General features: G+C 62.8%; 57 protein-coding genes, 1 tRNA gene and 1 pseudogene (1 of these 59 only partly in view). 41 read left to right on the forward strand and 18 right to left on the reverse strand.

The features are described 5' to 3' along the window. The 13 genes from AC3WUT_RS23970 to AC3WUT_RS24030 form a co-directional block, all read left to right on the forward strand. On the forward strand, nucleotides 1-318 hold a 318-nt coding region (locus AC3WUT_RS23970), incomplete at its 5' end, for an EF-Tu C-terminal domain-related protein (RefSeq protein WP_492349587.1). 29 nt (nucleotides 319-347) lie between these two features. Beyond that, nucleotides 348-662 carry a 30S ribosomal protein S10 gene (rpsJ, locus tag AC3WUT_RS23975; RefSeq protein ID WP_019575636.1) on the forward strand — a complete coding sequence of 105 codons (315 nt, stop codon included), beginning with the start codon at nucleotides 348-350 and terminating at the stop codon, nucleotides 660-662. A 195-nt stretch (nucleotides 663-857) separates the two neighbouring features. Further along, nucleotides 858-1532, forward strand: a complete 675-nt coding sequence (gene rplC, locus AC3WUT_RS23980; RefSeq protein WP_492349588.1) for a 50S ribosomal protein L3 — start codon at nucleotides 858-860, stop codon at nucleotides 1530-1532. Further along, nucleotides 1532-2152 (forward strand): 50S ribosomal protein L4, encoded by a 621-nt coding sequence (gene rplD / locus AC3WUT_RS23985; RefSeq protein WP_019575638.1) that lies wholly within the window; start codon nucleotides 1532-1534, stop codon nucleotides 2150-2152. The genes rplC and rplD overlap by 1 nt, the downstream gene beginning before the upstream one ends. Next, a complete protein-coding gene (rplW, locus tag AC3WUT_RS23990; protein ID WP_019575639.1) occupies nucleotides 2149-2463 on the forward strand; it encodes a 50S ribosomal protein L23 in 315 nt (104 codons plus the stop codon). The genes rplD and rplW overlap by 4 nt, the downstream gene beginning before the upstream one ends. 2 nt (nucleotides 2464-2465) lie before the next feature. After that, nucleotides 2466-3290 (forward strand): 50S ribosomal protein L2, encoded by an 825-nt coding sequence (gene rplB / locus AC3WUT_RS23995; RefSeq protein WP_492349589.1) that lies wholly within the window; start codon nucleotides 2466-2468, stop codon nucleotides 3288-3290. A gap of 10 nt (nucleotides 3291-3300) precedes the next feature. Continuing rightward, the gene (gene rpsS / locus AC3WUT_RS24000; RefSeq protein ID WP_027476201.1) at nucleotides 3301-3579 is read left to right on the forward strand and encodes a 30S ribosomal protein S19; all 279 of its coding nucleotides are present in this window, start codon (nucleotides 3301-3303) and stop codon (nucleotides 3577-3579) included. 9 nt (nucleotides 3580-3588) lie between these two features. Continuing rightward, a complete protein-coding gene (rplV, locus tag AC3WUT_RS24005; RefSeq protein WP_019575642.1) occupies nucleotides 3589-3918 on the forward strand; it encodes a 50S ribosomal protein L22 in 330 nt (109 codons plus the stop codon). Between the two features lie 16 nt (nucleotides 3919-3934). Next, complete coding sequence (gene rpsC, locus AC3WUT_RS24010; RefSeq protein ID WP_019575643.1) at nucleotides 3935-4819, forward strand: 30S ribosomal protein S3; 885 nt, start codon at nucleotides 3935-3937, stop codon at nucleotides 4817-4819. A gap of 2 nt (nucleotides 4820-4821) precedes the next feature. Continuing rightward, nucleotides 4822-5238, forward strand: a complete 417-nt coding sequence (gene rplP / locus AC3WUT_RS24015; RefSeq protein WP_019575644.1) for a 50S ribosomal protein L16 — start codon at nucleotides 4822-4824, stop codon at nucleotides 5236-5238. Between the two features lie 16 nt (nucleotides 5239-5254). Further along, nucleotides 5255-5452, forward strand: a complete 198-nt coding sequence (gene rpmC / locus AC3WUT_RS24020; RefSeq protein WP_273925273.1) for a 50S ribosomal protein L29 — start codon at nucleotides 5255-5257, stop codon at nucleotides 5450-5452. Between the two features lie 9 nt (nucleotides 5453-5461). Then, nucleotides 5462-5731 carry a 30S ribosomal protein S17 gene (gene rpsQ, locus AC3WUT_RS24025; protein WP_019575646.1) on the forward strand — a complete coding sequence of 90 codons (270 nt, stop codon included), beginning with the start codon at nucleotides 5462-5464 and terminating at the stop codon, nucleotides 5729-5731. 109 nt (nucleotides 5732-5840) lie between these two features. Then, nucleotides 5841-6347 carry a peroxiredoxin gene (locus AC3WUT_RS24030; RefSeq protein WP_492349590.1) on the forward strand — a complete coding sequence of 169 codons (507 nt, stop codon included), beginning with the start codon at nucleotides 5841-5843 and terminating at the stop codon, nucleotides 6345-6347. Nucleotides 6348-6433: 86 nt separating this feature from the next. On the opposite strand, the gene AC3WUT_RS24035 is transcribed toward AC3WUT_RS24030, so the two are convergent. Beyond that, entirely contained in the window at nucleotides 6434-6922 is a 489-nt protein-coding gene (locus AC3WUT_RS24035; RefSeq protein WP_492349591.1) for a GNAT family N-acetyltransferase, read from the reverse strand. Nucleotides 6923-7041: 119 nt separating this feature from the next. Then, a complete protein-coding gene (locus AC3WUT_RS24040) occupies nucleotides 7042-7542 on the reverse strand; it encodes a TlpA family protein disulfide reductase (protein ID WP_492349706.1) in 501 nt (166 codons plus the stop codon). 16 nt (nucleotides 7543-7558) lie between these two features. Here AC3WUT_RS24040 and AC3WUT_RS24045 point away from each other — a divergent pair, with 16 nt between their 5' ends. Then, a complete protein-coding gene (locus AC3WUT_RS24045) occupies nucleotides 7559-8266 on the forward strand; it encodes a DUF4197 domain-containing protein (RefSeq protein WP_492349592.1) in 708 nt (235 codons plus the stop codon). Nucleotides 8267-8287: 21 nt separating this feature from the next. Here the strand turns inward: AC3WUT_RS24045 and AC3WUT_RS24050 are convergent, their stop codons facing one another. Beyond that, complete coding sequence (locus AC3WUT_RS24050; protein ID WP_492349593.1) at nucleotides 8288-9289, reverse strand: hypothetical protein; 1002 nt, start codon at nucleotides 9287-9289, stop codon at nucleotides 8288-8290. 284 nt (nucleotides 9290-9573) lie between these two features. After that, a complete protein-coding gene (locus tag AC3WUT_RS24055; RefSeq protein ID WP_492349594.1) occupies nucleotides 9574-10314 on the reverse strand; it encodes an alpha/beta fold hydrolase in 741 nt (246 codons plus the stop codon). Nucleotides 10315-10405: 91 nt separating this feature from the next. Here AC3WUT_RS24055 and AC3WUT_RS24060 point away from each other — a divergent pair, with 91 nt between their 5' ends. The 5 genes from AC3WUT_RS24060 to ptsP are packed head-to-tail and all read left to right on the forward strand — an operon-like array spanning nucleotide 10406 to nucleotide 14703. Further along, complete coding sequence (locus tag AC3WUT_RS24060) at nucleotides 10406-10942, forward strand: hypothetical protein (RefSeq protein ID WP_492349595.1); 537 nt, start codon at nucleotides 10406-10408, stop codon at nucleotides 10940-10942. A gap of 7 nt (nucleotides 10943-10949) precedes the next feature. Then, complete coding sequence (locus AC3WUT_RS24065; protein ID WP_492349596.1) at nucleotides 10950-12206, forward strand: MFS transporter; 1257 nt, start codon at nucleotides 10950-10952, stop codon at nucleotides 12204-12206. Continuing rightward, nucleotides 12203-12649, forward strand: a complete 447-nt coding sequence (locus AC3WUT_RS24070; protein WP_019575655.1) for a PTS sugar transporter subunit IIA — start codon at nucleotides 12203-12205, stop codon at nucleotides 12647-12649. The genes AC3WUT_RS24065 and AC3WUT_RS24070 overlap by 4 nt, the downstream gene beginning before the upstream one ends. Further along, nucleotides 12618-12887, forward strand: a complete 270-nt coding sequence (locus tag AC3WUT_RS24075) for an HPr family phosphocarrier protein (protein ID WP_019575656.1) — start codon at nucleotides 12618-12620, stop codon at nucleotides 12885-12887. The genes AC3WUT_RS24070 and AC3WUT_RS24075 overlap by 32 nt, the downstream gene beginning before the upstream one ends. A 49-nt stretch (nucleotides 12888-12936) precedes the next feature. Further along, nucleotides 12937-14703 carry a phosphoenolpyruvate--protein phosphotransferase gene (gene ptsP, locus AC3WUT_RS24080; RefSeq protein ID WP_492349597.1) on the forward strand — a complete coding sequence of 589 codons (1767 nt, stop codon included), beginning with the start codon at nucleotides 12937-12939 and terminating at the stop codon, nucleotides 14701-14703. Nucleotides 14704-14761: 58 nt separating this feature from the next. Here ptsP and lipA read toward each other — a convergent pair whose 3' ends face one another. The 4 genes and pseudogenes from lipA to AC3WUT_RS24100 form a co-directional block, all read right to left on the reverse strand. After that, nucleotides 14762-15751, reverse strand: coding sequence for a lipoyl synthase (gene lipA / locus AC3WUT_RS24085; RefSeq protein ID WP_492349598.1), 990 nt, complete (start codon nucleotides 15749-15751; stop codon nucleotides 14762-14764). Nucleotides 15752-15755: 4 nt separating this feature from the next. Next, the gene (lipB, locus tag AC3WUT_RS24090; RefSeq protein WP_492349599.1) at nucleotides 15756-16424 is read right to left on the reverse strand and encodes a lipoyl(octanoyl) transferase LipB; all 669 of its coding nucleotides are present in this window, start codon (nucleotides 16422-16424) and stop codon (nucleotides 15756-15758) included. 6 nt (nucleotides 16425-16430) lie between these two features. After that, nucleotides 16431-16724 carry a YbeD family protein gene (locus AC3WUT_RS24095; protein WP_492349707.1) on the reverse strand — a complete coding sequence of 98 codons (294 nt, stop codon included), beginning with the start codon at nucleotides 16722-16724 and terminating at the stop codon, nucleotides 16431-16433. A gap of 30 nt (nucleotides 16725-16754) precedes the next feature. Next, a pseudogene (locus AC3WUT_RS24100) lies at nucleotides 16755-17612 on the reverse strand (D-amino acid aminotransferase); the annotation flags it as partial. A gap of 199 nt (nucleotides 17613-17811) precedes the next feature. On the opposite strand from AC3WUT_RS24100, the gene AC3WUT_RS24105 reads away from it, so the two are divergent. From AC3WUT_RS24105 to AC3WUT_RS24160, 12 genes are all read left to right on the forward strand, one after another. Next, nucleotides 17812-18285, forward strand: coding sequence for an ATP synthase subunit I (locus AC3WUT_RS24105; RefSeq protein WP_492349600.1), 474 nt, complete (start codon nucleotides 17812-17814; stop codon nucleotides 18283-18285). Between the two features lie 36 nt (nucleotides 18286-18321). Beyond that, nucleotides 18322-19200 (forward strand): F0F1 ATP synthase subunit A, encoded by an 879-nt coding sequence (gene atpB, locus AC3WUT_RS24110; protein ID WP_492349601.1) that lies wholly within the window; start codon nucleotides 18322-18324, stop codon nucleotides 19198-19200. A gap of 75 nt (nucleotides 19201-19275) precedes the next feature. Then, nucleotides 19276-19545, forward strand: coding sequence for a F0F1 ATP synthase subunit C (gene atpE / locus AC3WUT_RS24115; RefSeq protein ID WP_007847749.1), 270 nt, complete (start codon nucleotides 19276-19278; stop codon nucleotides 19543-19545). 34 nt (nucleotides 19546-19579) lie between these two features. Further along, nucleotides 19580-20050, forward strand: coding sequence for a F0F1 ATP synthase subunit B (locus AC3WUT_RS24120; RefSeq protein ID WP_019575664.1), 471 nt, complete (start codon nucleotides 19580-19582; stop codon nucleotides 20048-20050). 9 nt (nucleotides 20051-20059) lie between these two features. Beyond that, entirely contained in the window at nucleotides 20060-20602 is a 543-nt protein-coding gene (locus AC3WUT_RS24125) for a F0F1 ATP synthase subunit delta (RefSeq protein ID WP_019575665.1), read from the forward strand. A gap of 45 nt (nucleotides 20603-20647) precedes the next feature. Then, a complete protein-coding gene (gene atpA / locus AC3WUT_RS24130) occupies nucleotides 20648-22201 on the forward strand; it encodes a F0F1 ATP synthase subunit alpha (protein ID WP_492349602.1) in 1554 nt (517 codons plus the stop codon). A 40-nt stretch (nucleotides 22202-22241) separates the two neighbouring features. Further along, nucleotides 22242-23108 carry a F0F1 ATP synthase subunit gamma gene (gene atpG, locus AC3WUT_RS24135; RefSeq protein ID WP_492349603.1) on the forward strand — a complete coding sequence of 289 codons (867 nt, stop codon included), beginning with the start codon at nucleotides 22242-22244 and terminating at the stop codon, nucleotides 23106-23108. Between the two features lie 41 nt (nucleotides 23109-23149). Further along, on the forward strand, nucleotides 23150-24553 hold the full coding sequence (gene atpD, locus AC3WUT_RS24140) for a F0F1 ATP synthase subunit beta (RefSeq protein ID WP_492349604.1): 1404 nt from the start codon (nucleotides 23150-23152) through the stop codon (nucleotides 24551-24553). A 75-nt stretch (nucleotides 24554-24628) separates the two neighbouring features. Then, entirely contained in the window at nucleotides 24629-25045 is a 417-nt protein-coding gene (locus AC3WUT_RS24145; RefSeq protein ID WP_492349605.1) for a F0F1 ATP synthase subunit epsilon, read from the forward strand. 166 nt (nucleotides 25046-25211) lie between these two features. Next, nucleotides 25212-25661 carry a YybH family protein gene (locus AC3WUT_RS24150; RefSeq protein WP_492349606.1) on the forward strand — a complete coding sequence of 150 codons (450 nt, stop codon included), beginning with the start codon at nucleotides 25212-25214 and terminating at the stop codon, nucleotides 25659-25661. 25 nt (nucleotides 25662-25686) lie between these two features. Beyond that, complete coding sequence (locus AC3WUT_RS24155) at nucleotides 25687-26667, forward strand: YheT family hydrolase (RefSeq protein WP_492349607.1); 981 nt, start codon at nucleotides 25687-25689, stop codon at nucleotides 26665-26667. Between the two features lie 13 nt (nucleotides 26668-26680). Further along, a complete protein-coding gene (locus tag AC3WUT_RS24160; RefSeq protein WP_492349608.1) occupies nucleotides 26681-27223 on the forward strand; it encodes a DUF2946 family protein in 543 nt (180 codons plus the stop codon). A 105-nt stretch (nucleotides 27224-27328) separates the two neighbouring features. Here the strand turns inward: AC3WUT_RS24160 and AC3WUT_RS24165 are convergent, their stop codons facing one another. From AC3WUT_RS24165 to AC3WUT_RS24195, 7 genes are all read right to left on the reverse strand, one after another. Continuing rightward, nucleotides 27329-27844 carry a c-type cytochrome gene (locus AC3WUT_RS24165; RefSeq protein WP_492349609.1) on the reverse strand — a complete coding sequence of 172 codons (516 nt, stop codon included), beginning with the start codon at nucleotides 27842-27844 and terminating at the stop codon, nucleotides 27329-27331. Nucleotides 27845-28206: 362 nt separating this feature from the next. Next, nucleotides 28207-29679, reverse strand: a complete 1473-nt coding sequence (locus AC3WUT_RS24170) for an efflux transporter outer membrane subunit (protein ID WP_492349610.1) — start codon at nucleotides 29677-29679, stop codon at nucleotides 28207-28209. Beyond that, a complete protein-coding gene (locus AC3WUT_RS24175; protein WP_492349611.1) occupies nucleotides 29672-32812 on the reverse strand; it encodes an efflux RND transporter permease subunit in 3141 nt (1046 codons plus the stop codon). Before AC3WUT_RS24175 ends, AC3WUT_RS24170 begins: the two co-directional genes overlap by 8 nt. 12 nt (nucleotides 32813-32824) lie before the next feature. After that, nucleotides 32825-34063, reverse strand: a complete 1239-nt coding sequence (locus AC3WUT_RS24180; protein WP_492349612.1) for an efflux RND transporter periplasmic adaptor subunit — start codon at nucleotides 34061-34063, stop codon at nucleotides 32825-32827. 211 nt (nucleotides 34064-34274) lie between these two features. Beyond that, on the reverse strand, nucleotides 34275-35729 hold the full coding sequence (locus AC3WUT_RS24185; protein WP_492349613.1) for an efflux transporter outer membrane subunit: 1455 nt from the start codon (nucleotides 35727-35729) through the stop codon (nucleotides 34275-34277). Further along, a complete protein-coding gene (locus AC3WUT_RS24190) occupies nucleotides 35722-38895 on the reverse strand; it encodes an efflux RND transporter permease subunit (RefSeq protein ID WP_492349614.1) in 3174 nt (1057 codons plus the stop codon). The genes AC3WUT_RS24185 and AC3WUT_RS24190 overlap by 8 nt, the downstream gene beginning before the upstream one ends. A 12-nt stretch (nucleotides 38896-38907) precedes the next feature. Beyond that, nucleotides 38908-40149 (reverse strand): efflux RND transporter periplasmic adaptor subunit, encoded by a 1242-nt coding sequence (locus AC3WUT_RS24195; RefSeq protein WP_492349615.1) that lies wholly within the window; start codon nucleotides 40147-40149, stop codon nucleotides 38908-38910. Nucleotides 40150-40303: 154 nt separating this feature from the next. On the opposite strand from AC3WUT_RS24195, the gene AC3WUT_RS24200 reads away from it, so the two are divergent. The 6 genes from AC3WUT_RS24200 (at nucleotide 40304) to AC3WUT_RS24225 (ending at nucleotide 43665) form a co-directional block, all read left to right on the forward strand. Then, the gene (locus AC3WUT_RS24200; protein ID WP_492349616.1) at nucleotides 40304-40933 is read left to right on the forward strand and encodes a TetR family transcriptional regulator; all 630 of its coding nucleotides are present in this window, start codon (nucleotides 40304-40306) and stop codon (nucleotides 40931-40933) included. 96 nt (nucleotides 40934-41029) lie between these two features. After that, nucleotides 41030-41105, forward strand: a tRNA-Arg gene (locus AC3WUT_RS24205). A gap of 133 nt (nucleotides 41106-41238) precedes the next feature. Beyond that, a complete protein-coding gene (locus AC3WUT_RS24210) occupies nucleotides 41239-42162 on the forward strand; it encodes an RNA polymerase sigma-70 factor (RefSeq protein WP_492349617.1) in 924 nt (307 codons plus the stop codon). A gap of 89 nt (nucleotides 42163-42251) precedes the next feature. Then, entirely contained in the window at nucleotides 42252-42701 is a 450-nt protein-coding gene (locus AC3WUT_RS24215; RefSeq protein WP_492349618.1) for a carboxymuconolactone decarboxylase family protein, read from the forward strand. A gap of 127 nt (nucleotides 42702-42828) precedes the next feature. Then, complete coding sequence (locus AC3WUT_RS24220; RefSeq protein ID WP_492349619.1) at nucleotides 42829-43176, forward strand: hypothetical protein; 348 nt, start codon at nucleotides 42829-42831, stop codon at nucleotides 43174-43176. Between the two features lie 189 nt (nucleotides 43177-43365). After that, nucleotides 43366-43665, forward strand: coding sequence for a hypothetical protein (locus AC3WUT_RS24225; protein WP_492349620.1), 300 nt, complete (start codon nucleotides 43366-43368; stop codon nucleotides 43663-43665). Between the two features lie 15 nt (nucleotides 43666-43680). On the opposite strand, the gene AC3WUT_RS24230 is transcribed toward AC3WUT_RS24225, so the two are convergent. Next, nucleotides 43681-46275, reverse strand: a complete 2595-nt coding sequence (locus AC3WUT_RS24230) for an adenosylcobalamin-dependent ribonucleoside-diphosphate reductase (RefSeq protein WP_492349621.1) — start codon at nucleotides 46273-46275, stop codon at nucleotides 43681-43683. A 307-nt stretch (nucleotides 46276-46582) separates the two neighbouring features. Between AC3WUT_RS24230 and AC3WUT_RS24235 the strand changes: the two genes are divergently transcribed. Continuing rightward, complete coding sequence (locus AC3WUT_RS24235; RefSeq protein ID WP_492349622.1) at nucleotides 46583-46972, forward strand: hypothetical protein; 390 nt, start codon at nucleotides 46583-46585, stop codon at nucleotides 46970-46972. 23 nt (nucleotides 46973-46995) lie between these two features. Here the strand turns inward: AC3WUT_RS24235 and AC3WUT_RS24240 are convergent, their stop codons facing one another. Continuing rightward, a complete protein-coding gene (locus tag AC3WUT_RS24240; protein WP_492349708.1) occupies nucleotides 46996-48198 on the reverse strand; it encodes a M20 aminoacylase family protein in 1203 nt (400 codons plus the stop codon). A gap of 158 nt (nucleotides 48199-48356) precedes the next feature. Here AC3WUT_RS24240 and AC3WUT_RS24245 point away from each other — a divergent pair, with 158 nt between their 5' ends. Next, the gene (locus tag AC3WUT_RS24245) at nucleotides 48357-50567 is read left to right on the forward strand and encodes a TonB-dependent siderophore receptor (protein WP_492349623.1); all 2211 of its coding nucleotides are present in this window, start codon (nucleotides 48357-48359) and stop codon (nucleotides 50565-50567) included. A 43-nt stretch (nucleotides 50568-50610) separates the two neighbouring features. Then, on the forward strand, nucleotides 50611-51843 hold the full coding sequence (locus tag AC3WUT_RS24250; protein WP_492349709.1) for a PepSY-associated TM helix domain-containing protein: 1233 nt from the start codon (nucleotides 50611-50613) through the stop codon (nucleotides 51841-51843). Here the strand turns inward: AC3WUT_RS24250 and AC3WUT_RS24255 are convergent. Further along, entirely contained in the window at nucleotides 51806-52285 is a 480-nt protein-coding gene (locus AC3WUT_RS24255) for an Lrp/AsnC family transcriptional regulator (RefSeq protein ID WP_492349624.1), read from the reverse strand. The genes AC3WUT_RS24250 and AC3WUT_RS24255 overlap by 38 nt on opposite strands. 121 nt (nucleotides 52286-52406) lie before the next feature. Between AC3WUT_RS24255 and AC3WUT_RS24260 the strand changes: the two genes are divergently transcribed. Next, nucleotides 52407-54957: the 5' portion of an indolepyruvate ferredoxin oxidoreductase family protein gene (locus tag AC3WUT_RS24260; RefSeq protein WP_492349625.1), read on the forward strand. The gene runs 1058 nt beyond the window's last position; only the first 2551 of its 3609 coding nucleotides appear in the window; it begins with the start codon at nucleotides 52407-52409; its stop codon lies beyond the right edge, outside the window.

Here is a 54957-nt window from a genome sequence, read left to right on the forward strand (position 1 = left end):
GGCCAAGTGCTGTGCAAGCCGGGCAGCGTCAAGCCGCACACCCACTTCACCGCAGAAATCTACGTTCTGTCGAAGGACGAAGGCGGCCGTCACACTCCGTTCTTCAACAACTACCGTCCTCAGTTCTACTTCCGCACGACCGACGTGACGGGTGCCATCGAACTGCCGAAGGACAAGGAAATGGTCATGCCTGGCGACAACGTGTCGATCACTGTGAAGCTGATCAACCCCATCGCCATGGAAGAAGGTCTGCGTTTCGCCATCCGTGAAGGTGGCAAGACTGTGGGCGCCGGCGTGGTTGCGACCATCATCGAGTAATTCTTGATAAGAAAATAAGGAGAATTACCATGTCTACCAAGCAAAAGATCCGCATCCGTCTGAAGGCTTTCGATTACAAGTTGATCGACCAATCGGCCGCTGAAATCGTTGATACTGCCAAGCGCACCGGCGCGATCGTCAAGGGTCCCGTGCCCCTGCCGACCCGCATGAAGCGCTTCGACATCCTGCGTTCGCCGCACGTCAACAAGACCAGCCGTGACCAGTTCGAAATCCGTACCCACCAACGTCTGATGGACATCGTGGACCCGACGGACAAGACGGTTGACGCTCTGATGAAGCTCGACCTGCCGGCTGGCGTCGACGTTGAAATCAAGCTGCAATAAATCCAGCTGTACCGGTATCTGCCTGCAGTGATGCGGGTGGATAGCTGATCAAATAATGCGGACTTGTCCTATGGACAAGTTCGCGTTATACTTTTGGGCTCGGCTGCATTTGTAGTCGAGAATTTATCAACTCTCTTTCACACACAAGCGTCGCGGCCAATTGAAGTCGTGGCGGTGGAAGTTTTGGAGAACTACATGAGTCTGAGCAACTCCCTCGGGTTGCTGGGTCGCAAGGTGGGCATGATGCGTCTGTTCACCGATGATGGGGATGCAATCCCTGTCACGGTGGTGGATGTGTCCAACAACCGCGTGACCCAGGTCAAATCCCAAGAGAAAGACGGCTACGTCGCCCTGCAAGTGACGTTCGGCTCGCGCAAAGCATCGCGCGTGACCAAGCCCGTTGCCGGTCACCTTGCCAAGGCAGGTGTTGAAGCCGGTGAAATCATCCAGGAATTCCGCGTGACCGCTGATACTGCTGCTCAGTATCAAGCTGGTGCTGCCGTGCCTGTGACTGCTGTGTTTGCTGTGGGCCAGAAGGTGGACGTGCAAGGCACGACCATTGGTAAGGGCTTCGCCGGCACCATCAAGCGTCACCACTTCGGTTCGCAGCGCGCATCCCACGGTAACAGCCGTTCGCACAACGTTCCGGGCTCCATTTCGATGGCGCAAGATCCGGGTCGTGTGTTCCCGGGCAAGCGCATGTCGGGTCACCTCGGCGTCGATCTGGTTACCACTCAAAATCTCGACGTGATTCGCATTGACGAAGCACGCCAACTGCTCTTGATCAAGGGCGCTGTTCCGGGCTCCAAGGGTGGCTTCGTGACGGTGCGTCCGGCGATCAAGGCCAAAGCTTCCAAAGGGGCGAACTGATGCAGCTCGAACTCCTGAATGACCAAGGCCAGGCTGCTTCGAAGTACGAAGCTCCTGAAACCGTGTTCGGCCGTGACTACAACGAAGACCTGGTTCACCAGATCGTTGTGGCTTACCAAGCTAACGCCCGTCAAGGCACCCGTGCCCAGAAGGATCGTGAGCAGGTCAAGCACTCGACCAAGAAGCCTTTTAAGCAAAAGGGTACTGGTCGCGCTCGTGCTGGTATGACTTCCTCGCCTCTGTGGCGTGGGGGCGGTCGGATTTTCCCGAACCTGCCGAACGAAAACTTCAGCCAGAAGATCAACAAGAAGATGTACCGCGCTGGTATGGCTTCGATCTTCTCGCAACTGGTGCGTGAAGGCCGTCTGGCCGTGGTGGACACCCTGAAGGTGGACGCTCCGAAGACCAAGCTGCTCGCTGCCAAGTTCAAGGCGATGAACCTTGAATCGGTGATGGTGATTGCCGACGAAGTTGACGAAAACCTGTACCTCGCTTCGCGCAATCTGCCGAACGTGCTCGTCGTTGAAGCCCGTTACGCTGATCCGCTGTCGCTGGTTCATTACAAGAAAGTGCTCGTCACCAAGGGCGCAATCGACAAACTCAAGGAGATGTTCGCATGAGCACCGTGAAGTTTGACGAAGGCCGTCTGATGCAAGTTCTCGTCGCTCCCATCGTGTCCGAAAAGGCCACCCTGGTTGCAGAGAAATCCAATGCTGTGACGTTCAAAGTGCTGCAGGACGCTACCAAGCCCGAAATCAAGGCCGCTGTGGAATTGATGTTCAAGGTTGAGGTCAAGGGCGTGTCTGTGGTGAACACCAAAGGCAAGACCAAGCGTTTTGGCAAGTCCATCGGCCGTCGCGACAATGTTCGCAAGGCTTATGTGACCCTGAAGCCCGGTCAAGAGCTCAACCTCTCTGGGGAGGCTGCGTAATCATGGCTGTCATCAAGATGAAACCCACCTCGCCTGGCCAACGTGCCGTGGTGAAGGTGACGCGTGATCACCTGTACAAGGGTGCTCCGCACGCTGCTTTGCTGGAACCTCAATTCCAGAAGGCTGGTCGCAACAACAATGGTCACATCACCACCCGTCACAAGGGCGGCGGTCACAAGCACCATTACCGTGTTGTCGACTTCCTGCGCAACAAGGATGGCATTCCTGCCAAGGTTGAGCGCGTTGAATACGATCCGAACCGCACGGCCCACATCGCTCTGGTGTGCTACGCCGACGGTGAGCGTCGTTACATCATCGCTCCCCGTGGCGTTGAAGCTGGTGCAACTCTGCTGAGCGGTTCGGAAGCCCCGATCCGTGCTGGCAATACGCTGCCGATCCGCAACATCCCCGTGGGTTCGACCATTCACGCCATTGAACTGCAACCCGGCAAGGGTGCGCAGATCGCTCGCTCGGCTGGCTCGTCTGCCACCCTGCTGGCCCGTGAAGGCGTGTACGCTCAGGTTCGCCTGCGCTCGGGTGAAGTTCGCAAGATTCACATCGAATGCCGTGCCACCATCGGCGAAGTCGCCAACGAAGAACACAGCCTGCGCCAATTGGGCAAGGCCGGTGTGAAGCGTTGGATGGGTATTCGCCCGACCGTTCGCGGTGTGGCTATGAACCCGATCGATCACCCGCACGGTGGTGGTGAAGGTCGTACCGGCGAAGGCCGTCATGCTGTCGATCCTTGGGGCAATCTGACCAAGGGTTACCGTACCCGTAACAACAAGCGCACTCAGGTCATGATCGTGTCGCGCCGTAAAAAGTAAGGGGTAACAAATGACTCGCTCTCTTAAAAAGGGTCCGTTTGTTGACCATCACCTGGTTGCAAAGGTTGAAAAGGCCGTTGCTACCAAGGACAAGAAGCCAATCAAGACCTGGTCGCGTCGTTCCATGGTTCTGCCCGAGTTCATCGGCTTGACCATTGCTGTGCACAACGGCAAGCAACACGTGCCCGTGTACGTTACCGACCAGATGGTGGGCCACAAGCTGGGCGAATTCGCCCTGACGCGCACCTTCAAGGGTCACCCCGCGGACAAAAAAGTCCAGAAGAAATAAGGAATGACCATGGAAACACGTGCAGTCCTCCGGGGCGTTCGTCTGTCGGTCGATAAAGGCCGTCTGGTGGCCGACCTGATCCGCGGCAAGAAGGTGGATCAGGCTCTGAACATCCTGACGTTCACGCAAAAGAAGGCCGCTGGCATTGTCAAGAAGGTTCTTGAATCTGCCATCGCCAACGCCGAACACAATGACGGCGCCGACATTGACGAACTCCGCGTCAAGACGATCTACGTTGAGCAAGGTGCCACGCTGAAGCGTTTCACTGCTCGCGCCAAGGGTCGTGGCAACCGCATCAGCAAGCCCACGTGCCATGTGTACGTGACGGTTGGCAACTGAAAGGCTGGTCAGAAATATGGGACAGAAAATCCATCCTACTGGCTTCCGCTTGGCGGTCAGCCGTAACTGGGCCAGCCGCTGGTACGCGAGCAACCGTGACTTCGCTGGCATGCTGGCTGAAGACATCAAGGTTCGCGAGTACCTGAAGGCCAAGCTGAAGAATGCCGCCGTGTCGCGCATCCTGATCGAGCGTCCTGCCAAGAATGCCCGCATCACGATCTTCTCGGCTCGTCCGGGTGTTGTGATCGGCAAGAAGGGCGAAGACATCGAGAACCTCAAGAAGGAACTCGCAACTCGTCTGGGCGTGCCGGTTGCTGTGAACATCGAAGAAGTGCGCAAGCCTGAAATCGATGCCAAGCTGATCGCTGACTCGATCACCCAGCAGCTCGAAAAGCGCATCATGTTCCGTCGTGCCATGAAGCGTGCCATGCAAAATGCCATGCGTCTGGGTGCTTTGGGCATCAAGATCATGTCTTCGGGTCGTCTGAATGGTATCGAAATCGCTCGTTGCGAGTGGTACCGCGAAGGTCGCGTGCCTCTTCACACCCTGCGTGCGGACATCGATTACGGCTTCTCTGAAGCCAAGACCACCTACGGCGTCATTGGCGTCAAGGTGTGGGTGTACAAGGGTGACACGCTGGGTCGCAATGATCTGCCCGCCGTGACTGAGCCCCGTGCTGAAGAAGAGCGTCGCCCCCGTGGCCCGCGTCGTGATGGCCGCCCAGGCGACCGTCCCGGTGCTGATCGCCGTGGTCCCCGTCGTCCGGTCGGTGGCAATACTGCCCCAGCCGACGGCAGCGACAAGCCTGCTGAAGCCGGTGGTGCTGATGCTAAATCTGCCGTTAAGCGCGTCCGCAAGGTCACCGCGCCCGCTACAGCAGCGGACGGTAAAGGAGAATAACTATGCTGCAACCTGCTCGCCGCAAATATCGCAAGGAGCAAAAGGGTCGCAACACCGGTATTGCCACCCGAGGTAACTCGGTGGCTTTCGGTGACTTCGGCCTGAAATCCACGGACCGTGGCCGTTTGACGGCCCGCCAGATCGAGGCTGCACGTCGTGCAATCTCCCGTCACGTGAAGCGTGGTGGCCGCATCTGGATCCGCGTGTTCCCCGACAAACCAATCTCCCAAAAGCCTGCTGAAGTGCGTATGGGTAACGGTAAGGGTAACCCGGAGTACTACGTGGCTGAAATCCAGCCCGGCAAGGTGCTGTACGAAATCGTTGGCGTGCCCGAAGAGCTCGCTCGCGAAGCGTTCCGTCTGGCCGCTGCAAAGCTGCCCTTGCGCACCACGTTCGTGGCACGCATGCTCGGCCAGTAATTCAGGAGAAATCGAAATGACGAAAGCTGCTGAACTGCGCCAAAAAGACGTTGCCGGCCTCGAAGCTGAAGTGAAGTCCTTGCAAAAGGCCCACTTCGGTCTGCGTATGCAAAAAGCCACGCAACAACTGAACAACACGTCGACTCTGCGCACGACCCGTCGTGACATTGCTCGTGCCAAGACCATTCTTGCTGAAAAGCAAGCCGCCAAGTAAGGAGCCAACATGACGGAAGCTAAAAAATCCCTCAAGCGCACCTTGATCGGCAAGGTTGTCAGCGCAAAGCGTGCCAAGACCGTGACTGTGCTGGTTGAGCGTCGTGTGAAGCACGAGCTCTACGGCAAGATCGTGGGCAAGTCGAGCAAGTACCACGCTCATGATGAAGCTGGTACTTATCAACTGGGTGACGTGATTGAGATCACTGAAAGCCGCCCCATCTCCAAGACCAAGAACTGGGTTGCTACCCGTCTGGTTGAAAAGGCTGGCATCGTTTAAGTCTTATTTGACTTTGACGGTGAGAGTTTGAGAAACGACCCACAATGTGGGTCGTTTTTCTTTTTGGGCCGTGTTTTCATGGCCTCCCCCCAGCGCTTAAGGAGCAAGCATGATCAAAGTTGGCGATACCCTGCCGTCCACCACATTGATGGAGTACTCGGAAGTCGAAGGAGAAGGCTGCAGCATCGGTCCGAATCCGGTGGACGTTGCGAACGCCGTTTCGGGCAAGACCATTGCCCTGTTTGCACTTCCTGGTGCCTTTACGCCGACCTGCTCGGCCAAACATGTTCCCGGTTACGTGGAATTGGCAGATGATTTCAAGGCGGCAGGTGTCGATGAAATTTGGTGCCTCAGCGTCAACGATGCATTCGTCATGGGCGCATGGGCGCGCGATCAGAAGGTGGCCGGCAAAGTTCGCATGCTCGCCGATGGCAGCGCCGACTTCGCCAAGGCCACTGGCTTGACATTGGACTTGACCGGCCGCGGCATGGGGCTTCGTAGCAATCGCTATTCGATGCTGGTCAAGGATGGAAAGGTCCAGACTTTGAACATTGAAGCACCTGGAAAATTCGAAGTCAGCGATGCGCAGACCCTGCTCGGTCAGGCCAAAAACTGATAGATTTCAAAGCGTTGCGACCCACCAAGTCCGCAATGAAAAAGGCGCCTATCGAAAGGTAGGCGCCTTTTTTCTCTCAAGATGCCTCAAAGATCTGCCTTGAGATAGTGAGACCCGGCAATAGGGTTGTGATAGTACGGTGGGATTTCGATGAAACCGAGCTCTGCGTAGAGCGCCCTGGCGGACTCCATGTCATCCAGAGTGTCCAACAAGACACAGGCGTAAGCAAGTTGGCGGGCGCTGTCCATGATGGACTCTGCCAACATTCGTCCGAGACCGAATCTGCGAAATGCCTTGCGAACGTACAAACGCTTCATCTCTGCTGCGTTAGGGTAGTCTGCTGCATCCAGCGGGCGAAGCGCACAGCAACCAGCGATCGAGCCTTCTACCAAGGCCAGTAGAAGCGTGCCACGAGGTGCTGCGTACTCACCCGGAAGGTTCAGCAGCTCTTGCTCGAAATTCTGAAAGCAAAGATCTACAGCCAGGCTCGCCGCATACTCGCGAAAGATGTCACGAGCGCACTCGATTTGCTGTGGAGTTTCGCAGACGATGATCTGGATATCGGGACGATTCACGGACGGCGCATCAACAAGCTTTGTTGCATGCATTATGACTTGGAGGACCGACGCGGTCTTCGGTGTCCCGCACACTTGCGAGTGGCCTGTGCGGGCGATAAGGTGTCAGAAACGCGTTTTCAGGCCTCGATCAACAACTTTTCGATCAGCTGTTGAAGCTCATTGAAATCTGGCTCACCGATGTAGCGCTTGACGATCTGCCCCTGTTTGTTGACCAGATAAGTGGTGGGCGTCAGTTGCACATCGCCCCAGGCTTTGGCGATGGAGCCGGTGTTATCGATGGCTACTTGAAAGGGTAGTTGCCGTGTTTGCGCAAAATTCACCACATAGGCTGGCGGGTCATAACTCATGGCCACGGCCATCGTGTTGAAGCCTTGAGGATGGTATTTCTGGTACGTCGCAATCACCTTGGGCATCTCCGCGACACACGTGGTGCAACTGGTTGCCCAAAAGTTCACGAGAGTGACCTGTCCCTTGAGGGACGACGAACTCTTGCTACTACCATCCAGCAGAACAAAAGTGGATTCGGGTGCTTGAACGGGCTTGGCACTCCACCAAGTAGCGCCGATGGCCAACGCCAAAGCGAAGGCGCCAGCCGTCACAAGAATAGCCTTTTTCATATTAAGGATGAACTCCATGCATCGTCGACAGTTTAATTCCAACGCGTCAGCCATGCTTGTCTTGGCACTTGCCGGCGTCTCGGATTTGGCGCAGGCCATCAATCTCTCGGGGCTGAGCAATGCGGATGCTACGGCTGGCCTGAAGGCGACCTTGGAGAAGGGGGCCAGTGCTGCCATCAGTTTGCTCGGGCAAGAGGATGGATTCATGGGCAACCCGAAAGTTCGAATTGGTTTGCCAAAACCTTTGGATGAGGTTGCTGGCATGCTGCGCCGATTTGGCCAAGGCCGCCAACTTGATGAACTGGTCACGGCCATGAATCGCGCGGCCGAACAGGCCATCCCACTTGCCAAAAGCCTGTTGCACGACACCATACAGTCGCTGTCCATCCAGGACGCCAAAAGCATTTTGAGTGGCGGCGACAATTCGGTCACCCAGTTTTTTGAAAGCAAGACCCGTGAGCCCCTCAGTCAGCGCTTTTTACCTGACGTGAGCAAGGTGACAGCCAGGGTCGGGGTCGCAGAGAAATACAAGCAAGTGGCAAGCAAGGCTGCCAGCGTTGGCTTGCTGAAGCAGGAGGATGCCCAGCTTGACACCTATGTCACCGCAAGAGCGCTGGATGGTCTGTATTTGGTGATTGGTGAGAAGGAGCGGGAGTTTCGCAGCAATCCCTTGGCAGCAGGCAGCGCCGTGATCGAAAAGGCCCTGGGTGCGCTCAAACCCTGACTGATGACGCAGGGCGGCGTGTCATGTGTTCTTGCTGAGCAACCTGGCAAGTACAGAAGGCAGCTTGTTGGTGAGGTTGTCCCTGTTGATGCGTTCAATCGCATCGTCAGCCCAACTGGTCATCGTGAGGGAGTGCTGATCATCCGTCACCTCAAGTACCGGCATCTGCGGGTCTGCTGCTAGCAGCTGTCGCCGGATGCTTTCAAGGCCCACACCGTTCAAGCGTTGGTCGAATATCAGCATTTGCGGGCGCTCGGCTTCACAGCGAGCCTTGGCTTGTTCTGGTGAGCTGACGCTCTCGAGGATGACTTGGCCGGAGCGGCACAAGGGGGTCATGACGTCCACCAGACCGGCGTCTGCGGTGACCAGGAGAATGCGTTGACCCGCCGGGAGTCTGGAATGGCTGCTGGCCCAGGAGTCCATGCCGCTGCTCAGGTCCACGGGGTTGGCCTTTTCCAATTGTTTCACCGTGCGCCTGAACTCCAGGACCAAGCTGAGGCTCTGCGCCGACTCGGTGTGTTGAATTGGAATCTGAGCCAGGGACGCCGACTCCACCAGAAGCCACCAGCTCAGACGATAAGGCGCGGGCGCATGGGTATGCTCAGGGTTCGAGTCCGACACCGTGGGGCGGGCTTTGAAGCTCAAAAGTGCATGTTCGGGCATGCTCTGCATTTCAAGCGTGATGTTCAGTCTGTAGCCGGGGCGCGCCATCCATGAAAGCGCTGCGTGCAACACAGTTTCGAGAAGGCTGGGGTCCAGAATCACCTCCACGGCCTGCAATCGATGCACCAGATCGACCGCCCGGCTTTGCAGCATGCCTGCGTTGTCGGCCAGTGCCTGGCGCAATCGGGCGTCGAGTGCCACATGCTCGTGGGATTGCCTGATCGGACTGTGTGCCAGGTGGTCCAACAATTGACTCTGAGCTGCAATGCGCCTGGCCGTGCCCAACGAGCTCATCAACGCATTGACTTGCGGTCGAGACAATTTACCCGTCGTAAGCAATTGCTGGACGATGTGCTCCATTTCAAGCAAAGGGCCAGACAGCTCCGCACCGATGGAGCCTGCCAGCAGGTACTCTGGCCGTGGCGGTGGCGTGGCTCCTGCGTTGGCTTGGGGGGGGCTGCTTTTGACGGGTTCCATTGAAAACGAGCGGTTGGGTCGGCCAGGAAAGGACGGCATCGATCAAGGGTGTCTGGCCGCAGGTTTCAAGGACAAGCGCTTCCATCATCGGGCGTATCCTTCACCGATCAAGTGAACGGTAACACCGATTCTGATCGTTGGGTTTGTGCCATTTGGCAATCTGCACGTCAAGCGCTTGAAACAGCACATTCCTGCAGCACTGCCGTCAACTCCTCGGGTGCACTGATCATCGGGTCGTGACCCGTGGCCATGTCGACACGTCGTGATCCAGGCAGCCAGGCGCCATCCCAAAAGCGAGGATCTTGCACACGGGTACGAATCACATCGATCGTGGCCAGTGTGGGGCGAGTGCAGTTGATGAAGGTTCTCGGCGTTTGAGCCACTCGTTTCGCATCGAATTGCAACGGTGCTTCGTAGGTGTGCCCGGGATGGGGTGTCTGGCGCCGCTTGACCCACTGATAGTCAGCATCTGCCAAGCCGAAAATCGCCGGATCGGGTGCCGGAAAACTGTAATCTGGATGGCTCTGCGCAGCGACCAGTCTGGCCTGTCGCGTGGCGCTGGCGTGGGTCGAACTCCAGCTTTCGCCCACTTTGGGCACCACCGCATCGACGTACACCAGGTGTTTGAGTCGGTGCGGCAGGCGATCTGCCACCGCCGTTCCAAGCATGCCCGCATAGGAGTGCACGACCAACACCACGTCATGCAATTCCTCGGACTCCATGGCGTTCACCACGTCGCTGATGTGGGTCTCCAGGGTGATGGCGGGTGACATCAGATGTGCGCGTTCCCCCAGGCCCGTCAAGGTGACTGCGTGCGCCCTGTGCCCATCGCGAATGAGGGCTTGCGTCACGTGCTGCCAGCACCAGGCGCCATGCCAGGCGCCGTGAACAAGTAAGAAGTGGGCCATGGGTCGATCTCCTGAGCGTCAAAAGAGTGCGTTGCAAACACTGCTTTGCTGAGCAGTGCACCAAGCTGGTGGTGCGGCTGATAATGATGACATGAGTTCACTGAAGTCGATTTGGCCCTTGGGCGTGTTGATGTCGTTGCTGGCCTGCAGCCCGGCCCTCAATTGGCGCAGTGTGCGCATCGACGACCTGTCGCTGCAGGCAGCGCTGCCTTGCAAGCCAGAGCGAGCCGCTCGGCAAGTGCCGTGGGCCGAACAAGCCGTTGACATGAAACTCGTCGGCTGTGAGGCGCGGGGGGCGATGTGGACCATTGCGTCTATGGCGCTACCCCAGAACATGTCTGTCGGCGAGGGCTTGGCCCATTGGAGGCAAATCACGCTGGCGCATCTGCGATCCGACGCTGCCGCAGCAAGCCGTTCGTTTGTGCCCCGGGGCGCCTTGGAGGTACCACAGTCAACAAGGGTGCATGTGCGAGGGCAAACGCCCGATGGGGCCGCACTGGAGGTTGATCTGGCCTGGTTTGCCCGGGTCTCGTCGGGCGGGGCCTATCTTTACCAGGCGGGGGTCTATGCGCCAGCGTCTGAGGCGGAAGGTGCGGAGACGCTTCTGGCCGGACTGCATTTCGAGTGAGGTGCTCTTGAACACAGCACTCAAGCGCGGTCGCTTGATCGCCATCTTCCTGGCATTCGCATTTGCGTATTTTTTCTCGGCACTCATCCGGGCGGTCACGGCCACTTTGTCGCCGGTGCTCACCCAGGAACTGGCTTTGCAGGCGCGTGATCTGGGGCTGCTTGCCGGTGGCTACTTTCTGGGCTTCTCCGTGACCCAGCTTCCCCTGGGTGCCTGGCTTGATCGGCATGGACCACGCAAGGTCATCTTGTGCTTTCTTTCCCTGGCCGTATTGGGTTGTCTGGCCTTCTCCATGGCGACCAGCTTCACGGGCTTGATGGCCGCCCGTGTGTTGTGTGGCGTGGGTGTCAGCGCCTGCCTGATGGCACCGCTGACGGGCTTTCGGCGCTGGATGGCGCCTCAAACCCAGTTGCGGGCTAACTCGTGGATGCTGATGACGGGATCATTTGGCATGGTGGCCTCCACCTTGCCTGTTCAGTGGTTGCTGCCGCAAATCGGTTGGCGGCCTCTGTTCTGGGGCCTCGCCGCATTGACCGCTCTGGGCATGGTCTTGATCGCTTGGCTGGTTCCTCATTGGCACTCAGGCCAGCTCGTCAGGCCGGTTGAGGTGGGGGCTCAGCCGCCTGTCATGCCGAAGGGCTACGCAGCCGTTTGGTCAGATCCTTATTTCAGAAGAATGACCCCCATCGGCTTCTTCAGTTACGGCGGCATGGTGGCCATTCAGACGCTGTGGGCGGGCCCCTGGATGGTGAAAGTGGCTGGCTACAGTGCGGCCGAGGCCGCCACGGGCTTGTTTGCGATCAATCTGTGCATGCTCTGCACCTTCTGGTCTTGGGGCATGTTGACCCCCTGGCTGTTTTCAAGGGGCGTTTCGGTAGACCGGCTCATCACCTTTGGACTGCCGGCCAGCCTGCTGACCTTGTCGGGCATTCTGTTGGCGGGTGAGCGTGCCGGGGCTGCGGCCTGGGCTTTGTTCTGCGTCACTTCAACTGTGATTTCGTTGGCCCAGCCGGCCGTGGCTTTGGCGTTTGCACCGGCATTGGCGGGGCGTGCGCTGTCCGCCTACAACCTGGTGGTCTTTGCCGGCGTCTTTGTCTTGCAATGGGGGATTGGCCTGGGGGTGGACCTGTTCTCCTCGCTGGGCTTTTCATCAGTCGATGCATTTCGTGCTGCCATGGGGGTATTCCTGTCCCTCAGTGTCCTGAGTTACGGCTACTTCCTGGCCCTGAAAAGCCATAATGCACGGCAACCAAATTCCCCATGAGCAACAGTATTCTGATCATCGCCCACGCGCCCTTGGCCCATGCCTTGCGTCAATGTGCGCTGCACGTGTTTCCAGACTGCGAGCGTGACATCGTCGCCGTCGACGTGCAGCCCAACATCTCTCCGGAAGAGACCTTGGCTACTGCGCGCATCGCGATGACTGAGCTTTCAGCCCGTGACACGCTGGTGCTGACGGACGTGTTCGGTGCCACGCCTTGTAACGTGGCCCAGCGGCTGGTGGATGGCGTGCATTCCCGGCTTGTGGCCGGTGTCAATTTACCCATGCTGCTGCGCACGGTGACGTATCGGCATGAATCCCTGGATGCCCTGGTGTCCCGGGCCGTGGTGGGTGGCACGCAGGGCGTCCTGCAGGTGGCCATCACGGCGCCCCAGAACCAGGCAAGGAGAAGAAATGATCAAATCCACCACGACCATCAGCAATAAGCTCGGCCTGCATGCGCGGGCCTCGGCCAAGCTCACCAAGCTCGCAGGCAGTTTCCCCTGCGAAGTCTGGATTTCCAAAGGTGAGCGCCGCGTCAATGCCAAGAGCATCATGGGTGTGATGATGCTGGCAGCCGGTCTGGGCAGCACGGTCAGCCTCGAAACCGAGGGGCCGCGAGAGCAAGAAGCCATGGACGCCTTGTTGGCGTTGATGGCCGACAAATTCGGGGAAGGCGAGTGAGCTGCCCGGGGCATCTCCCGGACTCACTTTCCCTGCAACGGAGACATCCATGACATTCACCGTCCATGGTCTGGCTGTGGCCCGGGGCATTGCCATCGGGCGGGCGGTGCTGGTGGCATCCAGCCGCATCGATGTGGCTCACTACTTCATCGATGCGTCGCGCATACCTGAAGAAATCGACCGCATCCGCGTCGCCCGCAACGCGGTGGTGGATGAGTTGCAGCGACTGCAACAAGGCCTGTCCCAGATGGGGCCCAACGATGCGCCGCAAGAACTGACGGCCTTGCTGGACGTGCACCTCATGTTGCTCCAGGACGAGGCCTTGACCTCGGGTGTGAAACACTGGGTGACCGAGCGCCTGTACAACGCCGAGTGGGCCTTGACCACCCAGCTTGAAGTGATCGGCCGCCAGTTTGATGAGATGGAGGACGAGTACCTGCGCGAACGCAAGGCCGACCTGGAGCAGGTGGCCGAGCGCATCTTGCGGCACATGAAAGGGGCCGCGTCACCGGTCTCGCCGCCCCCGCCCTCGCCGCGTCGCAATCAGCAGGAACTGCTGCTCGACGACACCGTCGACGTGCCGCTGGTGCTGGTGGCCCATGACCTGTCGCCGGCGGACATGCTGCAGTTCAAACAAAGCGTGTTCGCGGGTTTCGTCACCGATGTGGGGGGCAAGACCTCTCACACGGCCATCGTCGCGCGCAGCATGGACATCCCGGCCGTGGTGGGGGCCCGCAGTGCCAGCCAGTTGGTGCGCCAGGACGACTGGGTGATCATTGATGGCGACGCCGGTGTGATGATCGTCGACCCTTCGCCCATCATTCTGGCTGAGTATGGTTTCAAACAACGCCAGGGTGAGCTTGAACGTCAGCGCCTGTCGCGCTTGCGGCACACCCCTGCCGTCACCATGGATGGTGAAAAAGTCGAGTTGCTGGCCAACATCGAGATGCCCGATGATGCGCCCGCCGCGCTGGCTGCCGGGGCACTGGGGGTGGGGCTGTTCCGCAGCGAATTTCTGTTCATGGGCCGTCAGGGCAAGCTGCCCGGCGAAGAAGAGCAGTACCAAGCCTATCGGCGTGCCGTCGAGGGCATGCAGGGGTTGCCCGTCACCATCCGCACGGTGGATGTAGGGGCTGACAAGCCCCTGGACTATGCCCACCGCGATGACGCTCACCTCAACCCGGCGTTGGGTTTGCGGGCCATCCGCTGGAGCCTGGCAGACCCCGCCATGTTCCGAACACAGTTGCGCGCCATCTTGCGGGCCGCCGTGCATGGCAAGGTGAAATTGCTGATTCCGATGTTGGCCCACGGTTCCGAGATACGCCAGGCCCTGGCGCAGATCGACCACGCCCGAGCCGAACTCGACAACCTGGGGGTGGTTCATGGGCCGATTCAACTGGGGGCGATGATCGAGATACCGGCGGCCGCGTTGTCGGTGCGCATGTTCCTCAAGTACTTCGACTTTCTGTCCATCGGCACCAACGACCTCATCCAGTACACGCTGGCCATTGACCGTGCCGACGAGTCGGTAGCGCACCTCTACGATCCCCTGCACCCGGCGGTGCTCAAGCTGGTCGCCGAGACCATTGCCGAGTGCCGGGCACAAGGCAAGGACGTGAGTGTGTGCGGTGAAATGGCGGGCGATGTCAGCGCCACGCGTTTGCTGCTGGGCCTGGGCCTGCGCAGCTTCTCCATGCATCCTTCGCAGATCCTGGCGGTCAAGCAAGAGATCTTGCGCAGCGATACGCGCAAGTTGGCAAGCTGGGCTCAGGCCGTGCTCAACGACGATGAGCCGTCACGCTTGATGCCCAACTGATTTTCGCCGCCAGCGCCGCTGCCACGCCCATTGCGGGTGGGCAGGGCGGCCTGGCGTTTCAGGCCTTGGATTCGAGCACGTGCCCGGCTTGCTGGTCTGCGTGGTAGCTGGAGCGGACCATGGCCCCCACAGCGGCGTGGCTGAAGCCCATCTTGTAAGCCTCGGTCTCGAACATTTTGAAGGTGTCCGGGTGCACGTAGCGGCGCACCGGCAGGTGGCTGTTCGTGGGGGCCAGGTATTGGCCGATGGTGAGCATGTCGATGCCGTGTTCGCGCATGTCGCGCATCACTTGCAGAATTTCTTCATCGGTCTCGCCCAGACCCACCATCAGGCCGCTCTTGGTCGGCACGTTGGGGTGCAGTGCCTTGAACTTCTTGAGCAAGTTCAGGCTGAAGGCGTAATCCGAGCCTGGACGGGCTTCTTTGTAGAGGCGCGGCACGGTTTCCAGGTTGTGGTTCATCACGTCCGGCGGGGCGGCCTTGAGGATTTCTAGCGCCCGGTCATCACGCCCGCGGAAGTCGGGCACCAGGATTTCGATCTGGGTGGTGGGGGACAGAGCCCGGGTCTGACGGATGCACTCCACAAAGTGGCCGCTTCCGCCGTCGCGCAAGTCGTCCCGGTCTACGCTGGTGATCACCACGTACTTGAGCTTCAGGCGGGCAATCGTCTTGGCCAGGTTTTCGGGTTCGTTGGTGTCCAGGGGGTCTGGCCGGCCATGACCCACGTCGCAAAACGGGCAGCGACGTGTGCACTTGTCGCCCATGATCATGAAGGTGGCCGTGCCCTTGCCAAAACACTCGCCGATGTTGGGGCAGGAGGCCTCCTCGCACACCGTGTTGAGTTTGTTCTCGCGCAGGATCTGCTTGATCTCGTAGAACCGGGTGGTGGGGGAGCCTGCCTTGACTCGGATCCATTCCGGCTTTTTCAGCACCTCAGCCTGCTCGACCTTGACAGGGATGCGGGACAGCTTGGCCGCAGCTTTCTGCTTGGCCAGCGGGTTGTAGGCGTCTACGCCCTGTGCTTCTCGAACGACTTCGTTGGTGCTCATCTGATTACGGCGCGAGGAAGGTCTGGAGCTTCTGGCCCAGGACCGCTGCTGCGTCTTCCCAAGTGGATTGAACCCCGATTGTAGAAAGGTCCACGGTTTGCAGACCCGCGTAGCCACAAGGGTTGATGCGTTGATAGGGCGACAGGTCCATCGCCACATTGAGTGCCACGCCATGGTAAGTGCAGTGGCGGCTCACCTTGATCCCCAGCGCAGCGATCTTGCCCAGGCCCCGGAAAGGGTCGTGCTCGGGCATCGGGCCGTTCAGTGCCGCATGGCTGAAGGGGTCATCCAGGCGCACATAGATGCCCGGCGCTCCGGCAACCCGGTGCCCTGTTACACCGAAGTGGATCAAGGTGCGTAGCACGGCCTCTTCGATGCGGTACACATACTCCTTGACGTAGTAGCCCGCCCGCCTGAGGTCGATCAGCGGGTAGGCCACCACCTGGCCCGGTCCGTGAAAAGTGACCTGCCCCCCGCGGTTGGTGGCTACCACGGGGATGTCGCCCGGGGCCAGCAGGTGGCTGTCCAGCCCTGCCAGTCCTTGGGTGAATACAGGGGGGTGTTCGCACAGCCACAGTTCATCGGGCGTGCTCTCAATGCGGCCGTCCGTGAAGGCGCGCATGGCCTCCAGCGTCGGTTCGTAGGGTACCTGACCCAGGGGGCGCAGCTGCATGGGGTCTCAGAGCACGTATTTGGCCAGGGGGTGGGCGGTCAGTGCCCGGTACAGGTTGTCGAGTTGCTCGCGGCTGGTGGCCGTCACGGTCAGGGTCACGCTGAGGTACTTGCCCCCGGAGCTGTCGCGCAGTTGCACGCGCGTCATCTCAAAGCTGGGGTCGTGCTCGGTGGCGATCGCGGTCATGGTCTCGACAAAGCCTTCCACTTTCGGCCCCATCACCTTGATCGGAAACAGGCTGGGAAACTCGATCAGTGATTCCTGTGCAGGAGGCGTGACGGCGGTTGGGGCTGCCGGCACTGCATCGATGGCGGGCGCCGCAGGGGCGCCTTGCTTGGCGCGTTGGTAGCCGGCATAGAGCTGGGCGTACACCGGCCCAGGGCGACCGCTGCCCACTGGTTGGTCGTCAAGGCGTGACACCGCCAGCACCTCCTTGGTGGCCGACGACAGCAGCACCTCGTCGGCGTTGCGCAATTCAGCCTCGCTGATGCGACGCAGTTCGAAAGGGATGTTGGCTTCTTTGCACAGGGTCTCGATCAGACCGTAGCGGATGCCTTCCAGTACCAGGCCGTCGCGGGGCGCGCCCAGCACGCGGCCATCCTTCACCACCCAGACGTTGCTGGACGAGGCTTCGGTGAGGTAACCGTCTCGTAACAGGATGGTCTCGGTGGCGCCGGCTTCGACGCTGATCTGGCGCGCCAGCACGGCGCTGAGCAGGCTGGTGCTCTTGATGTGCCCTTTCTTCCAGCGGAAGTCTTCGGCTGTCACGCATGCCACGCCGTTTTCGCGGGCGGCGGCTGATTGAGCTTTCAGCGGGTTGATCATGGCGAACACCGTAGGGGTGATGCCTTGGGGCATGGCGTGATCGCGCGGAGCCACACCTCTGGAGACCTGGATGTAGACGGTCTCTTCGCCTGTGGCACTTGCGGCGTTGCGTTCGACCAGCGCATCTGCGATCTGGCGCCACTGTTCAGGCGTGTGGGGGTTGGGAATTTGCACCTCGGCCAGCGAGCGGAACAGTCGAGCCAGGTGTTCATCGAAGCGGAACAGGCGGCCCTGATAGACCGGAATGACCTCATAGATGCCGTCGCCAAAAATGAAGCCTCGGTCAAGCACGCTGATGCGGGCATCTTGGAGGGCGGTATAGTCGCCGTTGAGGTAGCAGAGGGTGTCGGGTAGTGCTTGCATGGTGAAATTATCCCCGCAGGCCTGAGGCCGTGCAGACGTGGCTGACCCAAGCTTGCCCATTCGCTCGACCTAAGTCAAAACACCTTTGACCTAGGGCCTTTCCCGAGTGGACTGCTTTACAAGCGTTGACGTTGCGGGTTTTTACTTATAATCAATGGCTTTGCTGAAATTCAGGCGTGTAACCCTGGCGTAACCAAGAATGAACACAATCGCGCCAGTTCCTGAAGATGAGGCGGAAGAGTCTGATTTCAAGCCGCTGACTGCTGAAGAAGCGCAGCAGCTTCGTGCAAGAATTGCGCCCGTTTCATTGGGGCGTGTTCTGGCGGTTCAGGCTCTGGTTGGGTGTCTGGTGGCCTTGGCTGCCTGGGGCCTGACTGGACGGCCAGCAGCCGGTTGGACTGCTGCCTACGGCGCGATGGCGGTGGTGATTCCTGCCGCACTGTTTGCCCGAGGGGTGCGCAAGCACATGTCGTCTGGCAATCCGGGTACTGCGGTCACCGGGTTGTTTGGGTGGGAGCTCGTGAAGATCGTCCTGACGGTGGCCTTGCTGGCTGCTGCACCTTGGGTGTTGCCTGAGGTGGTCTGGCTGGCGTTGTTGGCCGGCATGGTCGTCACGCTGAAAATGTACTGGTTTGCACTGTGGGTGCAGACCAGGTCTGTTAAACCGACTTGACTCTTCGTTTGAAGAGTCAAAAGAAAGAGTTGAAAGATGAGCGCAGCAGAACACGGTCCGACAGCGAGTGAGTACATCGTTCACCACTTGCAGCATCTGCAGAACGTCCAGCAGAAAGCGATTGTTGATTTTTCAGTGATCAACTTTGATTCGTTGATCGTGGCCGGTCTGTTGGGCGTCGTCGCGCTGATCTTGCTCTTGACTGCTGCGCGCAAGGCCACCTCGGGCGTGCCGGGCCGTTTTCAAGCTGCTGTCGAAATCCTGGTTGAAATGGTCGACAACCAGGCCAAGGCCAACATCCACAGCGCCGAAAGCCGCAAGTTCATCGCTCCCCTGGGTCTGACGGTTTTTGTCTGGATCTTCCTGATGAACTTCATGGACATGCTGCCGGTCGATTTGCTGCCCGCACTTTGGGGCAAAGTCTACGAAGCCAATGGCGGTGAAGCCCATCATGCTTTCCTGCGCATCGTTCCCACGGCCGACCTCTCCACCACCCTGGGCCTGGCTTTTGCCGTCCTGCTGCTGCGCTTCTGGTACAGCATCAAGATCAAGGGCGCCGGCGGCTGGGCTCACGAACTGGTGTCTGCGCCTTTTGGCACCAGCAAGAACCCCATCTTTGCCCTGGTTCTGGGCGTGATCAACCTTTTGATGCAAATCATCGAATACGTCGCCAACACCGTGTCTCACGGCATGCGACTGTTCGGCAACATGTACGCTGGCGAGCTGGTGTTCATGTTGATCGCCTTGATGGGCGGCGCCGCTGCGCTCTCGCTCTCTGGTGTTCTGCTGCCTGTCGGCCACATCATCGCCGGCACCATCTGGACGCTGTTCCACATCCTCGTGATCACGTTGCAAGCCTTCATTTTCATGATGCTCGCGCTGATCTACCTGGGTCAGGCGCACAACGCCCACTAAGCGCTCACCAGGCGCCCTCTGATTTCGTTTCGTTTTTTCTTTCCTCAACCATCCGTTTCTTAATTAGGAGTCATCATGGAAAACATTCTCGGTCTCGTCGCTCTGGCTTGTGGTCTGATCGTTGGTCTGGGCGCTATCGGCGCTTCTATCGGCATCGCCCTGATGGGTGGCAAGTTCCTCGAATCGTCGGCTCGTCAGCCTGAACTGATCAACGAACTGCAAACCAAGATGTTCATCTTGGCCGGTCTGATCGACGCAGCCTTCCTGATCGGCGTGGCTATCGCTCTGCTGTTCGCCTTCGCCAACCCGTTTGCTTCGACCTTCTTGGCCAACCTGCCCAAGTAATTCCCGTTCAACGCCACTCTAGAAAGGTGTTGCCGTGAGTATCAATGCGACCCTGTTCATTCAGGCCATCGTATTCCTGATCTTGGTGTGGTTCACGATGAAATTCGTGTGGCCCCCGATCGCGAAAGCGCTGGATGAACGTGCCCAGAAAATCGCCGATGGTCTCGCTGCTGCCGACCGTGCCAAAACCGAACTCGCCGCTGCAGATCAGCGCGTGAAGAAGGAATTGGCCGCCGCCAGCACCGAAACTGCATCGCGTCTGGCTGATGCCGAGCGTCGTGCTCAGGCCATCATCGACGAGGCCAAGGCCCGTGCCACCGAAGAAGGCAACAAGATCGTTGCCGCTGCCAAGGCTGAGGCTGAGCAGCAATCGGTCAAGGCCCGCGAGGCCCTGCGTGAGCAGGTCGCCGTGCTGGCCGTCAAGGGTGCCGAGCAAATCCTGCGCAAGGAAGTCGATGCCGGCGTTCACGCCGATCTGCTGAATCGCCTGAAGACTGAGCTGTAAGGAGCAACCATGGCTGAACTCGCCACCATTGCCCGTCCTTACGCCGAGGCCTTGTTCAAGGCCAGCACTTCGACCGCAGGCGTTGATCTCAACGCCACGGCCGGCTGGCTGGACGAGCTGGCTGCGATTGCAGCCGACGCCCAGCTCAAGCAGTTTGCCGAGAGCCCGAAGGTCAGTGCCCAGCAGGTCTTTGACCTGGTGGCCGGCCTGACCAAGTACGTTCTGCCCGATCAGGGCAAGAACTTCCTGCGAACGGTGATCGACAACGGTCGTCTGCAGGCACTGCCCGAAGTCGCTGCCCAGTTCCGCAAGCTGGTCAATGCCCAGAGCGGTTCGTCGGATGCCGTTGTGTACAGCGCATTCCCGATCGATGGTGCTGCCCTGGCAGACCTCGCCGCCTCGCTCGAAAAGCGTTTTGGCCGCAAGCTCAACCTGACCGTCGAAACCGACAGCACCTTGATTGGTGGTGTCCGTGTGGCAGTGGGCGACGAAGTGCTCGACACCTCGGTCAAAGCGCGCCTCGAACAAATGAAAGCGGCCCTGGCCGCGTAACCGCGGCCTTGTGCCTCGGCTAAACAAAGAAAGAAGGAAAGAGTCATGCAACTCAATCCCGCAGAAATTTCTGAATTGATCAAGAGCCGCATCGAAGGGCTGGCTGGCAGCGCTGACATCCGCAACCAGGGCACCGTGGTGTCCGTGACCGACGGTATCGTTCGCGTGCATGGCCTGTCTGACGTGATGCAGGGCGAAATGCTCGAATTCCCGGCCAACGCTGAAGGCGTGCCTTCGTACGGTCTGGCCCTGAACCTGGAGCGCGACTCCGTCGGCGCCGTGATTCTGGGCGAGTACGAGCACATCTCCGAAGGCGACACCGTGAAGTGCACGGGCCGCATTCTGGAAGTGCCCGTGGGCCCCGAACTGATTGGCCGTGTGGTGAACGCCCTGGGCCAGCCTATCGACGGCAAGGGTCCGATCAACGCCAAGATGACCGACGTGATCGAAAAGGTGGCACCTGGTGTGATCGCCCGTGAATCCGTGGGTCAACCGCTGCAAACCGGTCTGAAGTCCATCGACTCGATGGTGCCCGTGGGCCGTGGTCAGCGCGAGTTGATCATTGGCGACCGCCAGACCGGCAAGACGGCCGTGGCCATCGATGCCATCATCAACCAGAAGGGCCAAGGCGTCACCTGCGTGTACGTCGCGATTGGTCAGAAGGCCTCGTCCATCAAGAACGTCGTGCGCTCTCTGGAGCAGGCTGGCGCCATGGACTACACCATCGTGGTGGCTGCCTCGGCTTCTGAATCCGCTGCCATGCAGTACGTGTCGGCCTACTCGGGCTGCACGATGGGCGAATACTTCCGCGACCGTGGTGAAGACGCGCTGATCGTTTATGACGATCTGTCCAAGCAAGCTGTGGCTTACCGTCAGGTGTCGCTGCTGCTGCGCCGTCCCCCAGGCCGTGAAGCTTTCCCTGGCGACGTGTTCTATCTCCACAGCCGTCTGCTCGAACGCGCCGCTCGCGTGAATGCCGACTACGTGGAAGCCTTCACCAAGGGCGAAGTCAAGGGCAAGACCGGTTCGTTGACCGCTCTCCCCGTGATCGAAACCCAAGCTGGTGACGTGTCTGCCTTCGTTCCGACCAACGTGATCTCGATCACTGACGGCCAGATCTTCCTGGAAACCAGCCTGTTCAACGCCGGTATCCGCCCCGCCATCAACGCCGGTATCTCGGTGTCGCGCGTCGGTGGTGCTGCCCAGACCAAGCTGATCAAGAACCTGTCCGGTGGTATCCGTACCGACTTGGCCCAGTACCGTGAACTGGCTGCCTTCGCGCAGTTCGCTTCCGACCTGGACGAAGCCACCCGCAAGCAGCTCGACCGCGGTGCCCGCGTGACCGAATTGCTCAAGCAGGCTCAGTACAGCCCGCAGCCCATTTCGCTGATGGGCGCTACGCTGTTCGCGGTCAACAAGGGTTTCCTGGACGACATCGACGTCAAGAAGGTTCTGGCCTTCGAACACGGCCTGCACCAGTTCCTGAAGACCAGCCATGCTGCCCTGCTCGCCAAGCTCGAGAAGGACAAGGCCATGGACAAGGACGCCGAAGCTGAAATGACCGCCGCCATTGGTGCGTTCAAGAAGTCGTTTGCTTAAGTAGCTCTCCAAGCACCCAACAAACGCTTTAGGAGCACATATGGCAGCAGGCAAGGAAATACGCGGCAAGATCAAATCGGTGGAAAACACCAAGAAGATCACCAAGGCCATGGAAATGGTGGCCGCATCCAAGATGCGCAAGGCGCAGGACCGGATGCGTGCTGCCCGTCCTTACAGCGAAAAGATCCGCAACGTTGCCGCCAACCTGGGTCAGGCCAATCCCGAGTACACGCACGCGTTCATGAAGACGAACGATGCGAAGACTTCTGGGGTGATCGTGGTCACGACCGACAAGGGTTTGTGCGGTGGCATGAACACCAACGTGTTGCGTGCCGTGACGACCAAGCTGCGCGAACTGCAAGGTGCAGGCGTGTCGGTGGAGGCTGTCGCCATCGGTAACAAGGGTCTGGGTTTCCTGAACCGTGTTGGCGCGAAAGTGGTTTCGCACGTCACGGGTCTGGGTGACACCCCGCATCTGGACAAGTTGATCGGCCCCGTGAAGGTGCTCTTGGATGCCTACGCAGAAGGCCGCATCAATGCGGTCTACCTGGGTTACACCAAGTTCATCAACACCATGAAGCAAGAGTCGGTGCTGGAGCAGCTGCTGCCCCTGTCCGCCGACCAGATGCAGGCTGAAAAGACCGAACATGGTTGGGACTACATCTACGAGCCCGATGCTCAGGCCGTCATCGACGATCTGCTGGTTCGGTACGTTGAATCCCTGATCTACCAGGCCGTGGCAGAAAACATGGCATCCGAACAGTCGGCGCGCATGGTGGCCATGAAGGCCGCGACCGACAACGCGGGCAGTGTCATCGGCGAATTGAAGCTGGTCTACAACAAGACCCGTCAGGCAGCGATCACGAAAGAACTTTCGGAAATCGTCTCCGGCGCGGCTGCGGTTTGACCCTCGTCGTCGTCACGGTTTAAAAATTTTTGGAGCAAAAAATGGCTCAAGTTCAAGGAAAAATTGTTCAGTGTATTGGCGCTGTGGTTGACGTGGAGTTTCCGCGTGACCAGATGCCCAAGATCTACGACGCTCTGAAGCTCGAAGGATCTACACTGACCCTGGAAGTTCAGCAGCAGCTGGGCGACGGCGTGGTGCGTACCATTGCGCTGGGTTCGTCCGACGGTCTGCGTCGTGGCCTGATCGTGACCAACACCCATGCACCCATCACGGTGCCTGTGGGCAAGGCCACTCTGGGTCGCATCATGGACGTGCTGGGCGCGCCTATCGACGAACGTGGTCCTGTCAGCCAAGAGCTGACCGCCTCGATCCACCGCAAGGCACCCGCTTATGACGAGTTGTCGCCTTCGCAAGAGCTGTTGGAAACCGGCATCAAGGTGATCGATTTGGTCTGCCCGTTCGCCAAGGGCGGCAAGGTGGGTCTGTTCGGTGGTGCCGGCGTGGGCAAGACCGTGAACATGATGGAACTCATCAACAACATCGCCAAGGCTCACTCGGGTCTGTCGGTGTTCGCTGGTGTGGGTGAGCGTACCCGCGAAGGGAACGACTTCTATCACGAAATGGCCGATTCCGGCGTGGTGAACCTGGAGAACCTCGGCGAGTCCAAGGTGGCCATGGTTTACGGTCAGATGAACGAGCCCCCGGGCAACCGTCTGCGCGTGGCCCTGACCGGTCTGACCATCGCTGAATCGTTCCGCGACGAAGGTCGTGACGTGCTGTTCTTCGTGGACAACATCTACCGCTACACGCTGGCCGGTACCGAAGTGTCCGCTCTGCTGGGTCGTATGCCTTCCGCCGTGGGCTATCAGCCGACGCTGGCTGAAGAAATGGGCCGTCTGCAAGAGCGGATCACCTCGACCAAGGTGGGCTCGATCACTTCCATCCAGGCCGTTTACGTGCCTGCCGATGACTTGACCGATCCGTCGCCTGCCACCACCTTTGCCCACTTGGATTCCACTGTGGTGCTGAGCCGTGACATTGCCGCCCTGGGTATCTACCCCGCCGTGGATCCGCTCGATTCGACCAGCCGCCAGCTGGACCCGAACGTGGTGGGTGAAGACCACTACAGCACGGCCCGTGCCGTGCAGGGTACGCTGCAGCGCTACAAGGAACTGCGCGACATCATCGCGATTCTGGGTATGGACGAACTGGCACCAGAAGACAAGCTGGTGGTGGCCCGTGCTCGTAAGATCCAACGTTTCCTGTCGCAGCCTTTCCACGTGGCTGAAGTGTTCACCGGCTCGCCCGGCAAGTACGTGCCCCTGTCTGAAACCATCCGTGGTTTCAAGATGATTGTGGCCGGCGAGTGCGACCACCTGCCCGAGCAGGCCTTCTACATGGTTGGCACCATCGACGAAGCCTTCGAAAAGGCCAAGAAGATCTAAGGCCTTCTGTCATCGGAGAGTCGGGTTTGAAAAAGCCCCTCTCCGGTGCAGTCAAGCCTCCAGAAAAGGATTGCCATGGCAACCATTCATGTTGACGTTGTGAGTGCCGAAGAGTCGATCTTCTCGGGTGAAGCCAAGTTTGTGGCTTTGCCTGGTGAGGCAGGCGAACTCGGTATTCTGCCGGGCCACACGCCGCTCATCACCCGTATCAAACCCGGCTCGGTGCGCATCGAGACGGCCGATGGCGGTGAAGAATTCGTGTTCGTGGCCGGTGGCATTCTTGAAGTGCAACCGAACTGCGTGACCGTCCTGTCTGACACCGCGATCCGCGGCAAGGACCTCGACGAAGAAAAGGCCAAACAGGCCCGCGCTGCGGCCGAAGAGGCCATCAAGAACGCCAAGAGCGACATCGACTTGGCCCGTGCCCAGTCCGAGTTGGCCGTCATGGCTGCTCAGATTGCGGCACTGCGCAAGTTCCGTCAGAAGCGCTGAAGCGCCCCGGCTTTCGGCCATGCCCTGGTGCATGGCTCGGGCCTCGCATCAACCCCGTGCCCTCAACTGCACGGGGTTTTGTTTTTGGGGCGATTGACCGGCAAACTGCACCACTTGCCCAAAGCGCGGCAGAATAAAGGCCCGCAGCGAACCCGAGCCCATCGTCATGCCCAAAGCCAAACTTCAGGCCATCACCGTAGGCGGTTCCGCCGCTGAAGTTGAAGTGGCGTTTTACGACGCCTTGCAAAAAGGGGATGTCGGCCAGTTGATGGCCTGCTGGGCAGACGAGGACGACATTGTTTGCGTGCATCCTGGGGGGGCCCGCCTGATCGGGGCCGGAGCCATCCGAGCCGCTTTTGAATCCCTGTTGGCCCAAGGCGCCGTGCCCATTCATCTGGAGCATGTGCAATGTGTGGAGGCGTTGGCCAGTTCGGTGCACAGCGTCATCGAACGCATTGAAATTGACACACCGGCGGGCCGGCACGAGGCCTGGGTGATCGCGACCAACGTGTACCACAAGACAGCTCAGGGATGGCGCATGGTGGCTCACCATGCCAGTCCCGGCACCCCACACAAGCCCTTGCCCTTGACGGATGGCCCTGCCGTCCTGCATTGAGGGGCCATGCAACTTGGCCGTGTTGATGAATTATGTCGCCCCCGCCTGGGTGCCAGGTGGCAATCTTCAAACCATCTGGCCGGCGCTCTTTTCCCGCCGCGTCTTTGGTCATGCGCCTCGGTACCGGCGAGAGCGTTGGAGCACGCCGGATGCCGACTTCATCGATATCGATTTCCTGGAGCCCGGCGTGGGACCGGAGTCCGCAGCCTCAGCCCCCATGCTGGTGCTGTTTCATGGGCTAGAGGGGTCTTCCGGCAGCCACTACGCTGAGGCCTTTGCCGACTACGCCCGCGAGCGTGGCTGGGCCTACACCGTGCCGCACTTTCGAGGTTGCAGTGGTGAAATCAACCTCGCCCCTCGCGCTTACCACTCGGGTGACCATGAAGAGATCGGTTGGGTGCTGTCTCGCGTGAAAGCCGCCCACAGGGGCCCCGTGATCGCCGTGGGGGTCTCATTGGGTGGCAATGCCTTGCTGCGCTGGGCCGAGGAAGCCGGCAGCACAGCGGCTCAGGTCGTGAAGGGCGTGGCCGCGGTCTGCTCACCGATTGATCTGGCCGCGGGTGGGTGGGCCATTGGGAGGGGCTTCAACCGGCTGGTGTACACGCGCATGTTCCTCAAGACCATGAAGCCCAAGGCCTTGCAGAAATTGGCGCAGTTTCCAGGCCTGTTTGACCCACAGGCCCTGGCCGAGGCGCGGGATTTGTACGAGTTTGACAACGTGTTCACCGCCCCTTTGCACGGCTTCCGCAGCACCGAAGATTATTGGGCGCGCGCGTCTGCCAAACCGCATCTGGCCAGCATTCGTTTGCCCACCCTGGTGGTCAACGCTCGCAATGATCCCTTTGTGCCGGCTTGGTGCCTGCCCGGTCAGGGTGAGGTTGGCCGGCACGTGACCTTGTGGCAACCCGCACACGGGGGGCACGTGGGCTTTCCGCATGGGCGGCTGCCGGGGCATGTACGCGGCATGCCCGACGCCGTGGGCGGCTGGCTGGCAGACCACATTTGAATCAGGAAGCGATATGGATGACATCGTTCGACAGGCCATGGCCAAGTGGCCCAACGTGCCTGACTGCTATGGCTGGCTGGGCCTGGATGCTCGTGGCCAGTGGTACATGCGTGACGACCGTGCGCAGGCCCTTGGCAGCTTCGCCAGCGGCCAACCGGGTGCCCGTGGCTCCGTGTTGCGGCACGACAAACTGATCGACTTCATTCAGCGCAATTACGAGCCCGATGCCCGGGGCTGCTGGTATTTTCAGAACGGGCCTCAGCGCGTCTATGTTGAGCTGGAAGCCACGCCATGGATCTGGCGCATCAATGACGCATTGCAGGTCAGCAGCCACTCGGGCCGCGAGGCTCAGGTGCAACACTGTCTGCTGGATGAACAGGGCCGGGTCTACCTGGGGACTGATCTGGGCCTGGGGCTGGTGCACACCCTCGATGTGGGCCATGTCGCCAATTCCGTGGAGGCGGGCCTTTGGACGCCAACGGAGGTGGCCTCTGACAGCTTGCCCGCCCGCTTTGGCTATGTGCTGAGCCCCGCTGCGGGCCTTGCCGCTACTTGATTGCCGCGGTCTTGGCAGCGTCAGCAGTCGATGCAGAAATGAAAAAGCCGGCCTATGAGACCGGCGTTTTCACACTGACAGCCCAAGGGGCGCAGCGCGATGACTTTATTTGGCTTCTTCAGCGGCGGCTGGCGCCTTGGGTTCGGGGAAGTTCGCACCGCCATTGTTGGCCATGTAGGCCACGCCACGCGCCACTTCAACGTCAGAGAAATCGCCGCCGCCCTGAGCGCCCATGGCACCCTTGCCCTTGAGGGCAGAATTCACCAGCGATTCGAAACCGGTCTTGATGCGCGGAGCCCAGGCCGCTGCGTCGCCAAACTTCGGCGAGCCTGCTGCACCCGTGGCGTGGCAGGCTGAGCATTGGGCTTTGAACACTTCTTCGCCAGAGCGCAGAGGGCGGTTGGCATCGCGAATGTCCACTGCGCCCACCTTTTGAATGCGTTCGGCCAGAGCCCGCTCTTCATTGCCGGAACCCACCGCCGGCTTGTTGCCCGAGGTGACATACGCGACCAAGCCGATGATCAGAAACACCGGGATGACAAACGAAAAAATAACCGCCACCAGCAGTTGCTTGGGGTTTTTGATCGGGCCGGTGTGTGCGTCTTCGTGGATGTCGCTCATGGCGTCCTCAATGTTGTGGTAAGGCTTGAAACTTAACTTTTGATTATAACGACGGGGCACCCTTGGCTGACCAGGGGCTTGCCCCGAGGGTGTTGCATGCAAGCCAAGTTGATCGCTTGTGTCGGGCCTGATTCGCTGCGGCGTGCGTGAAGGTCATGCGTCCGTCACATCTGCCGCTTACGCTCAAACCCGTGAACCAGTCGGGCTTGGCACGCACCTGAACTTCGGTGCTGGTGCCGCTGGGCCAGCGGTTGAATGAGGGGGGGCGCCACCTGCGCTTGCGCGCAGGCCGGGGTGCTCCATTGCGACGGGATGGCGCCGGAAGGCGCCGTCCCGCTTTTTTGGGCCTGTCTTTCGGCTGCTCATGTCGGATCCGATGAGCGCCGGTCCGCGCGCCAGTGGCCGCCGAGCACCTGATAGACCGAAACCTGGTTTTGCAGCCGATTGAGTTGCGCCTGCACCCGTTGCTGTTTCTGGCTCAGCCAATTGCGTTGGCTGGCCAGCCAATCGAGTCGGCTGCTCACGCCCATCTCCAGGCTGCGTTCGGCCAGGTTCGCCTGGGCCTGCGCCGCCGTGGTCTGACGCTCGGCCGCATCGAGTTGCTGCACAACGGCCTGACGTTCGGCCAGTGCGTCTGCCACCTCGCGGAAAGCCGATTGGATGGCTTTTTCGTACTGGGCGGTGGCGATGTCGCGGCCCACTTTGGACGCGTCCACCTGGGCTTGGTTCTGCCCCGCATCCAACAGCGGCAGACTGGCCTGGGGTGCCAGTGTGAAGCCCTGCGAGCCGCTCTTGAACAGCCCCGAGAGTTGGGGGCTCAGACTGCTGACGCCGGCGGTCAGGCTGATGCGGGGGAACAGGGCAGCCCGGGCTGCGCCCACATTGGCATTGGCGGCGACCAACGCCTGCTCGGCCTGGGCCACGTCGGGCCGCCGCAGCAGCAGTTCGGAGGGCAGGCCTGGCGCCAGGTCGGCCCAGGGGGACACATCCAGGGTGCTGGCGTCCAGGCTGTCGTGCAGGGGAACCGAGTCGGGCAGACCCAGCAACAACTGCAGCGCGTTTTCATCGCGTTGGTGCTGCAGCTCACCCTGGGCCAGGGCTGCACGTGCGGCCTGGGTCTGGCTTTCGGCCTGCAGCAAATTCTGTCGCGCCAACGTGCCGTGCTGCGCTGCGCGCTGGGTCAGTTGCAGGGTGGCTTCCAGGTTGAGCATCGTCTCGCGCAGCAAGGCCAACTGGGCCTCATCGGCCAGCAAGGTCAACCAACCCGTGGCCACACTGGCAATCAGGCTCAGGCGGGCACTTTCGTAGGCCTGGGTACTGCCCAAGTATTGGGCCAGGGCCTGTTCCTTCAGGCTGGCCACACGCCCGAAAAAGTCGAGTTCGAAGGCCGTCACGGTCAACCCGACCGAGTAGCTGCTGCCTTGCACCGTGCCCATGGTCGTGGCCACGGGCGCACGTGACCCGCCTGCCGATCCATTCAAGGTTGGCCACTGATTGGCGCGGCTGATCTGAAACTGGGCCCGGGCCTGTTCCACCTTGAGGGCTGTCACCCGCAGGTCACGGTTGTTGGCCAAGGCCTGGGCGATCAAGGGCTGCAGCCGGGCGTCGCTGAAATAGTCCGCCCAGTCCCCGTTGCGGACAGGCCCTGCCGAGTCCTGCGCCGATCCCGAGGCAGGCCACTGCGCCGGCAGCGACACGACAGGCCGCTGGTAGTCCGGCAACTGGCTGCAGGCGGCCAGCAGCCAGGGCAGGGCCAGAAGATGCAGGCGCTGAGGCAGACGCAGGCGCACGGCAGGCAACGCTGGTTTGGTGGGGTGGAGCAAGGGCTCAGTCATGCGGGACTCCAGGCAAAGGATGGGCCGCTGGTTGGGCACGCCTGGGCTTGAACAAGGTGCGTACCACCACAAAAAACACCGGCACAAAGAACACGGCCAGCGTCGTACCGACCAGAATGCCACCCAGCACCCCGGTGCCAATCGCGCGCTGGCTGGCAGCGCTGGCGCCATGGGCAATGGCCAGTGGCAGCACTCCCAGCCCAAAGGCCAGCGAGGTCATGATGATGGGGCGAAAGCGCAGTCGCACGGCTTCCAGCGTGGCCTCCAGCAGGCCCTTGCCGGCGGCCTGGGTGTCTTTGGCGTACTCCACGATCATGATCGCGTTCTTGGCCGACAGACCGATGATGGTGATCAGGCCCACTTGAAAGTACACGTCGTTCGAGTAACCGCGCAACAGGGTGGCCAACACCACCCCCAGCAAGCCCAGGGGGACCACCAGGATCACCGACAGCGGGATCGTCCAGCTCTCATACAAGGCGGCCAGACACAGAAACACCGACAGCAGCGCGAAGCCATACAGCACCGTCGACTGCGATCCCGCCTGGCTCTCCTGCAAGGACTGTCCGGTCCACTCGTAGCCGAAGCCCTCGGGCAACTCGCCCGCCAGGCGTTGCATCTCGGCCATGGCCTCCCCGCTGCTGTGGCCCGGGGCTGCGCTGCCGCTGAAGCGCACGGCGTCGTAGCCGTTGTAGCGCACGGCCTGCATGGGGCCGTTTTGCCAGTGGGTGGTGGCGAAGGTGGACAGCGGCACCAAAGCGCCCGTGTTGCTGGGCACCTGGAACTGCAACAGGTCTTCACCCTGCATCCGGTGCGCCGCATCAGCCTGCACCACCACGCGCTGCATGCGGGCCTTGCTCGGGAAGTCGTTCACATAGCTGCTGCCCAGCAGGGCGGACAAAGCGGCGTTGATGGCAGAAAAGCTCACGCCCTGGGCCTGGGCCTTGTCGCGGTCGATCTGCAGGTGCAGTTGCGGGGCATCGTCCAACCCGTCCACCCGCACCTGTGACAACAGCGGGCTCTTGGCCGCTGCGGCCTGCAATTGGGCGCGTGCGGCCATCAAGGCCTCGTGGCCTTTGCCACCGCGGTCCTGCAGCCGGAAGGTGAATCCGGTGGAGTTGCCCAATTCGGGAATCGGGGCTGGGTTCAGTGGCAGGATGAAGGCGTCGCGCACCTGCATCAGGGCCCCGAAGGCCCGCCCGACCACGGCCTGCGCCGAATGTTCCGGGCCTTGACGATCCGACCAATCCTTGAGCGTGACGAAGGCGAGCCCGGCATTTTGTCCGCTGCCTGAAAAGCTGAACCCCAGCACGCTCACCATGCTCTTCACCTCTGGCTGCGCGAGCACGTAGCGCTCCACGTCCTGCATCACCTCCAGCGTGCGGTTTTGCGAGGCCCCGGCCGGCAGTTGGGCGTTGATCAGGATGCTGCCCTGGTCTTCATCGGGCAGAAAGGCCGTGGGAAGACGCTCAAAGACCAGCAGGGCGGCACCGATGAGCGCCCCATACAGCACCAGATAGCGTGCGCTGCGTTGGAGCAGGCGCGTCACCGTGCTCTCATAGCCCGAGGCGGTGCGCGAGAAGCCCCGATTGAACCAGCCGAAGAACCCCTTGCGCTCGTGCTGGGTGCCCGCGGGAATCGGCTTCAGCATCGAGGCACACAGTGCAGGCGTCAAGGTCAGCGCCAGAAAGGCCGAGCAGGCGATCGAGGACACCATGACCACCGAGAACTGGCGATAGATGTTGCCCACGGCGCCGGCAAAAAAGGCCAGCGGCACAAACACCGAGATCAGCACCACGGTGATCCCCACAATGGCACCGGAGATCTGGCCCATGGCCTTGCGGGTGGCTTCCATCGGTGCAAGCCCTTCGTCGGCCATGATGCGCTCGACCGCCTCAACCACCACGATGGCGTCATCCACCACGATGCCGATCACCAGCACCATGGCAAACATGGTCAGCACGTTGATCGACAGGCCCATCACCAGCATCGTGGTGAACCCGCCCAGCAGGGCCACCGGCACCACGATGGCCGGGATGATTGTGTAGCGCACGTTCTGCAGAAACACGAACATCACCACAAATACCAGCACCAGGGCTTCGAACAGCGTTTCGGTCACCTGGCTGATGGAGATTCGCACAAAGTTGGAGGTGTCGTAGGGAATCGCCCACTTCATGCCCTTGGGAAAGTAGTGCTCCAATTCGCCCATCTTCTGGCGCACTGCGGTGGCCGTGGCCAGGGCGTTGCCGGTGCTTGACAACTGCACGCCCAGGCCCGAAGCCGGCACCCCGTTGAGCCGGGCCGAAGTGGCATAACTGGAACCGCCCAGCTCGACCCTGGCCACGTCGCGCAGGCGCACGGTGGAGCCATCGGGGTTGGCACGCAGCACGATGCGGCCAAAGTCTTCGACCGAGGCCAGCTGACCACTGACCACCACGGTGGCCGAGATCTCCTGACTGGGCAATTGGGGCAGGTCACCGATCGCCCCCGAGGCCACTTGCGCGTTTTGCGCCGCGATGGCGGCGTTCACGTCGGCCGGCGACAGCTTGTAGCTGACCAGCTTGGCCGGGTTGAGCCAGATCCGCATGGCGTGTTCGGCACCAAACTGCTGCACCTGCCCGACGCCCGCCAGGCGCTGGATCTCGGGCACCACGTTGCGGGCCACGTAGTCGCCGATCTCGATCGGGCCGAAGGCCGGGTCGTCTGAAGACAGCAGGGCAAACAACAAAAAGTTGTTCGACGCCTTGGACACCACCACGCCTTGCTGATTCACGGCCGCAGGCAGGCGTGGCGTGGCCCGGCTCAGGCGGTTCTGCACATCCACCTGGGCCAGTGCCGGGTCGGTGCCCGGCTCAAAACTCAGGGTGAGGGTGCCGGTGCCATCGGCTTGGGCCACCGACTCCATGTACATGAGGCCGGTCGCACCGTTCATTTGCTGTTCGATCACACTGATCACGCTGTTCTTGAGCGTTTCGGCCGACGCCCCCGGGTAGCTGGCGTTGAGCACGATGGTGGGGGGCGCCACCGTGGGGTACTGGGCAATCGGCAGTTGGGTCAGGGAGACACAGCCCAGCACGACCACGAACAGCGCAATCACCCAAGCGAAGATGGGTCGGCTGATGAAGAAATTGGACATGGCGCAGCTTTCTCAGGGCTTGACGCCCGGGGCGGGCGGCGTGGCTGCCGGGGGCGCTTTCCAGGGCACGGGCTTCACTGGGGCGTTGCCGCGCAATTTCTGGAAGCCGTCCACCATCACCTGTTCCCCCGCCTTCAGCCCGCTCAGCACCACCCATTGGCCCGACACGGCCTGGGCGATCTGCACGGCTCTGACACCGACGGCCCCATCGGGGGCCACCACCATGACCGTGTTGCCGGTCTGGGTGCGGGTCACGGCCTGTTGGGGCAGCAGCAGGCCATCGCTGGCGCGTGCTTGCTCCAGCCTCACACGCGCAAACAGCCCGGGCATCAGCAAGCGATCGGGGTTGGGCACTTCAGCGCGAAGCGTCACCTGGCCCGAGCTGGCGTCCACGGTAACGCCTGAGAAAAACAGCTTGCCCGGGCGTGGATACTCACTGCCGTCAGGCAGCACGATGCGCACGCTGGCGGCCTGGGTACCTTGGGCGCGCTTGAGCTGCCCCTGGGCCAGGCTGCGTTGCAGGCGCAGCACCTCGTCGGCCGACTGAGTGAAGTTGACGTACACCGGATCCAGTTGCTGCACGGTGGTCAGGGGCGTGACCTGGCCCTGGCCGACCAGCGCGCCTTCGGTCACCAGGGTCTGGCCCACGCGGCCGGCAATCGGGCTGCTGACCCGGGCATAGCCCAGGTTCAGGCGCGCGGTTTGCACACCGCTTCGTGCGCCGGCCAGATCGGCCGTGGCCTGCTGTACCGCCAGCCGCGCAGCGACCAGGGCCTGCTGGCTCACGGCGCCGTCCTCGGCCAGGGGCCCGTAGCGTTGCAGCACATCCTGAGCCTGGGCCAGGGCTGCTTCGGCTTTCAGCACATTGGCCTGCGCGCTGTCGTGTGCCAGTTGAAAGGGCTCGGGGTCGATCTGATAAAGCGCTTGTCCGGCCTGCACCTCGCTGCCTTCTTCAAACAGGCGCTTTTGCAGGATGCCCGCCACCCGTGCCCCGATCAGTGCCACACGGTACGGCTCGATGCGACCGGGCAATTCGGTCTGCAAGCCGACCGGCCCTGGCTCAACCACCACCACACCCACCTCGGGCGGTGGCATCGCGCCCTGCGGCGGAGATTTGCCGGCGCGTTCACAGGCGCTCAACAGGGTGGTCAAGGCCAGGCACAGGGCCAGCGGGAGTGCGGGCCACCGGGCCTGCACCAAGGCACGGCTGCGTGCAGGCTGTCGGATGGCCGCGGGGGGCGTTTCGGGCATGGCTGTCCTTCGGGGGCGAGGGGGGGCGAACGGGGTTCGCCGCATCATCCGCCGGGGTCAGCGCTCGTAAATGCAACAAGTGCAAGCCTGGCTTGCGGCTTTGTCGGCAGTTGTTGCCAGGGCAGGCCCTGGATCCGGGCCACAAAAAGAAAGGCCCCGTGTTGGGGCCTTTCTGGGGGGCAGGGCGGGCGTGCCCGCTGCTGCTGGTGGCTCAGTTGGCAGGCTTTTGCGGGGCTGCGGCCACGGCATCGGTCCAGCCGCCGCCCAGCACCTTGTACAGCGTGACCTGGGTCTGCAACTGGCTCAGACGGGTTTGCACCAGGGCCTGCTGGGCGGTGAACAGCGAACGCTGCGCGTCCAGCAGATCGAGGTAGCTGGCCACGCCATTGCGGTAGCGCAGGTCCGACAACTCGGTCTGCCGCGTGGTGGCTTTCACCAAGGCCTGCTGGGCCCGCAGTTGGTCGCCCAGGGTGTCACGCCCGGCGAGGGCGTCGGCCACCTCGCGGAAGGCTGTCTGAATGGCTTTCTCATACTGTGCCACGGCAATGTCGCGGGCGGCCTGCGCCGTTTCCACGCCCGCCTGGGTGCGGCCGGCATTGAAGAGGGGCACCGACAACTGGGGCGAAAGGGTATAGCCCCAGGAGCCGCTCTTGAACAGGCCCGACAAGGCGCTGCTGGCGCTGCCGATGCCGGTGGTCAGGCTGATGGTCGGAAAAAACGCCGCGCGTGCCGCACCGATGTTGGCGTTGGCCGCGATCAGCGACTGTTCGGCCTGGCGGATGTCCGGGCGCTTGATCAGCAACTCAGAGGGCAGGCCCACGGGCACCTCGGGCAGCGTTGCCTGACTCAGGTGGGCCTGGCGCAGGGCCTGGCGTGCATCGTCGGGCAGGCCCTGGCCCAAGACCAGCACCAGGGCGTTTTCGTCCTGGGCGCGCTGGCGCACTTGTTGGGCCAGCGTGGCGCGGGCGCTCTCCACCAGCGATTCGGCCTGACGCAAGTCCAGCTCGGAGGCCGAGCCCTGGTCAAAGCGCAGCCGGGTCAGCTTGAGTGAGTCTTCCCGCGTGGCCAGGGTGCGGCCCGACAGGTCGAGCAACTCCTCGTCGGCCACCAGGGCCAGCCAGGCGTTGGCCACCGTGGCCACCAGGCTGATCTGGGCTGCCTTGCGGGCCTCGCCCGTGGCCAGGTACTGGGCTTGAGCCTGCTCCTTCAGCGCCTGCAGGCGGCCGAAGAAATCGATCTCCCAGGACGATACCAGCAGGCCACCGGTGTAGACACTGGTGGTACCGCCGCTGGTGTTGGGGGTGCGCGAGCCCGAGATCACGCCGTTGACCGCAGGCAACTGGTTGGCCCGTGCGATCTGCAGCGCGGCGCGGGCCTGTTCGATGTTGAGCACTGACACGCGCAGGTCGCGGTTGTTGTCCAGCGCCAGGGCGATCAGACGGCGCAGCGCCGGGTCGCTGAAGTAATCCTGCCAGGCCAGGTCGGCCGCGGCCTTGTTGCCGGCGGCCTGGGCTACATCGGCCTTCAGCGCCGGAAACTGCTCGGCCACCGGGGCGGCCGGGCGCTGGTAGGCCGGGATCATGCTGCAGCCGCCCAGCAGGGCGCTCAGGGCCAGCGCCACGGGCGCCAGGGGCAGGCGGAGTCGCCAGCTTGGGGTTTTACGCATGGTCTTGGCCTCCTGCGGCTTCGGCCACACCGGCCTGTCGAGCATGTTCTGCATAGATCTGGCGCTGGCGCTCGCTGCCCTTGAACAGCTTGCGCACCACCACAAAGAAGATGGGCACAAAGAACACCGCCAAGGCGGTGCCGGTGATCATGCCGCCGACCACGCCGGTGCCAATGGCACGCTGGCTGGCCGAGCCGGCGCCCGTGGCGATGGCCAGCGGCACCACGCCCAACATGAAGGCCAGCGAGGTCATCACGATGGGGCGGAAGCGCAGGTGCGCCGCCGCCAGGGCCGACTCGATCACACCGCGGCCCTGCGCTTGCAGGTCCTTGGCAAACTCGATGATCAGAATCGCGTTCTTGGCCGACAGGCCGATGATCGTGATCAGACCCACCTGGAAGTACACGTCGTTCGAATACGCCCGCAGCCAGGTGGCCAGCAGCACGCCCAGCACGCCCAGCGGCACCACCAGAATCACCGACAGTGGGATCGACCAGCTTTCGTACAAGGCGGCCAGGCACAGGAACACGGCCAGCACGGCAAAGCCGTACAGGATCACGGCCTGCGAGCCGGCCAGCTTCTCCTCACGCGACTGGCCTGTCCATTCGTAGCCAAAGCCTGCCGGGAGTTGTGCGGCCAGCTTCTCCATCTCGGCCATGGCCTCGCCGGTGCTGCGTCCGGGCGCTGCACCGCCGCTGATGCGCACGGCCGGGTAGCCGTTGTAGCGCACGGTCTGCATGGCACCGTTCTCCCAGCGGGTGCTGGCAAAGGTGGACAAGGGCACCAATTGACCGGCACTGTTGAGCACGCGCAGTTGCAGGATGTTGTCTGGCTGCATGCGCGCTGGCGCATCGGCTTGCACCACCACGCGTTGCAGACGGCCCTGGTTCGGGAAGTCGTTCACGTAGGTGGAACCCAGCGCGGTGGACAGGGCCGAGTTGATCGCGTTGAACGGCACGCCCAGGGCCTGGGCCTTGTCGCGGTCGATGTCGATCTGGAGCTGAGGCGCGTCTTCCAGGCCGTCGGGGCGCACCTGGGTCAGCACCGGGCTCTTGCTGGCCATGCCCAGCAACTGGTTGCGCGCATCGATCAGGGCCTTATGGCCCTTGCCGGCGCGGTCCTGCAGGCGGAACGTGAAGCCGCTGGCGTTGCCCAACTCAGGGATCGGTGGCGGGCTGAGCGGAAAGATGAAGGCATCGCGGATGCCCATCAGCGCGCCGAAGGCACGGCCGGCCAAAGCCTGGGCCGAGTGCTCTTCGCCATGGCGCTCGTCCCAGGGCTTCAGGGTCACAAAAGCCAGCGCGGCGTTCTGGCCCTGGCCCGAGAAGCTGAAGCCCAGCACGCCGACCATGCTCTTCACCTCAGGCTGCTTCAGGATGAAGCCTTCCACCTGTTCCATCACGCTGCGGGTGCGTTCGACTGTGGCGCCCGGGGGCAGTTGCACGTTCACCAGCATCGTGCCCTGGTCCTCGTTGGGCAGGAACGAGGTGGGCAGGCGCATGTAAACCACCACGGCAGCCGCACCGATGGCGACATAAATCAGCATGAAGCGGCCGGCCCGCTTGAGCAGCTTGGCCACCCAGCCTTCATAGCCCTTGGCGGCCCGGCTGAAACCTCGGTTGAACCAGCCGAAGAAGCCCTTCTTCTCGTGGTGATGCCCGGCCTCGACCGGCTTGAGCAGCGTGGCGCACAGCGCCGGCGTGAGCGACAGCGCCAGGAAGGCCGAGAAGGCGATCGACGACACCATCACGGCCGAGAACTGGCGGTAGATGTTGCCCACCGAACCGCTGAAGAAAGCCAGCGGCACGAACACCGAGATCAGCACCACGGTCACGCCGATGATGGCGCCCGAGATCTGGCCCATGGCCTTGCGCGTGGCCTGCAGCGGGGGCAGGCCTTCCTCGCTCATGATGCGTTCGACGTTCTCCACCACCACGATGGCGTCGTCCACCACGATGCCGATCACCAGCACCATCCCGAACATGGTCAGCACGTTGATCGAGAAACCCAGGGCCAGCAGTGTGGCAAAGGTGCCCAGCAGGGCCACGGGTACCACGATGGTCGGGATCAGGGTGTAGCGCCAGTTCTGCAGGAACAGGAACATCACCAGGAACACCAGCACCACGGCTTCGACCAGGGTCTCGGCCACCTGAGACAGCGAGATCTTGACGAAGCCCGAGCTGTCATACGGAATGGCGTAGGACACGCCGGCCGGGAAGTAGCGCTGCAGGTCTTCCATCTTGGCCTTCACCGCCTTGGCAGAAGCCAGGGCGTTGCCCGAGGGGGTCAGCTGGACACCGATGCCGGTGGCCGGCTTGCCGTTCAGGCGGGCCGAGGTGGCGTAGGTCTGGGCCCCCAGCTCGATGCGGGCCACATCCTTGAGGCGCACGGTCGAGCCGTCGCCATTGGCGCGCAACACGATGCGGCCGAACTGCTCCACCGAGGCCAGTTGGCCCTTCACCACCACCGTGGCGGCAATGCCCTGGCCGGTGATGTTGGGCAGATCGCCGATGGCGCCAGAAGACACCTGGGCGTTCTGGGCCGTGATCGCGGTGTTCACGTCGGCGGGCGCCAGGCCATAGCCGGTGAGCTTGGCCGGGTCGATCCACACCCGCATGGCGCGCTCGGTGCCGAACAACTGGGCCTGGCCGATGCCGGGCAGGCGCTGGATTTCGGGGATCACGTTGCGCGAGGCATAGTCGCCCAGCGCGATCGGGTCCAGTGCGCCGTTGTCCGACGACAGCATGATGAACAGCAGGAAGTTGCTGCGTGACTTGTCCACGCGCACCCCCTGTTGCGTCACTGCTGCCGGCAGGCGTGGCGTGGCGCGCGAAAGCCGGTTCTGTACGTCCACCTGGGCCAGGTCGGGGCTGGTCGAAGGGTCAAAGCTCAGCGTGATCGTGCCGGTGCCGTCCGCCTGGCTGACCGACTCCATGTAGAGCAGCCCCGGAGAGCCGTTCATTTCACGCTCAATCACACTGATCACGCTGTCTTCCAGCGTCTGGGCCGAGGCCCCTGGGTAGCTGGCGCTGATCACCACCGAGGGCGGTGCCACCGGTGGGTATTGAGAAATGGGTAGCTGGGTGATGGACACCCCGCCCAGCACCAGGATGAACAGAGCGATCACCCAGGCAAAGATGGGCCTGTCAATGAAGAATTTCGCCATGAATCAGGCTCCTCAGGACTTGGCGGCCGGGGCCGCGGCGGGGGCCGCGCTGCCCGGTGCCTGCCAAGGCACGGCCTTCACGGGCGCATCGCCACGCAGCTTCTGGAAGCCGTCCACCATCACCTGTTCGCCGGCCTTGAGGCCGTCCAGGATCACCCATTGGTTGCCCTTGCCCGCTGCCACCTTGACCGGGCGCGGGCTGACCTTGCCTTCGGGGCTGACCACCATCACCACGTCACCTTTTTCGCTGCGGGTGACCGCCTGCTGGGGCAGGGTGATGGCATCGCTGGCCTGGGCCTGCTCCAGGCGCACCCGCACATACAGGCCCGGCAGCAACTGGCCGCCCGGGTTGGGGACCTCGGCACGCAGCGTGATCTGGCCGCTGGTGCTGTCCACCGTCAGGTCCGAGAACAGCAACTTGCCGGCCTTGGGGAACTCGCTGCCGTCATCCTTCACCAGGCGCACGCTGGCCGCTTCGGCACCAGGTGCCCGCTTCAGTTGGCCATTGGCCAGCGCATCGCGCAGTTTCATCACCTCGGCGGCCGACTGCGTGAAGTTGACATACAGCGGGTCGATCTGTTGCACCAGCGCCATCTGTGTCGCCTCGCTTTGGCCCACCAGCGCCCCCACGGTCACCAGCTCGCGGCCGATGCGGCCCGAGATCGGCGACGTCACCGTGGTGTAGCCCAGGTTGATCTTGGCGGTCTGCAGGGCCGCCTTGGCCGAGGCCAGGTCGGCTTCGGCTTGTTTCTGTGCCGCTTCGGCGTTCACGTAGTCCTGTTTGCTGATGGCATTGGCCTCCACCAGCGGCTTGTAACGGGTCAGCTGGGCGCTGGCCTGCATCAGCGTGGCTTCGGCCTTGGCCACGGCGGCCAGGGCGCTGTCATGGGTGGCCTTGTAGGGCGCTGCATCGATCTGGAACAGGGGCTGGCCTGCCTTCACGTCGCTGCCTTCGCGGAACAGGCGCTCTTGCACGATGCCGGCCGCACGTGCCCGCACCTGCGCCACACGCGAGGCCTCCAGGCGACCCGGCAACTCGGTTTGCAAACCCACCACGCCCGGGGTGACCGTGACCACGCCCACTTCGGTGGGCGGCATGCCGCCACCCGGGCCACCGGCCCCTCCCTGCGCACCCGAAGGACCGCAAGCGGCAAGAACGGCACTCAGCGTGCCCACAGTCATGAAGAGAGGCAGGCGGCTCAGCAAGGGCCGGCGCTGCGGTGCGGCGACTGCCGCAGGTTGGGATTCGGTCATGTCCGTTTTCCGGTGTGAGTGTGTTGGTATCGGGTAAGACTTGCTAGGGTCAACCCGTACTGTGTCTTGTTCATGTAAAAAACGAAAGGGCAGTATACATACATTCGTGAATGTATGATGTGGGCTGCAATTCATACCCACAACAGGAGACGCCATGGCCCGCCGAACCAAAGAAGATGCCCTTGCCACCCGGCACAGCCTGCTGGACGCGGCCGAGCGCGTGTTCTCTGAAAAAGGGGTTTCGCGCTCGTCGCTGAATGACATTGCCGTGGCGGCAGGCACCACGCGCGGCGCCATCTATTGGCACTTCAAGGACAAGGCCGATCTGTTCAACGCCATGATGGACCGCGTCACCCTGCCCATGGAGGAAGCTTTGCAGCAGATGGGGCGTGAGCCCGGGCGAGACCCGCTGGACGACCTGCGCCGCGCCACCCTGGACGTGTTGCGCAAGATGACGCAAGACCCCACAACCCAGCGGGTTTTCGAGGTGGCCAGTTACAAGGTCGAGTACGTGGGCGAGGCCCTGGCCATCAAGGGCCGGCACCTGGAGGCCCGCAACGACTGCCTGGCTGAAATGACCCGCAGCCTGCAGGCCGCAGCGCAATTGCGGGGGGTGACATTGCACCTGCCGGTGCAGGCCGCGGTCATCGGCCTGCATGCGCTGCTCGATGGCTTGATCCAGAACTGGCTGTTGTCACCCGAAGAATTTGACGTGGTGACCATCGGCCAGCAGGCCATGGACACCTACCTGGCCGGCCTGGGCTTCAGCCATCCCGCGCCATGAAATCCAGCAATGCCACTTGATGGCGCTGGCGCCGTTGCATCGCAAGCCCTCCGGCCCGTGCCATAATCCGCGGATCGTTTGCCTGTCATCAGGCACGCGGCTGTAGCTCAGTGGATAGAGTATTGGCCTCCGAAGCCAAGGGTCGTGGGTTCGATCCCCGCCAGCCGCACCAAACACGTTCAAGCCCTTGATCTTCAAGGGCTTTTTCGTTTCTGGGCTGTTTGCTGCATCGCCTTGCGGCAAAGATCGAACGTGGTGGTGGTCATCTGTCACAAGGCCAGGGTTTGGGCCGTCTAGGGACTACCATGACCTGTCTTCGCACTTGCCCCTCCCTTTTTCCAGTGTCTGACGCCGATACCGACACCTTTGTGGCTTTGCGGCCGCGGCTCTTTGGCATGGCCTATCGCATGCTGGGCACGCGTGCCGACGCTGACGATGTGCTGCAGGAAGCCTGGTTGCGCTGGCATCGCACGGATCGGGCCGCACTTCAATCGGGCGAGGCCTGGCTGGTGACGGTGGTGACGCGTCTGTCCATCGACCGCCTGCGTGCGGCCAAGGCCGAGCGCGAGGCCTATGTGGGCTTCTGGCTGCCCGAGCCCCTGGTGGCCGTGGACGATCAGGGACCCGAGGCCGTGGCCGAGTTGGCTGACGATCTGTCGATGGCCTTGCTGCGGGTCCTGGAGCAACTGTCGCCCGAGGAGCGGGCGGCCTTTTTGCTGCGCCAGGTGTTTGATCACGATTACGCTGACATCGCTGCCACCCTGGGCAAGAGTGAGGCGGCCTGCCGTCAATTGGTGCACCGAGCGGGCCTGCGCGTGAAGCAGCCCCACGGTGGGCCGCCGCCGCGGTTCACGGTGCCCCGGGCGCGTCACCGCGCCTTGCTTGCCCGCTTCATGCAAGCGGCCCAGAAGGGCGATCGCGCCAGCCTGCAGGCTTTGCTGGCCGACGATGTGGAGCTGATGGGCGACGGCGGCGGTCGCGTGGCATCGGTTGCGCACGTGCTGCGCGGTGCTTTCCGTGTCACGAATCTGTACTGGGCCGTGGCGCGCCGGCTGGGGGACCAGATCCGTTATCGACAGGTGCTTGTCAATGGCGAGCCGGGGCTGTTGCGCTATGTGGGTGGGCAGCTTGAATCAGCCCAGGCCTTTGTGTTGGATGGCGAGCGCATCGTGGCGGTGTATGTGGTGCGCAACCCTGACAAGTTGGCGGGCATTGCCTTGCAGGCTTGAGGCGTGTTGTCACAAGTGGCCAGCCCCGGGCGTCTAACAGGGGAGAGGCCGCATCGGGTGGCCTCCGAACTGAACAGAAAGCCCATGCCATGCAGACCCCTGCTGCCCGTGTCCCCTACATCCAACTGGCCCCCAAGGCCTTTCAAAGCCTGCTCGACCTGTCTCAAACCCTGAAGAAAGGCCGCCTGGGCGAGCGGCTCATCGACCTGGTGTGGCTGCGTGTGTCGCAGCTCAATGGCTGCGCCTACTGCATCGACATGCATGGACAGGATCTGCTGCGCCAGGGCGTGACGCCGCGCGAACTCAATGCGGTGGCCGGCTGGCACGAGGCGCCTTTTTTCAGCGAGCGTGAACGCGCGGCGCTGCGCTGGGCGGAGATCATCAACGCCACCCCGAATGGCGATGCCAGCGATGCCGAATTTGACCGCCTGGCTCAGCAGTTCTCACCTGCCGAGATGGCTGAGTTGGGCTTTGCCATCGCCACCATCGCCGCCTGGAACCTGCTCAACGTGGGGTTTCGCCAGCCCCTGCCGATTTGAAGCGCCCGAGCGGGAAACTGACAGTTACAACTTGGCGCACGAGAGGTCATCGACGGTTGAAACCGGGGCGTTGAAGGTAGCAACCAGGCCTGTTGCCTGGGGCTCAACGAGAGAAAAGGGCTTTGCCATGAACAAGCTGTTCGCCATCCTTCCCGCCGCCGTGCTGTCTGCTTGCGTCTCCATGGGCGCCTGGGCCCAGGCCCCGGCGGCCGCCACTGCCGCCACCCCGGTCACACCGGCGGTCGCGGCTTCTGCGGCAGGGGTGAAACCCGTTGAGGTCAAGCCTGCGGTGGCCAGCACCGTGGGCCCTGCCGCCACACCCTCCGCATCGGACAAGGTGAGCCCCACCCAGGCGGCGCCAGCACCGACCGCCAAGGCCAAGTCGCCCACCCCCCTGCATGCCAAGGCAGGGCACAAGACCGTGCACCCCAAGGCCGCCAAGGCCAGTGTGAACAGCGGTGCCTCAATCAAGTGAGTGCGGGCGCGTCAGGCTCTGAGAGCGCCTGACGCATCCAAGTTCTTCACTGGGCAAGTGTTCAGCACGGAACCAACTCAGACGGCATCGCTCACAGTGAGCCTGCCCGGATGGGTTCCTGTCGATCCGGTTCGGCCCCGTCGTTTCACGGCGGGGCTTCTGTCGTTTGTTCCTCTTTGTTCTTGACCGATGCTGCTGCGCCTTCTTCTCCCCATCCTCCTGCTGTCTCCTTTGTTGCTGCCCTTGGGCCAGGCCCATGCCGAAGACGGCGACGGTGATCTGGCCCAGCGTTATGCCGATGTGCAACGCTGCATGGCGCGCGGCCTGGGGCCCCATTGGGATCGCACTTACCAGATCGACCAGGTGCGCAACCGCTGGGGCGGGCTGGAGCCCAAGGCGCAGTCGCTGGAGAGTGCGCCACAGGGTGTGCGCATCACCGAACTTCGTTGCCGCTACCAGGCTGGCCTGCAGGATGCAGAACGGCCTTGAGTGGGCTCATCGTCGTCAACCGCAAGAGCCGAGGTAGCCGCAATGGGTGCAGAACTCGCAGCCGTCCTTCTTGACCAGCGCATGGGCGCCACATTCGGGGCAGGGCTTGCCCGGCGTGACCTCCATGTGCGGCAGCATGGCGGGCTCGCCTGGCGCCGGCACTGGGGCCTGGCCCGGGGCCGCAGCCCGCGACGCCTGTTGGCGCAGCGCCGGGATCACCCGGCCTTCGTCGTCGAGAAAGCCACGTCGGTACAGGATCTGTTGCACTGCGTAGGCGATGGCCGCGACTTCCGAGCTGTGAAAGCGTGGCACCCGGGTGCCGTCGGCCTTGCGGTAGTAGCCCGAGCGCACGGGGCCTTTGTCCCAGGTCACCTTGCGCAGATCGGCCAGCGCCTTGGGCAGTCGCCCATCGCGGGCCGTCAGCGACAGTACCCGGGCCACAGCGGTCACCCATTGCTGGGCCTCGTCGTTCTGGCCCGCCGGGATGAACACCTCCAGCGGGCGCTCCACCGTTACCCTTTGGCCATCCAGAAAGCCTTCCACGCTCACGAAAGACACCACCAGGTACAGCGACTTCTGGCCTTCGGAGGTGTGGTAAACCAGTTTCTCGGTCACCGCCGGGGTCTCACCTTCGGGGCGCTTTTCGATGCTGATGCGCAGCGGGTCCATGTCCAGCGGGGCCGGCGCGGGGCTGGGGCTGGCGCCGGAGGGATTGGCGCCGGCCGCTGCGGTGGCAGGCACTTCCAGCACCGAGCCCAGGGTGTCGTTGGGGCGGTAGGTGGCACACCCCTTCAGGCCATAGGCATGGGCGCGCAGGTACAGCTGTTTGAAGTCCTCGAACGGGTAGTCGGCCGGTACGTTCACGGTCTTGCTGATGGCCGTGTCGATGAAGGGCTGCACCGCGCCCATCATCGCCAGGTGCTCATCGCAGGACATGGCCAGCGCGGTCACCATCGAGTTGGGCAGCACCTGGCTCACGCGCAGGCGCTGGCCTTCGTGGCTGAACTCATCCTGATAGCGGCACACGGCGTCCAGCACGGCGTTGCCAAAGGCCGGCTCCAGCGTGCCGAGGAAAACCCGCAGGCCGTGGTCCACCACGGCAAAGGCCTGGGTGCCGCCTTCTGGGGTGCGCTTGTTGCGCGTGTAGGCGAGCGAGAAAGGCGGCTCGATGCCGTTGCTGGCGTTGTCGGCAAAGGCCAGGCTCACGGTGCCGGTGGGGGCGATCGACAGCAGGTGGCTGTTGCGGATGCCGTGCTCGCGGATGCGTGCCTTCAGGGCCTCGGGCAGGCGCGATGCAAAGGTACCGGGCGCCAGATAGGCCTCGGCCTGCAGGGCCGGGAACGGCCCGCGTTCGATCGCCAGGTCGATCGAGGCGGCGTAGGCCGCGTCACGCATCAACTCGGCGATGTGGGCGGCCTGACGTCGGCCGGCCTCGCTGTCGTAGCGCAGGTTCAGCATGGCCAGGGCATTGCCCATGCCGGTGAAGCCCACGCCGATGCGCCGTTTGGCCATGGCCTGTTCCTGTTGCTCTTTCAGCGGCCAGGGCGTGGCATCCAGCACGTTGTCGAGAAAGCGCACCTGCAGTCGCACCGAGGCGACGAAGCCGGCTTCATCGAAGCGCGCCGCCGGCGTGAAGGGCTGCTGCACAAAGCTCGGCAGGATGATTGGGCCCAGATCGCAACAGCCATAGGCACACAGCGGCTGTTCGCCGCAGGGATTGGTGGCGACGATCTCTTCGCAGTAGCGCAGATTGTTGTCTTCGTTGACCCGATCGAGAAAAATGATGCCCGGCTCGGCGTAGTCGTAGGCCGAGCGCATCACGCGGTCCCACAAGGCGCTGGCACTCACCTCCTGGTACACCCACAGGCCATCGTCGCGTTGGAAGGCGCCTCGCTCGATCAGGGCCCGTGTCGGGCGCGCCTTGTGCACCAGCTGCACCTGGCCTTGCGCGGCCAGTGCCTGCATGAAGGCCTTGGTCACCCCCACCGACACATTGAAGTTGTTCCAGCGCCCCTTGGTGCGCTTGGCTTCGATGAACTCCTGCACGTCGGGGTGGTCGATGTTCAGGATGCCCATCTGCGCGCCCCGCCGCGAGCCGGCCGCCATCACCGTGCGGCACGAGGCGTCGAATACATCCATGAAGGTGCAGGGGCCGGATGCGTCGGAGTTTGTGCCTTTCACCAAGGCGCCTTTCGGGCGAATCGCCGAAAAGTTGTAACCCACACCGCCACCGCGGCGCAGGGTTTCGCTGGCCTGCGACAGCGCCGTGTAGATGCCAGGCACGCCATCTTCGTCGTAGCCGACCGCCGCATCGCCCACGGGTTGCACAAAGCAGTTGATGAAGGTGGCGTTGTGGCCCGCACCGGCCGACGCCATGATGCGCCCGGCGCCAATGGCCCCGGCCAACATGTTGAGGCGGAACTTCTCGCCCATCTCGGCGCGCAATTCGGGGGTGGGCTCGACCGAGGCCACCGCCCGCGCCACGCGCTCGAACACCTGGCCGGCCGAGGTTTCACCCAGTTCTGCCTGACAGTATTTCTCCTGCAGCACCTCGGTGGTGATGCTTTGAGGGGCGAGCGCCGCGGCGGTGGCGGTGACGGCAGTGTCCATGGGTATTCCTTGGGTGGCGGGGCACCGAAAAGAACGCAGCATAGGCCCGACTTGAGTGCTGTGCTTGACCCTGATCAGCAAGAGGTCTCGCCTCCTGTTGATCATGGGAAGCTGTGTCAGGAGACAACCCAGGCATGTGCCTTGCTTGAGATGACTGTGATGAGTGCAAATCTAAAACAATGTTTTTTAAGTGAAACGGATCCCGGTGTTTCCGCTTGGCGGTGGGCGTCGCGCACTGTTTTGGCCCTTGGGTGCACCCCGCTGGCTCGGCCTGGTGCCGAAGCGCCGCACTGAACCCGGAGACACCATGCGCATCCCGCATCTGCAAGATCCCAGTACCCCGTCGGGGGGCCGCTTCCATCCAGCCCCAGACACCGCACCCCGTCTCAAGGCCACGGTGGACGATGGCTCGATCCGGGCCACGGCCATTTTGCTGACTCAGCAAGGCCTGGCCGAAGCCCTGCAGGGCGGCGGTGACTGGGCCGAAGCCGCCCCCTTGACCCTGGTCGAGACCGAGCGCGGCGTGCTCACCCTGTGGGCCTTGGTGAAAGACGTGGTGGCCCGGCCCCAGGCCGAGGCCGTCTTGGCGTCGCTGCTCAGCCAGGCGCTGAGTCTGCGTCTGCGCGGCGTGGCCGAAGGCCTGGCCCTGCTGGGGCGGCAGGCGCTCGAACCGCTGGCGCCGTCACCGGTGCGTTGAATCGTCAGGCCTGGCCCGGTATTTCAAGCGCGGCCCATGCCACGGGCAAACCATTGGCGTGCCAGTCGGTCCCAGAAGGTGGCGCCCAGGCCCAGGACGTCGTCATTGAAGTCGTAATGCGCGGCGTGCAGGTTCACACCGGTCTGGCCAATGGCTGCGTTGCCGATCCAGCCGTAGGCGCCGGGCACCTGCTCCAGCATGAAGCCGAAATCTTCGGCGGTCATTGCTGGCAGCACGTCGGTGTGGGCCTGCTGCGGGCCGACCACCTCAGCCATCACCTCGCCCATGAAGCGAGCCTCGCGGGCGTGGTTCACGGTGCAGGGGTAGCCGGGCTTGATGATCACGCGCGCGGTGCAGCCATGGGCTTCGGCCACGTGGGTGGCGATGCGTTCGATGCCCGCCACCAGCCGTTCCAGCGTCTCGGGCTGCAGGGTGCGACAGGTGCCGTACAGGGCGGCCTCGTCGGGAATGATGTTCTCCACTGTGCCGCCTTCGATCTTGCCGACCGTGAGTACCGCGCTGTCCAGCGGGTCGGTCTGGCGTGACACCAGCAACTGCAACTGGCCCACGATGGCGCAGGCCACCGGGATCGGGTCCAACGCAGCGTGCGGCTGGGCGGCGTGGCCGCCACGCCCCGTCACGCGGACCTCGAAGCGGTTGGCCGAGGCCATGATGGGCCCCACCCGCACACCCATCTGGCCGGCTGGCAGGGCGGGCCAGTTGTGCAGTGCAAACACGGCCTGCATCGGAAAGCGCTCGAACAGGCCCTCCTGCATCATGGCCCGGGCGCCGGCACCGCCTTCCTCGCCGGGCTGGAAGATGAAGTGCACGGTGCCGTCAAAGTCGGCTTGCCGTGCCAGCAAGGTGGCCGCCCCCAGCAGCATGGTGGTGTGGCCATCGTGACCACAGGCGTGCATGCGGCCCTCATGCTGGCTGGCGTGGCCGAAGGTGTTGAGCTCCTGCACCGGCAGCGCGTCCATGTCGGCGCGCAGCCCCACCGCCGGCCCCGGGTTGGCAGCGTTGCGGCCACGGCCGTGCAGCGTGGCCACCACCCCGGTCTGCGCCAGGCCCCGGTGCACCGGCAGGCCCAGGGCCTCCAGGTAGGCCGCCACACGGGCGGCGGTGCGCTGCTCTTCGTATTTCAGCTCGGGGTGGGCATGCAAGTCGCGGCGAAAGCCGATCAACTGACCCAGGTAGGGGGTGATGTCGGGGGTGGATGCGGTCATGGTGGCGGGGGCCTGCTGCGCAGCCTTGGCGCGCCGGGCCCGGAGGCTGGACAAGGCGCTCATTGTCCATCTTGTGTCGCCATGGCGGGCGTTGGCAATGCCCTTACCTTTGCAAACCTGTTTCACAAATGGGAATCATTCGCATTAAAATTGGGCGAATGACCACCGTACCTCATCCGCCCAAGTCCGCCAGCCGCCCACGACGGCGCTCTTTCAACCCCGGTCAACCTGCCACCCACCAGGGTTTCAGCCTGCATGCCCTGGCGGCTGCGATGGCCCTGGCTGCCCCCGCGCTGCAGGCTTTGGCTGCGGAACCGGTCGCCCAGACCCTCAAAGAGGTGACGGTCTCGTCCGGCCGTGATGCCAGCACCGAAGGCACCGGCGCCTACACCACCCGCGCCACCAGCACCGCCACCCGGCTTGAGTTGTCGATCAAGGACACGCCGCAGTCCATCAGTGTGATCACGCGCTCGCAGATGGATGATTTCGCGCTGCAAAACGTCAACGAGGTGCTGGACAACGCCACCGGCATCCAGGTCGAACGCATCGAGACGGATCGCACCTACTACAGCGCCCGCGGCTTCGACATCAGCAACTTCCAGGTCGATGGCCTGGGTCTGCCCTTCACCAACGGGGGGCAGGAGGGTGACTTGGACACCGCGCTGTTTGACCGTGTCGAAGTGCTGCGAGGCGCCAACGGGTTGATGTCGTCCACCGGCAACCCCTCGGCCACCATCAACTTCGTGCGCAAGCGCCCGACCACCGAATTCCAGGCCTCGGCCGGCCTGAGCCTGGGCAGCTGGAACAACCGCCGTCTGGACGCCGACATCGCCGGCCCGCTGAATGCCGCCGGCACCTTGCGCGGGCGCCTGGTGCTGGCCGATCAGGACAAGAACAGCTACCTCGACCGCTATTCGCTGCACAAGCAGGTGCTGTCTGGGGTTTTGGAGGCTGATCTGGCTCCCGGCACCCGCCTGAGTGCGGGCCTGAGCTACCAGAAGAACCAGCCGCGCGGCAGCATGTGGGGTGCCCTGCCGCTCTACAACACCGACGGCAGCGCCACCAACTACCCCGTCTCCACCAGCACGGCGGCCAGTTGGAGCAACTGGAACACCTCCGATACCCGCAGCTTTGTCGAGTTGGCCCATCAGCTCGACAGCGGCTGGCAGGTCAAAGGCGTACTCAGTCAGCGCCTGCTGCGCTCCGAGGGCAATCTGTTCTATGCCTATGGCACACCCGACGCCAGCTCCGGGCTGGGCCTTTACAGCTACCCCTCGTACTACCGCAGTCGCGAAAAGCAGACCCTGGTCGACCTCTATGCCAGCGGACCGTTCGAGCTGGCTGGGCGCCGCCACGAACTGGTGCTGGGGGCCAATACGGCGCGCAGCGATACCCAGCAACTGTCCTGGTACAGCGCCGACATCGGCACCGCCTTGCCCTCGCTGAGCGACTGGACCGGCAACTACACCCAACCGAGTTTTGATGCCTATTCGAACAGCGCCAGCTTTGCGATCCGGCGCCAAAGCGTTTACGGCACAGCCCGCTGGAACCTGTCTGATCGTCTCAAGCTGTTCACCGGGGGCAACGTGACCCAGGTCGACAGCAGCGGACAGAACTATGGTGTGCAGCACCAGTACGCCAAGACCAAGGCCTTGCCTTACCTGGGCGGCACCTATGCATTGGATGCCCAGCACAGCCTCTATGCCAGCTATGCCGGCATCTTCAATCCACAGACCGAGGTGGGCGCCAATCTGCAGCCCCTGCCTCCCATCGAGGGGCGCAACCTCGAACTGGGCGCCAAGGGGGAGTGGTACGAGCGCCGACTGAATGCCTCGGCCTCGGTGTTCCGCACCCAGCAGAACAACACCGCAGAAGCCACGGCCACCTATGTGGGCAGTACCTTGGTCTACCGCACGGTCGATGCCACCTCAACCGGATTCGAACTCGACGTGGCCGGTCGACTGACGCCGGCTTGGGAGCTCAGTGGGGGCTTCACCCACATGCGCATCCAGAACGACAGCACCGGTGCCGACGCGCGCACCTACGTACCACGCCAGACCCTGCGCCTGTCCACCGTCTACAAGCTGGATCGGATGCCGGGGTTGAAGTTGGGGGCCAATCTGCGCTGGCAGAGCCACATCTCACGCGACCAGGGCGTGACCGATACCCAGGGGCGTGAAGTCATCACGCGCCAGGCGGCCTACGCCCTGGTCGGCCTCATGGCCCGCTACGACATCGACGCCCACTGGAGCGCCACCTTCAACATCGACAACCTGACCGACCGCAAGTACATCAACAGCCTGTACTGGGCGCAAGGCTTCTATGGGGCCCCCCGCAATGCCAAGCTCAGCGTCCAGTGGCGCTTCTGAGCGCGTCAAGGTGACGGTCAAGGGCCGTTCAACGGCTCTGGACCTGCGCGCCTGGCTGGTGCGTCTGCACCGCTGGGCTGGCCTGCTGATGGCAGGCTTTCTGTTCGTGGCGGGTGTCACCGGCGCGGTCATCTCCTGGGACCACGAACTTGATGAATGGTTGAACCCCCAGTTCAACCACGCCCCAGGCATGGGCGAACCGCAATCGGCACTGGAGCTGGCGCAGGCCGTTGAGGCCCGCCACCCCCAGGTCGAAATCAGCTACCTGCCTTTGGTGGCTGAGCCTGGACATGCCCTGGCCCTGGGCGTGCAGCCCCGCATCGACCCGGGCACAGGCTTGCCGGTGGCCGCCGACTTCAACCAGGTCTTCGTCGACCCGGTGTCAGGGGCCGAGCTGGGGCGTCGTCAATGGGGGGCGCTGTGGCCCTTGGGACGGGAGAACCTGGTCTCGTTCCTTTACGTACTGCACTACAGCCTGCACCTGCCCAGCGCCTGGGGCATCGACCGCTGGGGCGTGTGGCTGATGGGTGTGATCGCGGCTGTCTGGACCGTGGATTGCTTCACCGGCCTGGTGCTCACCCTGCCACCGCGCAGGCGGGCCGCACCGGTGCGCGCCGCTCCCGGCTTCTGGCAGCGTTGGCGGCCGGCCTGGGTGCTGCGCTGGCGTGCCGGCGCGTACAAGCTCAACTTCGATCTGCACCGCGCGGGCAGCCTCTGGACCTGGGCGCTGTTGCTGACATTGGCCTTCACCGCGTTCTCGCTCAACTTCTACCGCGAACTGTTCCTGCCCGCCATCTCTCTGGTCTCGCAGCGCACGCCATCGCCCCTGGATGCGGTGCCCGGGGCCGCCATCACGCCGCGCCTGGACTGGGCCGAGGCGCTGGCGCGGGCCCGCCGGGAGGCCGAACGCCTGGGTTGGCGCGAGCCGGCCGGCGCGCTCTACCATGCGCGCTTCCATGGTGTGTATGGGGTGCAGTTCTTCCGCCCCGAAGACGGTCACGGCAGCGGTGGCGTGGGTCACCGCGAGCTTTACATCGACAGCCGAGATGGGCGGGTGCTGGGCCAGCGCGAACCTTGGAAAGGCACGGCCGCCGACCTGTTTGTGCAGGCGCAGTTCCCGCTGCACTCGGGGCGCATCCTGGGCCTGCCGGGGCGCGTGTTGATTTCGGCCATGGGGCTGGTCGTGGCCACTTTGAGTGTGACCGGGGTGGTGATCTGGTGGCGCAAGCGCCGGGCTGTTAGGCCTCGCCCACCGGTAGCCGCACCTCCGACTTGACCTCGTTGAGCACGATGCTGGAGCGCACCTGCGACACCCCTGGCAGTCTGAAGATGGTGCCGTGCAAGAGTTGCTCGTAGTGCGCCACATCGCGCGCCATCACGGTCAGGATGTAGTCGGCCTGCCCGGTCGTGCTCAGGCAGCGCACGATGTGGGGCGAGACCGCCACCTCGCGTTCGAACTGGCGAACCGTGGTCTCGGTGTGCTGGCTCAGGTTCACCTCCACCACCACCAGCAGGTTCAGGCCCACCTTGCTGCGGTCTACCAGGGCTGTGTAGCCCCGGATCACCCCGGCCGCCTCCAGCTCCTTGATGCGCTTCCAGCACGGCGTGGTTGACAGGCCGACCTTGGTGGCGATCTGCTGCACGGTCTGGCGCGAGTCGCGTTGCAGTTCCTGCAGGATCAGCAGGCTGGCGGCATCAAGTGTGAAATTCTCATGCATGACTGATTTTAGGAATGAAATTCTCGAATCTGCGCAATTGACCAAAAACTAAGAATCAAATTCTCACGCGTCTCCGGCAAGCTCATGGCTTCCCCAAAGCCCTGCGGGGCGCGAGAAGAACATGGAGACATCCACCCCCCTGATGGCGCCGCCAGCCCCTGTGTTGCGCCCTGATTTCAAACTGTCCGACAACCTCTGGGCCGAGCGCGGGCAGGTCTTTCTCACCGGCACCCAGGCCCTGGTGCGTCTGCTGCTGATGCAGCGCAACCGCGATGCGGCCCAGGGCCTGAACACCCAGGGTTTTGTCAGTGGCTACCGTGGCTCGCCGCTGGGCATGCTCGACCAGGCGATCTGGAAAGTCGGAAAAAAATTCTCCGATCATGGCGTGCGCTTCGTGCCTGCCGTCAACGAGGAACTGGGTGCCACCCAGGTGCTCGGCACCCAGCGCGTCGAGTCTGACCCCGAGCGCACCGTCGATGCCGTCTACGCCATGTGGTACGGCAAGGGACCGGGCGTTGACCGCGCCGCCGATGCGCTCAAGCACGGCAATGCCTATGGCTCGTCACCGCGTGGCGGCGTGCTGGTGGTGGCTGGGGACGACCACGGCTGTGTGTCGTCCTCGATGCCGCACCAGAGCGATCAACTGATGCAGGCATTTCACATGCCCGTGGTCTCGCCGGCCAATGTGGCTGAATACCTGGAGTTTGGCCTGTATGGCTGGGCCCTGTCGCGCTACAGCGGTAACTGGGTCGGGCTGACCGCCTTGTCCGAGGTGGTTGAAAGCGGCGCCACGGTCAACCTCGATGAGGTCAACGCCCGCGTGGCAAAGTGGCAGGGTGCCGAGGCGGTGCGCACCCTCACCGGCCACCAGCCCCCAGCCGACGGTCTGCATTACCGCTGGCCTGATCTGCCCTCGCTGCGCATCGAGTCGCGGTTGCCCGACAAGCTGGCCGCGGTGGCGGCTTTCGCCCAGGTCAACAGCATTGACCGCCACATCATCGAGTCGCCCCATGCCCAGGTCGGCATCATCACTTGTGGCAAGGCCCATTACGACCTCATGGAAGTGCTGCGCCGCCTGGAAATCAGCCCGGCCATGCTCGCGACGGCCGGTGTGCGACTGTACAAGGTGGGCCTGTCGTTTCCGATCGAGACCACCCGGGTGCGTGCCTTTGCCCAGGGCCTGCGCGAGATCCTGGTGATCGAGGAAAAAGGGGCGGTGGTCGAGCAGCAACTGCGCGAGCTGTTCTACAACGCCCCGCCCGAAACCCGCCCGGCCCTGGTCGGCAAGCACGACGCACAAGGCCGGCCCCTGGTTTCGGCCCTGGGTGAACTGCGGCCCTCACGCCTGATCGAGCTGATGGCCGACTGGCTGCTGCGTCATTTTCCGGACAACAGCACCTTCAACGATCATCGCCGCCATGTGGTCGACTTTGTGCCCGCACCGTTGTTGGCCAACAGTGCCGACAGTGTCAAGCGCCTGCCCTACTTCTGCGCAGGCTGTCCGCACAACACCTCGACCGTGGTGCCCGAGGGATCGACCGCACGGGCCGGCATCGGCTGCCATTTCATGGCCAACTGGATGGAGCGCGACACGGCCGGCCTGATCCAGATGGGGGGCGAGGGGGTGGACTGGGTCTCGCACTCGATGTTCACGCGCACGCCTCATGTGTTCCAGAACCTGGGGGACGGTACCTACTACCACTCGGGCTATCTGGCGATCCGGCAGGCTGTGGCCGCCCAGGCCACCCTGACCTACAAGATCCTGTTCAACGATGCCGTGGCCATGACCGGAGGGCAGCCCGTGGATGGCGTGATCAGCGTCGACGCCATTGCCCGCCAGGTCGAAAGTGAGGGCGTGAAGCAGGTGGTGGTGCTGTCTGACGACATCGACAAATATGCCGCGCAGCGCGATCGGTTTCCGGCCGGGACCGAGTTCCATGACCGCAGCCAGCTCGATGCGGTGCAGCGCCGCCTACGCGAGGTGCCTGGTGTCACCGTGCTGATCTACGAGCAGACCTGCGCCGCTGAAAAGCGTCGGCGTCGCAAGAAGGGCCAACTGGCTGACCCGTCGCGTCGACTCTTCATCTATGACGCCGTCTGTGAAGGCTGTGGCGACTGCTCGGCCCAGAGCAACTGCGTGGCCGTGTTGCCCCACGAAACCTCGATGGGCCGCAAGCGCCGCATCGACCAGAGCAGCTGCAACAAGGACTATTCCTGTGCCAAGGGCTTCTGCCCCAGTTTTGTCAGCGTCAGCGGCGGCCAGCCTCGCCGCAAGATGGGGGCCTTGCAGACCGCCTCGGCAGCCTTCGAGCAGCATGTCGCCGCACTGCCGCACCCCACGGCCCATGTGTGGGAGGCCCCCTACGACCTGCTGGTCACCGGTGTGGGGGGCACGGGCGTGGTCACCGTGGGCGCCGTGATCGCCATGGCCGCCCACCTCGAGGGCAAGAGCGCCAGCGTGCTCGACTTCATGGGCTTTGCGCAGAAGGGTGGTTCGGTGCTTTCCTTTGTGCGCCTGGCCGATGTGCCCGAGCGCCTGAACCAGGTGCGCATCGATACCCAGCAGGCCGATGCCGTGCTGGCCTGCGACATCGTCGTGGCGGCCTCACCCGAAGCCTTGCAGACCGTGCGCCGCGGCCGCACCCGGCTGCTGGTCAACACCCACGAAGTGC

The sequence above is a fragment of the Curvibacter sp. EU05-FHT14A10 genome (assembly GCF_058791075.1).

Excerpts from the sequence above, each read along its gene's own strand:
- AC3WUT_RS24030 (WP_492349590.1), top strand. The coding sequence starts at position 5,841 with ATGATCAAAGTTGGCGATACCCTGCCGTCCACCACATTGATGGAGTAC.
- AC3WUT_RS24200 (WP_492349616.1), top strand. The coding sequence starts at position 40,304 with ATGGCCCGCCGAACCAAAGAAGATGCCCTTGCCACCCGGCACAGCCTG.
- AC3WUT_RS24255 (WP_492349624.1), bottom strand. The coding sequence starts at position 52,285 with ATGCATGAGAATTTCACACTTGATGCCGCCAGCCTGCTGATCCTGCAG.
- AC3WUT_RS24070 (WP_019575655.1), top strand. The coding sequence starts at position 12,203 with ATGAGCAACAGTATTCTGATCATCGCCCACGCGCCCTTGGCCCATGCC.
- AC3WUT_RS24170 (WP_492349610.1), bottom strand. The coding sequence starts at position 29,679 with ATGACTGAGCCCTTGCTCCACCCCACCAAACCAGCGTTGCCTGCCGTG.
- rplP (WP_019575644.1), top strand. The coding sequence starts at position 4,822 with ATGCTGCAACCTGCTCGCCGCAAATATCGCAAGGAGCAAAAGGGTCGC.
- AC3WUT_RS24165 (WP_492349609.1), bottom strand. The coding sequence starts at position 27,844 with ATGAGCGACATCCACGAAGACGCACACACCGGCCCGATCAAAAACCCC.
- AC3WUT_RS24055 (WP_492349594.1), bottom strand. The coding sequence starts at position 10,314 with ATGGCCCACTTCTTACTTGTTCACGGCGCCTGGCATGGCGCCTGGTGC.
- atpG (WP_492349603.1), top strand. The coding sequence starts at position 22,242 with ATGGCAGCAGGCAAGGAAATACGCGGCAAGATCAAATCGGTGGAAAAC.
- AC3WUT_RS24160 (WP_492349608.1), top strand. The coding sequence starts at position 26,681 with ATGGATGACATCGTTCGACAGGCCATGGCCAAGTGGCCCAACGTGCCT.
- atpD (WP_492349604.1), top strand. The coding sequence starts at position 23,150 with ATGGCTCAAGTTCAAGGAAAAATTGTTCAGTGTATTGGCGCTGTGGTT.
- ptsP (WP_492349597.1), top strand. The coding sequence starts at position 12,937 with ATGACATTCACCGTCCATGGTCTGGCTGTGGCCCGGGGCATTGCCATC.
- AC3WUT_RS24075 (WP_019575656.1), top strand. The coding sequence starts at position 12,618 with ATGATCAAATCCACCACGACCATCAGCAATAAGCTCGGCCTGCATGCG.
- rpsC (WP_019575643.1), top strand. The coding sequence starts at position 3,935 with ATGGGACAGAAAATCCATCCTACTGGCTTCCGCTTGGCGGTCAGCCGT.
- AC3WUT_RS24225 (WP_492349620.1), top strand. The coding sequence starts at position 43,366 with ATGCTGCTGCGCCTTCTTCTCCCCATCCTCCTGCTGTCTCCTTTGTTG.
- AC3WUT_RS24190 (WP_492349614.1), bottom strand. The coding sequence starts at position 38,895 with ATGGCGAAATTCTTCATTGACAGGCCCATCTTTGCCTGGGTGATCGCT.
- AC3WUT_RS24195 (WP_492349615.1), bottom strand. The coding sequence starts at position 40,149 with ATGACCGAATCCCAACCTGCGGCAGTCGCCGCACCGCAGCGCCGGCCC.
- AC3WUT_RS24180 (WP_492349612.1), bottom strand. The coding sequence starts at position 34,063 with ATGCCCGAAACGCCCCCCGCGGCCATCCGACAGCCTGCACGCAGCCGT.
- rplV (WP_019575642.1), top strand. The coding sequence starts at position 3,589 with ATGGAAACACGTGCAGTCCTCCGGGGCGTTCGTCTGTCGGTCGATAAA.
- AC3WUT_RS24240 (WP_492349708.1), bottom strand. The coding sequence starts at position 48,198 with ATGACCGCATCCACCCCCGACATCACCCCCTACCTGGGTCAGTTGATC.
- AC3WUT_RS24230 (WP_492349621.1), bottom strand. The coding sequence starts at position 46,275 with ATGGACACTGCCGTCACCGCCACCGCCGCGGCGCTCGCCCCTCAAAGC.
- AC3WUT_RS24145 (WP_492349605.1), top strand. The coding sequence starts at position 24,629 with ATGGCAACCATTCATGTTGACGTTGTGAGTGCCGAAGAGTCGATCTTC.
- AC3WUT_RS24045 (WP_492349592.1), top strand. The coding sequence starts at position 7,559 with ATGCATCGTCGACAGTTTAATTCCAACGCGTCAGCCATGCTTGTCTTG.
- AC3WUT_RS24185 (WP_492349613.1), bottom strand. The coding sequence starts at position 35,729 with ATGCGTAAAACCCCAAGCTGGCGACTCCGCCTGCCCCTGGCGCCCGTG.
- rplC (WP_492349588.1), top strand. The coding sequence starts at position 858 with ATGAGTCTGAGCAACTCCCTCGGGTTGCTGGGTCGCAAGGTGGGCATG.
- rpsJ (WP_019575636.1), top strand. The coding sequence starts at position 348 with ATGTCTACCAAGCAAAAGATCCGCATCCGTCTGAAGGCTTTCGATTAC.
- AC3WUT_RS24220 (WP_492349619.1), top strand. The coding sequence starts at position 42,829 with ATGAACAAGCTGTTCGCCATCCTTCCCGCCGCCGTGCTGTCTGCTTGC.
- AC3WUT_RS24155 (WP_492349607.1), top strand. The coding sequence starts at position 25,687 with ATGAATTATGTCGCCCCCGCCTGGGTGCCAGGTGGCAATCTTCAAACC.
- AC3WUT_RS24235 (WP_492349622.1), top strand. The coding sequence starts at position 46,583 with ATGCGCATCCCGCATCTGCAAGATCCCAGTACCCCGTCGGGGGGCCGC.
- lipA (WP_492349598.1), bottom strand. The coding sequence starts at position 15,751 with ATGAGCACCAACGAAGTCGTTCGAGAAGCACAGGGCGTAGACGCCTAC.
- AC3WUT_RS24050 (WP_492349593.1), bottom strand. The coding sequence starts at position 9,289 with ATGGAGCACATCGTCCAGCAATTGCTTACGACGGGTAAATTGTCTCGA.
- AC3WUT_RS24040 (WP_492349706.1), bottom strand. The coding sequence starts at position 7,542 with ATGAAAAAGGCTATTCTTGTGACGGCTGGCGCCTTCGCTTTGGCGTTG.
- AC3WUT_RS24105 (WP_492349600.1), top strand. The coding sequence starts at position 17,812 with ATGAACACAATCGCGCCAGTTCCTGAAGATGAGGCGGAAGAGTCTGAT.
- AC3WUT_RS24060 (WP_492349595.1), top strand. The coding sequence starts at position 10,406 with ATGAGTTCACTGAAGTCGATTTGGCCCTTGGGCGTGTTGATGTCGTTG.
- rpsQ (WP_019575646.1), top strand. The coding sequence starts at position 5,462 with ATGACGGAAGCTAAAAAATCCCTCAAGCGCACCTTGATCGGCAAGGTT.
- AC3WUT_RS24125 (WP_019575665.1), top strand. The coding sequence starts at position 20,060 with ATGGCTGAACTCGCCACCATTGCCCGTCCTTACGCCGAGGCCTTGTTC.
- rplW (WP_019575639.1), top strand. The coding sequence starts at position 2,149 with ATGAGCACCGTGAAGTTTGACGAAGGCCGTCTGATGCAAGTTCTCGTC.
- AC3WUT_RS24215 (WP_492349618.1), top strand. The coding sequence starts at position 42,252 with ATGCAGACCCCTGCTGCCCGTGTCCCCTACATCCAACTGGCCCCCAAG.
- AC3WUT_RS24245 (WP_492349623.1), top strand. The coding sequence starts at position 48,357 with ATGACCACCGTACCTCATCCGCCCAAGTCCGCCAGCCGCCCACGACGG.
- AC3WUT_RS24150 (WP_492349606.1), top strand. The coding sequence starts at position 25,212 with ATGCCCAAAGCCAAACTTCAGGCCATCACCGTAGGCGGTTCCGCCGCT.
- rpsS (WP_027476201.1), top strand. The coding sequence starts at position 3,301 with ATGACTCGCTCTCTTAAAAAGGGTCCGTTTGTTGACCATCACCTGGTT.
- AC3WUT_RS24175 (WP_492349611.1), bottom strand. The coding sequence starts at position 32,812 with ATGTCCAATTTCTTCATCAGCCGACCCATCTTCGCTTGGGTGATTGCG.
- lipB (WP_492349599.1), bottom strand. The coding sequence starts at position 16,424 with ATGCAGCTGCGCCCCCTGGGTCAGGTACCCTACGAACCGACGCTGGAG.
- atpE (WP_007847749.1), top strand. The coding sequence starts at position 19,276 with ATGGAAAACATTCTCGGTCTCGTCGCTCTGGCTTGTGGTCTGATCGTT.
- atpB (WP_492349601.1), top strand. The coding sequence starts at position 18,322 with ATGAGCGCAGCAGAACACGGTCCGACAGCGAGTGAGTACATCGTTCAC.
- rpmC (WP_273925273.1), top strand. The coding sequence starts at position 5,255 with ATGACGAAAGCTGCTGAACTGCGCCAAAAAGACGTTGCCGGCCTCGAA.
- rplB (WP_492349589.1), top strand. The coding sequence starts at position 2,466 with ATGGCTGTCATCAAGATGAAACCCACCTCGCCTGGCCAACGTGCCGTG.
- atpA (WP_492349602.1), top strand. The coding sequence starts at position 20,648 with ATGCAACTCAATCCCGCAGAAATTTCTGAATTGATCAAGAGCCGCATC.
- AC3WUT_RS24210 (WP_492349617.1), top strand. The coding sequence starts at position 41,239 with ATGACCTGTCTTCGCACTTGCCCCTCCCTTTTTCCAGTGTCTGACGCC.
- rplD (WP_019575638.1), top strand. The coding sequence starts at position 1,532 with ATGCAGCTCGAACTCCTGAATGACCAAGGCCAGGCTGCTTCGAAGTAC.